At 39.8% G+C, this 57671-nt stretch carries 55 protein-coding genes, 3 tRNA genes and 1 pseudogene (1 of these 59 running past the window's edge); 27 read left to right on the top strand and 32 right to left on the bottom strand.

The genetic code is table 11. The features are described 5' to 3' along the window. The 4 genes from D8791_RS00295 to D8791_RS00280 all read right to left on the bottom strand — a co-directional run. On the bottom strand, positions 1-117 hold the beginning of the coding sequence (locus D8791_RS00295) for a carbohydrate-binding domain-containing protein (RefSeq protein WP_125445874.1). 1134 nt of this gene lie to the left of the window's left edge; the window shows 117 of its 1251 coding nt (coding positions 1-117); its start codon is at positions 115-117; its stop codon lies beyond the left edge, outside the window. 20 nt (positions 118-137) lie between these two features. After that, positions 138-818, bottom strand: coding sequence for a DUF4956 domain-containing protein (locus D8791_RS00290; RefSeq protein WP_125445873.1), 681 nt, complete (start codon positions 816-818; stop codon positions 138-140). Beyond that, on the bottom strand, positions 811-1536 hold the full coding sequence (locus tag D8791_RS00285) for a polyphosphate polymerase domain-containing protein (protein WP_125445872.1): 726 nt from the start codon (positions 1534-1536) through the stop codon (positions 811-813). Before D8791_RS00285 ends, D8791_RS00290 begins: the two co-directional genes overlap by 8 nt. Positions 1537-1776: 240 nt before the next feature. Then, a complete protein-coding gene (locus tag D8791_RS00280; protein ID WP_125445871.1) occupies positions 1777-4176 on the bottom strand; it encodes a YhgE/Pip domain-containing protein in 2400 nt (799 codons plus the stop codon). 141 nt (positions 4177-4317) lie between these two features. On the opposite strand from D8791_RS00280, the gene D8791_RS00275 reads away from it, so the two are divergent. Continuing rightward, entirely contained in the window at positions 4318-4848 is a 531-nt protein-coding gene (locus tag D8791_RS00275; RefSeq protein WP_125445870.1) for a TetR/AcrR family transcriptional regulator, read from the top strand. A 104-nt stretch (positions 4849-4952) separates the two neighbouring features. Here the strand turns inward: D8791_RS00275 and rpsD are convergent, their stop codons facing one another. From rpsD to D8791_RS00195, 16 genes are all read right to left on the bottom strand, one after another. Beyond that, positions 4953-5564, bottom strand: coding sequence for a 30S ribosomal protein S4 (rpsD, locus tag D8791_RS00270; protein ID WP_000092756.1), 612 nt, complete (start codon positions 5562-5564; stop codon positions 4953-4955). 255 nt (positions 5565-5819) lie between these two features. Next, positions 5820-6542: an ABC transporter ATP-binding protein gene (locus D8791_RS00265; RefSeq protein WP_125445869.1), complete on the bottom strand. Its 723-nt coding sequence runs from the start codon at positions 6540-6542 to the stop codon at positions 5820-5822. Next, positions 6542-7540, bottom strand: a complete 999-nt coding sequence (locus tag D8791_RS00260; RefSeq protein WP_185760519.1) for an ABC transporter substrate-binding protein — start codon at positions 7538-7540, stop codon at positions 6542-6544. The genes D8791_RS00265 and D8791_RS00260 overlap by 1 nt, the downstream gene beginning before the upstream one ends. Positions 7541-7583: 43 nt before the next feature. Further along, the gene (locus tag D8791_RS00255; RefSeq protein WP_125445868.1) at positions 7584-8336 is read right to left on the bottom strand and encodes an ABC transporter permease; all 753 of its coding nucleotides are present in this window, start codon (positions 8334-8336) and stop codon (positions 7584-7586) included. Beyond that, a complete protein-coding gene (locus tag D8791_RS00250) occupies positions 8299-8589 on the bottom strand; it encodes a thiamine-binding protein (RefSeq protein ID WP_125445867.1) in 291 nt (96 codons plus the stop codon). The genes D8791_RS00255 and D8791_RS00250 overlap by 38 nt, the downstream gene beginning before the upstream one ends. Before the next feature lie 409 nt (positions 8590-8998). After that, a complete protein-coding gene (locus D8791_RS00245) occupies positions 8999-9622 on the bottom strand; it encodes an HAD family hydrolase (RefSeq protein WP_185760546.1) in 624 nt (207 codons plus the stop codon). 204 nt (positions 9623-9826) lie between these two features. Further along, positions 9827-10099 (bottom strand): Veg family protein, encoded by a 273-nt coding sequence (locus tag D8791_RS00240; protein WP_005592064.1) that lies wholly within the window; start codon positions 10097-10099, stop codon positions 9827-9829. Position 10100: 1 nt separating this feature from the next. After that, entirely contained in the window at positions 10101-11456 is a 1356-nt protein-coding gene (dnaB, locus tag D8791_RS00235; protein ID WP_005592121.1) for a replicative DNA helicase, read from the bottom strand. 26 nt (positions 11457-11482) lie between these two features. After that, entirely contained in the window at positions 11483-11935 is a 453-nt protein-coding gene (gene rplI, locus D8791_RS00230; RefSeq protein ID WP_005591407.1) for a 50S ribosomal protein L9, read from the bottom strand. A gap of 1 nt (position 11936) precedes the next feature. Further along, entirely contained in the window at positions 11937-13922 is a 1986-nt protein-coding gene (locus D8791_RS00225; protein ID WP_185760518.1) for a DHH family phosphoesterase, read from the bottom strand. Positions 13923-14211: 289 nt separating this feature from the next. After that, positions 14212-16122, bottom strand: a complete 1911-nt coding sequence (gene mnmG / locus D8791_RS00220) for a tRNA uridine-5-carboxymethylaminomethyl(34) synthesis enzyme MnmG (protein ID WP_037586116.1) — start codon at positions 16120-16122, stop codon at positions 14212-14214. A gap of 146 nt (positions 16123-16268) precedes the next feature. Further along, positions 16269-16700 carry an SseB family protein gene (locus D8791_RS00215; protein WP_045499945.1) on the bottom strand — a complete coding sequence of 144 codons (432 nt, stop codon included), beginning with the start codon at positions 16698-16700 and terminating at the stop codon, positions 16269-16271. Between the two features lie 21 nt (positions 16701-16721). After that, the gene (gene mnmA, locus D8791_RS00210; protein WP_125445865.1) at positions 16722-17843 is read right to left on the bottom strand and encodes a tRNA 2-thiouridine(34) synthase MnmA; all 1122 of its coding nucleotides are present in this window, start codon (positions 17841-17843) and stop codon (positions 16722-16724) included. A 282-nt stretch (positions 17844-18125) separates the two neighbouring features. After that, a complete protein-coding gene (gene apf, locus D8791_RS00205; RefSeq protein ID WP_125445864.1) occupies positions 18126-18662 on the bottom strand; it encodes an aggregation-promoting factor in 537 nt (178 codons plus the stop codon). 145 nt (positions 18663-18807) lie between these two features. Next, positions 18808-21402, bottom strand: a complete 2595-nt coding sequence (locus tag D8791_RS00200; RefSeq protein WP_125445863.1) for a YfhO family protein — start codon at positions 21400-21402, stop codon at positions 18808-18810. A 75-nt stretch (positions 21403-21477) separates the two neighbouring features. Further along, complete coding sequence (locus D8791_RS00195) at positions 21478-23100, bottom strand: ATP-binding cassette domain-containing protein (RefSeq protein ID WP_125445862.1); 1623 nt, start codon at positions 23098-23100, stop codon at positions 21478-21480. A gap of 239 nt (positions 23101-23339) precedes the next feature. Here D8791_RS00195 and trpS point away from each other — a divergent pair, with 239 nt between their 5' ends. Both trpS and guaB read left to right on the top strand, forming a co-directional pair. Beyond that, a complete protein-coding gene (trpS, locus tag D8791_RS00190; RefSeq protein WP_125445861.1) occupies positions 23340-24365 on the top strand; it encodes a tryptophan--tRNA ligase in 1026 nt (341 codons plus the stop codon). Positions 24366-24530: 165 nt separating this feature from the next. Continuing rightward, on the top strand, positions 24531-26012 hold the full coding sequence (gene guaB, locus D8791_RS00185; protein ID WP_125445860.1) for an IMP dehydrogenase: 1482 nt from the start codon (positions 24531-24533) through the stop codon (positions 26010-26012). Positions 26013-26100: 88 nt separating this feature from the next. Here guaB and recF read toward each other — a convergent pair whose 3' ends face one another. Both recF and yaaA read right to left on the bottom strand, forming a co-directional pair. Next, positions 26101-27213 (bottom strand): DNA replication/repair protein RecF, encoded by a 1113-nt coding sequence (recF, locus tag D8791_RS00180; protein ID WP_125445859.1) that lies wholly within the window; start codon positions 27211-27213, stop codon positions 26101-26103. Between the two features lie 3 nt (positions 27214-27216). Continuing rightward, positions 27217-27606: a S4 domain-containing protein YaaA gene (gene yaaA / locus D8791_RS00175; protein WP_125445858.1), complete on the bottom strand. Its 390-nt coding sequence runs from the start codon at positions 27604-27606 to the stop codon at positions 27217-27219. Positions 27607-27795: 189 nt separating this feature from the next. Between yaaA and yfmF the strand changes: the two genes are divergently transcribed. The 8 genes from yfmF (at position 27796) to D8791_RS10550 (ending at position 35048) form a co-directional block, all read left to right on the top strand. Next, positions 27796-29043, top strand: a complete 1248-nt coding sequence (yfmF, locus tag D8791_RS00170) for an EF-P 5-aminopentanol modification-associated protein YfmF (protein WP_312023722.1) — start codon at positions 27796-27798, stop codon at positions 29041-29043. Next, positions 29043-30338: an EF-P 5-aminopentanol modification-associated protein YfmH gene (gene yfmH / locus D8791_RS00165; RefSeq protein ID WP_125445856.1), complete on the top strand. Its 1296-nt coding sequence runs from the start codon at positions 29043-29045 to the stop codon at positions 30336-30338. The genes yfmF and yfmH overlap by 1 nt, the downstream gene beginning before the upstream one ends. 58 nt (positions 30339-30396) lie before the next feature. Continuing rightward, the gene (gene rodZ, locus D8791_RS00160) at positions 30397-31212 is read left to right on the top strand and encodes a cytoskeleton protein RodZ (protein WP_125445855.1); all 816 of its coding nucleotides are present in this window, start codon (positions 30397-30399) and stop codon (positions 31210-31212) included. Between the two features lie 10 nt (positions 31213-31222). Continuing rightward, entirely contained in the window at positions 31223-31762 is a 540-nt protein-coding gene (gene pgsA / locus D8791_RS00155; protein WP_125445854.1) for a CDP-diacylglycerol--glycerol-3-phosphate 3-phosphatidyltransferase, read from the top strand. 1 nt (position 31763) lies between these two features. Next, positions 31764-32591, top strand: coding sequence for an energy-coupling factor ABC transporter ATP-binding protein (locus D8791_RS00150; protein WP_185760517.1), 828 nt, complete (start codon positions 31764-31766; stop codon positions 32589-32591). Then, positions 32576-33415 carry an energy-coupling factor transporter ATPase gene (locus tag D8791_RS00145; RefSeq protein WP_125445852.1) on the top strand — a complete coding sequence of 280 codons (840 nt, stop codon included), beginning with the start codon at positions 32576-32578 and terminating at the stop codon, positions 33413-33415. The genes D8791_RS00150 and D8791_RS00145 overlap by 16 nt, the downstream gene beginning before the upstream one ends. Then, complete coding sequence (locus D8791_RS00140) at positions 33408-34202, top strand: energy-coupling factor transporter transmembrane component T family protein (protein ID WP_125445851.1); 795 nt, start codon at positions 33408-33410, stop codon at positions 34200-34202. The genes D8791_RS00145 and D8791_RS00140 overlap by 8 nt, the downstream gene beginning before the upstream one ends. Before the next feature lie 186 nt (positions 34203-34388). Then, the gene (locus D8791_RS10550) at positions 34389-35048 is read left to right on the top strand and encodes a LysM peptidoglycan-binding domain-containing protein (protein ID WP_005591387.1); all 660 of its coding nucleotides are present in this window, start codon (positions 34389-34391) and stop codon (positions 35046-35048) included. A 56-nt stretch (positions 35049-35104) separates the two neighbouring features. Here the strand turns inward: D8791_RS10550 and sdaAA are convergent, their stop codons facing one another. The 9 genes from sdaAA to rlmH form a co-directional block, all read right to left on the bottom strand. Next, entirely contained in the window at positions 35105-35977 is an 873-nt protein-coding gene (gene sdaAA / locus D8791_RS00130) for an L-serine ammonia-lyase, iron-sulfur-dependent, subunit alpha (protein ID WP_125445850.1), read from the bottom strand. A gap of 8 nt (positions 35978-35985) precedes the next feature. Then, positions 35986-36657 (bottom strand): L-serine ammonia-lyase, iron-sulfur-dependent subunit beta, encoded by a 672-nt coding sequence (gene sdaAB / locus D8791_RS00125; RefSeq protein ID WP_061909938.1) that lies wholly within the window; start codon positions 36655-36657, stop codon positions 35986-35988. 132 nt (positions 36658-36789) lie between these two features. Then, positions 36790-36863: transfer RNA gene (locus D8791_RS00120), tRNA-Asn, on the bottom strand. A gap of 5 nt (positions 36864-36868) precedes the next feature. Then, positions 36869-36940, bottom strand: a tRNA-Glu gene (locus D8791_RS00115). Between the two features lie 62 nt (positions 36941-37002). Next, positions 37003-37746: a competence system response regulator transcription factor ComE gene (comE, locus tag D8791_RS00110; RefSeq protein ID WP_061909940.1), complete on the bottom strand. Its 744-nt coding sequence runs from the start codon at positions 37744-37746 to the stop codon at positions 37003-37005. Next, positions 37743-39089, bottom strand: a complete 1347-nt coding sequence (locus D8791_RS00105) for a sensor histidine kinase (RefSeq protein WP_374756243.1) — start codon at positions 39087-39089, stop codon at positions 37743-37745. The genes comE and D8791_RS00105 overlap by 4 nt, the downstream gene beginning before the upstream one ends. 22 nt (positions 39090-39111) lie before the next feature. Next, complete coding sequence (locus D8791_RS00100; RefSeq protein ID WP_005591382.1) at positions 39112-39240, bottom strand: bacteriocin; 129 nt, start codon at positions 39238-39240, stop codon at positions 39112-39114. 177 nt (positions 39241-39417) lie between these two features. Beyond that, positions 39418-39491: transfer RNA gene (locus D8791_RS00095), tRNA-Arg, on the bottom strand. A 43-nt stretch (positions 39492-39534) separates the two neighbouring features. After that, positions 39535-40014, bottom strand: a complete 480-nt coding sequence (gene rlmH / locus D8791_RS00090; RefSeq protein WP_125445849.1) for a 23S rRNA (pseudouridine(1915)-N(3))-methyltransferase RlmH — start codon at positions 40012-40014, stop codon at positions 39535-39537. Positions 40015-40216: 202 nt separating this feature from the next. Between rlmH and htrA the strand changes: the two genes are divergently transcribed. From htrA to D8791_RS00065, 5 genes are all read left to right on the top strand, one after another. After that, a complete protein-coding gene (gene htrA / locus D8791_RS00085; RefSeq protein ID WP_125445848.1) occupies positions 40217-41395 on the top strand; it encodes a serine protease HtrA in 1179 nt (392 codons plus the stop codon). Between the two features lie 62 nt (positions 41396-41457). After that, positions 41458-42219, top strand: a complete 762-nt coding sequence (locus D8791_RS00080) for a ParB/RepB/Spo0J family partition protein (RefSeq protein WP_125445847.1) — start codon at positions 41458-41460, stop codon at positions 42217-42219. Positions 42220-42431: 212 nt separating this feature from the next. Beyond that, entirely contained in the window at positions 42432-43787 is a 1356-nt protein-coding gene (gene dnaA, locus D8791_RS00075; protein WP_125445846.1) for a chromosomal replication initiator protein DnaA, read from the top strand. Positions 43788-43944: 157 nt separating this feature from the next. Beyond that, positions 43945-45081, top strand: a complete 1137-nt coding sequence (dnaN, locus tag D8791_RS00070) for a DNA polymerase III subunit beta (protein WP_125445845.1) — start codon at positions 43945-43947, stop codon at positions 45079-45081. A gap of 161 nt (positions 45082-45242) precedes the next feature. Beyond that, positions 45243-45437, top strand: a complete 195-nt coding sequence (locus tag D8791_RS00065; protein WP_005591376.1) for a DUF951 domain-containing protein — start codon at positions 45243-45245, stop codon at positions 45435-45437. A gap of 72 nt (positions 45438-45509) precedes the next feature. Here D8791_RS00065 and D8791_RS00060 read toward each other — a convergent pair whose 3' ends face one another. Then, the gene (locus tag D8791_RS00060; RefSeq protein ID WP_125445844.1) at positions 45510-46004 is read right to left on the bottom strand and encodes a DUF1307 domain-containing protein; all 495 of its coding nucleotides are present in this window, start codon (positions 46002-46004) and stop codon (positions 45510-45512) included. A 165-nt stretch (positions 46005-46169) separates the two neighbouring features. Here D8791_RS00060 and ychF point away from each other — a divergent pair, with 165 nt between their 5' ends. The 11 genes and pseudogenes from ychF to D8791_RS10540 form a co-directional block, all read left to right on the top strand. Beyond that, a complete protein-coding gene (gene ychF / locus D8791_RS00055; protein ID WP_062004601.1) occupies positions 46170-47285 on the top strand; it encodes a redox-regulated ATPase YchF in 1116 nt (371 codons plus the stop codon). 72 nt (positions 47286-47357) lie between these two features. Continuing rightward, positions 47358-47927 (top strand): aminoacyl-tRNA hydrolase, encoded by a 570-nt coding sequence (pth, locus tag D8791_RS00050; protein WP_125445843.1) that lies wholly within the window; start codon positions 47358-47360, stop codon positions 47925-47927. After that, a complete protein-coding gene (mfd, locus tag D8791_RS00045) occupies positions 47920-51423 on the top strand; it encodes a transcription-repair coupling factor (protein ID WP_125445842.1) in 3504 nt (1167 codons plus the stop codon). Before pth ends, mfd begins: the two co-directional genes overlap by 8 nt. An 88-nt stretch (positions 51424-51511) precedes the next feature. Then, positions 51512-51778 carry an RNA-binding S4 domain-containing protein gene (locus D8791_RS00040; RefSeq protein WP_005591371.1) on the top strand — a complete coding sequence of 89 codons (267 nt, stop codon included), beginning with the start codon at positions 51512-51514 and terminating at the stop codon, positions 51776-51778. Continuing rightward, the gene (locus D8791_RS00035) at positions 51771-52139 is read left to right on the top strand and encodes an FtsB family cell division protein (protein WP_125383185.1); all 369 of its coding nucleotides are present in this window, start codon (positions 51771-51773) and stop codon (positions 52137-52139) included. The genes D8791_RS00040 and D8791_RS00035 overlap by 8 nt, the downstream gene beginning before the upstream one ends. Positions 52140-52141: 2 nt before the next feature. Further along, entirely contained in the window at positions 52142-52270 is a 129-nt protein-coding gene (locus tag D8791_RS10545; protein ID WP_125372373.1) for an SP_0009 family protein, read from the top strand. After that, on the top strand, positions 52263-53546 hold the full coding sequence (locus D8791_RS00025) for a serine hydrolase (RefSeq protein ID WP_125445841.1): 1284 nt from the start codon (positions 52263-52265) through the stop codon (positions 53544-53546). The genes D8791_RS10545 and D8791_RS00025 overlap by 8 nt, the downstream gene beginning before the upstream one ends. After that, on the top strand, positions 53543-54820 hold the full coding sequence (tilS, locus tag D8791_RS00020) for a tRNA lysidine(34) synthetase TilS (protein ID WP_125445840.1): 1278 nt from the start codon (positions 53543-53545) through the stop codon (positions 54818-54820). The genes D8791_RS00025 and tilS overlap by 4 nt, the downstream gene beginning before the upstream one ends. Before the next feature lie 4 nt (positions 54821-54824). Further along, complete coding sequence (gene hpt / locus D8791_RS00015) at positions 54825-55367, top strand: hypoxanthine phosphoribosyltransferase (RefSeq protein ID WP_045499858.1); 543 nt, start codon at positions 54825-54827, stop codon at positions 55365-55367. A gap of 17 nt (positions 55368-55384) precedes the next feature. Beyond that, positions 55385-57352, top strand: coding sequence for an ATP-dependent zinc metalloprotease FtsH (gene ftsH, locus D8791_RS00010; protein ID WP_048765822.1), 1968 nt, complete (start codon positions 55385-55387; stop codon positions 57350-57352). A gap of 215 nt (positions 57353-57567) precedes the next feature. After that, a pseudogene (locus D8791_RS10540) lies at positions 57568-57671 on the top strand (sigma-70 family RNA polymerase sigma factor); the annotation flags it as partial.

Genomic DNA, 57671 nt, shown 5'->3' with positions numbered 1-57671 from the left:
ACTCGTAGGAGCGCTGGACTGGCTGGTCAAGCTGCAAGCTCCCAAGCTAACGCTCATCAGCGCTAGGGGCACCATTAGTTTTATTTTCTGAAATATTTTTTTCTTGCCTGTTTTCATGATTGGCCTCTTTCTAGATATTATAATTCATTTTCTTTCGTGATATAGCGGCTGATGGCAATCTCTAGATTTCCATTGCGCGTGCGTAGGGCATCGATGAGTTCTTTTTCGGTCATTCGACCATTCAGCTGAATGATGTATTTAATCTTGAACAAGCTCCCCATATCAGAGGTTTTGACATTAGCCAGTTCAACATGATTGGCAGCTTTGTTGAAAATATCATCAAAAATGCTTTCATAGTCCAGACTTTCTGGTATGACAACAGTCAGCTGGCGCATGGAATGCTTCATCTGTCCAAAATTAACCACTTCAAGCAGCAGCATGGCGAGCGACATGATGAAGGTAAAGACGGTCGCAAAGACCAGATAGCCCATTCCGATGGCAATCCCAATTGTCATGACCAGAAAAATGGACACCAGCTCCTTGGCACCTCCCGGTGCAGAACGGAAACGAATCAAGCTGAAAGCTCCCATAACGGCAACCCCTGCTCCCAAACTTCCATTGACCAAGAAAATCACAATTGCAATCAAGGTCGGCAAAAGCGCCAAACTCATCACAAAGGATTTGCTGTAAACTGTCTTAAACTGGTAAACCTTGGCAATGACTAAGCCCAAAAGCAAGGATACTCCAATAGCCAACATCATCATAGCCGGATCTACGGCCGTATCGGTAAAAATATCATAGAATAAGTGACTAAGCATGATTTACAGCTCCTTTATAGTCTGTCGTTTTCTTGTAAGCAACCCCGTATTTGGAAAAGGAGCTTGGGAAGACCTGATGGCGGTCCAAAATCTCACTTAGCCAGAGCGGATAGGCTCCTGGCACCTTGACTTCCATAATCACATGATGATCCGACAGAAGATTTTCCCCGTAATGACCATGCAAGAGGCTCAAATCATAGTTGCGGTAGGTCAAATCGTGGTCAATGGTAATGCGAACATTGGGATCCTCAATCCCCTTCATAGAATAACGATTATAGTAGATATACATCATGGGCTGCAGGCCACCATAGCGCTGACTCAGCCAGTCGATTTCCTCACGAATCTGACAATCTTCAATCTTACTGTGATCGCCCTCCAAGTAAGCCTCGGCAGCCACTAGATCTGTCGAAATGCGGCGCTTGTAGACAATCTTACGCACTTTTTTCTTGATTTCCAAAAAGACTTGACTGTCTTCTCTTGGATTTTCATCGTAGGTCCGCACGCGCAATTTTTCTTTAAAATAGGGCTTTTCTAAGGACTCACGAATCATTTGATAAGTCGCGGTGTCGTAGTAAAGATTATGGATGGTCGAGTAAGCATGCTCATCCTCCACCAGATGGCTTTCAAACTCGGTCAATAAATCGGCCAAGGTTTCTTTGGAAATAATGTATTTGGTTTCAAATCGTTGAAATTTATCTTTAAATGTCTTTTTAGCCATGGATTCTCCCCCTGTCTTTCTTGTAACTAGAGCCATTTTACGGATGAAAACTTAAAGCAAGGCTAAAGAAAACTTAAAGAAAACAAAACATTCTTATTTTCATACTGAATAACATAGACTTGTGGAGAAAATCTACACAGCAAAATTCTCTACTGTTTCACGTGAAACAAAAAACTTGGTTCTGTTCACAAAACCAAGTTGTTCCTTTCATAGAGAAAATAATCTGCACTCTTCTCTATCTTAAATGATTTTCTTCTTATCAGGGCGATAAGCTATTGTACCTAAAACCATGAAAAACAGTAAAGTCGCAGTCAAGAAGGCTAGTTGGCCACCGATTTGACCATTCATCGAGATCGTTTCCCTCAGTCCTGACACCGCATAGCTCATCGGCAAGATTGGATTGAGCATTTGGAAGATTTCCGCCGTCAGGGGCAGCGGATAAGTACCAGCGCTGGAAGCCAGTTGCAGGAGCAAGAGGATCAAGGAGATAAAGGCCCCAACCTTACTATCCCAAGTGACCAGAGTCGTCACAACCGCCATAAAGGCCATGCTGGCTAAAACAGTCAAGGCCAGCGTCATCCATTCGTAGTTAGCCTTAAGACCGATCAAATGAACTGCTCCGTAAACCAAGATGCCAGCCAAAACAGAAATCAAGCCATTGACCTCCAAACGAGCCTTAAGCCAAGCTTTGCGAGAAGCTGGAACTTGACCAGAAGGAAGCGTGCCAAAAATAACATTGGTAGAAATCGCCGCTACAAAAAGAGCAACAGAAATCATGTAGGGAGCCATACCAATACCATTTTTACCGACCTGATCTTTATCTGTCTTTTTCAGTTCGACAGGACCAGCCAAGGCAGCCGCATTGTCCTCTGTCACTGAAAGCTCGGACAATTGACCCTTGGCATCCGTCAACCCTGTATTTAGAGTCTGAGCGCCGATTGATAAATTTCCCAGCCCACTGTTCAAGGTGAGACCACCAGTCGCTAACTGCTGAGAACCATCTGCCATTTGAGTGGCACCTGTAGATAATGTTTGCATCCCTGCGACCAAAGTAGATGATTTATCATGTAATTGAGAGAGGCCTGAGCTGATTTGACCGATTCCTGAAGTCACTTGGTCATTATGGCTCGCTAAATTAGCCGCTCCTTGAGAAAGCTGGTCGACCCCTGTAGTATAAGCCGCTACTCCCTGAGCTACTTGAGAAAGGCCACCTGTATAAGCCGTAATGCCTTGAGAAAGGGTCGCTGAACCAGTGCTGGCAGAGGATAGCGCTTCATTTACCTGACCCAAGCCACCATAGAGACCACTAATCATAGCTGAAGCACCTGGCAGGACTTGGTTGGCCGCTGCCGACAGCTGACTTGCCTGACTGCTGGCTGTTTGCATACCTTGCAGATTCGTCTGGATGGTCTGGACTTCCTGTACAATAGTTGCCGCTGCACTACTGCTAAAATCAGTACCACCTGCTAGAGCTGATTTTAGTTCTTCTTGCTCATCGGTAGAAAGTTTTTGGTAAGCAGCTGTGCCTTCTAAAGCAGCCACGGCTGCCGCCCGATCACTTTGCGCACTACTTGCCAAAGACTGCGCATTGGTCGCAATCGTCGTGAGAGAAGCCGCAATTGTTTCCGTTGGCAAGCTTGTTCCCGATGTGGCATTCTGAATGGCTGTATTGAGCTGATCTAGACCCGCCGTCAACTGAGCAACCTTTTCTTGATTAGCAGTAACACTACTATTAACAGATGATTGCAGTTCTGCCAAGCCGCTGTTTAGTCGCTCCACACCAGCGACTAATTCCTGTGAATTGCCCGTCAGTTGGTTGGTTCCATTTAGTAAAGTTTGTGACTGAGCGGTTAATTGACTGGCACCAGCTGAAAGCTGCCCAACTCCATCTGTATACTCTGTCATCTTGCTAGTAAAAGTCGGCAAGCCAGCATTGATCTGAGCCACTCCATTTGTGTATGCTACCAGACCAGTTGACAGCGCTGTGGCTCCATCTGAGAAAGTGAGGCTGGACTGAGCTAGGCTTTCCAAGTTAGTAGAGAGCTTTTGGCCGCCATTTGCCAATTCCTGACTGCCTTCGGCCAATTTAGCTGTACCATCTGCAGCCGTGCTAAGTCCACCTTTTAGCTTATCCATACTCGCAAAAAGGCTGGTCACATAGCTGTTCGTGATCTTCTGACTGACCGATTGCTTCATCGAAGTCATGGCAGAATCACTCATTTTACTAGCGATAAAACTATGCCCACTGGATGTTTGATAGTGAATCGTGACCTGCTTGGGCTGATTGCTCAAGATACTAGCCGCATTGGCTGATAGATCCTTGGGTAGAGTCACCACCATGTAATAGTCGCCCTTTTCCAGTCCCTTCTCTGCCTGATCCTTATCCACAAAATGAAAATCCATCGCTGCATTTTTCTTCATATCTTGAACCATATCTGAACCAATGGACAAGTCTTTTCCATATAAGCTTGCCTTCTGGTCCTGATTGACCACCGCTACTGGCAAATCAGAAAGTTTGCCATATGGATCCCACATAGAGCTCAAAAAAATCACATTATACAAGGCTGGAATTAAGGCAACCCCCAGCATGACTACAATAATCTTTGGTTTTTTGAAGATCGCTTTCCATTCTTTGAACATCTCTTCTCCTTTTTTATACACATTGTCTAAAAATTTGATATAATAGATTATACACAATAAAAAAATTAAGGCAAGCAGAAAATTCTGTTTTTGTACACCTTGTCTAATTTTGTACAATTCAATCATAAAGGAAAGATTAAAATGACAGAAAGTAATAAACGTAAAAAAACCAAGGCCATCATTGAGAAGGCCATGGTTGAATTATTGCAGAAAGAGTCTTTTGACCACATCACAACAGTCGAATTGGCCCGAGCTGCTGGTATCAGTCGCAGTAGCTTTTATACGCACTACAAGGATAAATATGATATGATTGAGCGCTATCAGCAAGGGCTCTTTCATCAACTAGAATACATCTTTGAGCACAATCGTGAAGATGTCGCAGTCGCTATCACAGAGGTCTTTCAGTTCCTGACCCAAGAGCCTCTTCTGGCTGCCCTCTTGACGGAAAATGGCACCAGGGAAATCCAAAATTTCCTACGCCATAAGCTCCAATCCTTACTTTCCCAAATCCTACAGGAACGGTTTCGCAATAAAGCTTTCAATCAAATCGAAAAGGAATACGGCATCGTCTACCTCGTTAATGCCTTCTTTGGCGTCTACCAAATGTGGATCGCCCGAGGCAGTAAGGAAAGCCCTGAACAAATGGCTAATCTTCTTTTAAAGATGCTATAAAACCCAAGAACTAATAAAGACTGGGACAAGATATCCCAGCCTCTTTTTATTAATCGAATAAAAAAGAAGCCGAAAACGGCTTCTGAATAAATTTCCAATAGAAATTAAAGCATTTTGTTGTAGAATTCAACGACAAGTGCTTCGTTGATTTCTGGGTTGATTTCGTCGCGTTCTGGCAAGCGAGTCAATGAACCTTCCAATTTTTCAGCGTCGAATGATACGAATGCTGGACGTCCAAGAGTAGCTTCTACCGCTTCAAGGATTGCAGGAACTTTCAATGATTTTTCGCGAACTGAGATCACTTGACCTGGAGTTACGCGGTATGATGGAATATCAACGCGTTTTCCGTCAACAAGGATGTGACCGTGGTTTACGAATTGACGAGCTTGACGACGAGTAGTCGCAAGACCAAGACGGTAAACAACGTTATCCAAACGACGTTCCAAAAGAAGCATGAAGTTGAAACCAAGGATTCCACCTTTGATTTTTGTAGCTTGTACGAACAAGTTACGGAATTGTTTTTCACCTACACCGTAAGTGAAACGAAGTTTTTGTTTTTCAGCCAATTGCAAACCGTATTCTGACAATTTAGAACGGTTGTTTGGTCCGTGTTGTCCTGGTACGTAGTTACGACGTGCCAATTCTTTACCTGTACCTGTAAGTGAAAGGCCAAGGCGACGAGCTTGTTTCCAAGATGGTCCTGTATAACGTGACATGTGAATGTCCTCCTAAAAATAAAAATATTTCGGTGGAAATAGTCACTTAGAAAGCCCTGATTCGTGCAGAACATTTTCGCCCAAACAGCTAAGGCTACTTTTATAGCTGATGTTCTGTTGACGAGCTCCATGCTTTCCTGCTGCTATTTCACACAAAGGCTATTGTACCATGAATAAAGTCAAAAGTAAAGGGACTCCTACAAAAAAATCAAGCCCAGAGGCTTGATTCAAGTCATTTTTAGAAAACAAGGCAACTTATAGCCCCAAAAGCTTCAAAATCTCCTGCTTGTATCGCAGCTTTTGTAGTTCCTTAGCCTCACTGTCTGACCAAGTCAGCTGGAGATCTGCTACGATTTGCCCAGGCCGATTTTTCAGAATATAGATACGGTCGCTGAGAGCCAGAGCCTCCTCGATGCTATGAGTAATGAGAAGAGTCGTCAAGCCCAACTTACGGTGAATGTCCAGATACCAAGCGTGTAGCTCCATCTTGGTCAGCTCATCCAAGGCACTAAAGGCCTCGTCCAGAAGAAATAGCTTGTGCCCGAACATATAGGTCCTTAGCAGGGCCACGCGCTGCCGCATTCCCCCGCTCAGCTCATGTGGATACTTGTCTGCCACATCAAAGAGCCCGAACTCCTTCAAAATCTGACTTGCCTGCTCCGTCGCTTCCTTTTTGGATACCTTTCGGATTAGCAGGGGCAAGATGACATTGCCCAACACCGTCTTGTGCTCCAGCAGCAAGTCCTTCTGCAGCATATAGCTCACCCGCCCCTTAGGATTTTCCTGCCCGTCTAGGATAATCCTGCCCGACTGGACCTCCAAAATCCCAGCAATCAGATTAAAGAGAGTCGATTTCCCAACGCCACTAGGACCCAAAATCGCCACCACCTGACCTGCTTCTACCTCTAGGCTGATATCTTTCAAAATCTGCTGCTCATCATAAGCGTAGCTTACATTTTCAAGTTTAATTTCTGTCATTATTTTATATAATCGTTGCTGAATCCCTTGTCACTCAAGTCATTGTTCACGATGCCCTTATCCTTGGTCCATTTGTAAAAGGCATTCCAGCGGCTAGCCTCAAACTGACCCCACTTGTCCTTATCCGATGCATATTGCTCAGACAGATATTTTTGGGAAGCCAAGACAAAGTCTCGTTTGTTCTTCAGCTCTGGCGCATGCTTGATTAAAATATCCGCTGCTTCTTCAGGGTGCTCCATAGCATATTGGTAGCCCTTCTTGATGGCCTGTAAAACCTTTTTCGCCTCGTCTGGATTCTTCTTCAGATAGTCATTATTGGCAATGATCACTGGAGAGTAATAGTCAAACTCCTTGACATAGTCCTTCATGTAAAAGAAATTTGTGTCCATGCCCTGAGTTTGAGCCATGATACCGTCCCAGCCATGATAAATCCATGCTGCATCAAACAAGCCATTTTCAATCGGCGTAATTGAGTTGGAATCGTTATTTGGAACCTTCTCTACATCATCAAACTTGCTACCTTGGCTTTCTACCAAAGTTTTCAGCATACCCAGCTCCACTGGATCATTCCAAGTACCGTATTTCTTCCCGGCCAGATCCTTAGGACTTGTAATCCCTGCAGATTTTTTGGAAATAATGCCCGAAGTATTATGCTCTACAATGGCTGCAACAGCCGTGATTTCTGCACCCTTATCCAGTTTTTTAGCCATGGAGTCCTGGAAATAGATACCAAAAGGTGCCTTGCCGTTGATAATCAAATCCGAACTGCTATCTTCAGGCGGTAACTTGATATCCACATCCACACCTGCTTCCTTAAAGTAGCCCTTTTCCTGAGCTACATAAAGGCCAGTATGGTTGGTGTTTGGTGACCAGTCTAGAATAAAATCAATCTTTTTATCCTTACTAGCAGACTCTGAGCCTGACTTACCACAAGCCGCTAGGCCAAAGATTGACACGGCAGCCAAACTTGCCAAGAACACTTTATAAGTTTTTTTCATTATAATCCTCTTTTCTTTCTTTGGAAATAGCAGAGCTGAGCTCCTATTTCCACTTAATGACATATTTTTCACTGACAGCCACCAGCTTCATCCCCAGAAGACTGATAACCGAAACCAATATGATAATAGCAAACATAGTATCGTACTGGAAAAGTTTCTTGGACTGAATCATATAAACACCCAAGCCTTCGAAACCGCCCAGCCATTCAGAAACCACGGTCGTGATAAAGGCATAGGAAACACTGACGCGCAAGCCCGCATAGAAATAAGGCAAACTAGCTGGAATCTTAAAATGCCAGAGAATCTGCCAGCGATTGGCCTGCATAAGCTCAAAGAGAGTTAGAGTATCCTGGTCACAATGCCGAAAACCATCCAGAATACTGACGATAATCGGAAAAGTCGTCGTCAAAATAATCAGCACAATCTTAGGCAAAATCCCATAACCCAGCCAGAGAACCAGAATTGGCGCCAAAGCAATGGTCGGAATCGTCTGGACCACGACCATCATTGGGTAAATCAAATCATTGAGCCAGCTCATGCTGTCCATGAGCACAGCTAGTATACAGGCCAAGATGACACCCAAGACTAAACCCAGCAAGGCTACTTTTAAGGTCGCCCAACTATGACCTGCTAGAAAGCCTGCATCTCTGATAAAGGCCTGACCGATTTCCAGAGGTGTCGGAAGGATAAACTTGGGTAAGAGCTTGAGCCAGCCCATGACCTGCCAGATGACAAGAATTCCCAGCATACCAAAAAGGCTAATCTGCTGTCGCAGGATATTTTTCAAGTTTTTCATCAATACTTAAAATCTTTCCATAATTTATTTTCACATTAGCAAAGACATTGTCTGCCTGAGTGCCTGCAAGCTCAATCGCCTGCTGCAGAATAGGAAATAAGGTCTCCCATTCCCCTTCTAGAACGGTCTCAAAAGGCGTCACGACCATCTTCACTGGCTGTTTTTGCAAAAATTCAATTACTTCCTCTATGACTGCCAAACGATTCACATCATGTGACAAAGGAAGAATTTGTAAAGCGATACTGGCTCTCATCTCTTCACCTCCTTACTTTCATGCTTCATCTGAGAATAATGTATGCAGATAGGATTAAAATTCACAAGAAAATAACTTGGTTTTTAATCAAAAAGACAGCGAGCTCCCTTTATAAACACCTTGCTTTCCATACAAAAACACCTTTTCCAATATGGAAAAGGTGTTGCATGCATCAGTAAACTAAAGATTGGTGAATAATTCCCCATTTTAGCAAAACCACAAGGTCTTTACAAATACAATTCCCTACGCTGGCATTACCCAGATCAGGTGCGGTCGAAGCTTACACTTCCTCTCAGACTGTACACAGACTCCCATATATAGGATTATGATAACGCAATCATCAGCAAATGTCAAGATTGGAGCTTGGACTCACTACTTTTCAACGATAAGTGAATCAAACGATCATCAATTAGCCAAACTTCCCTTTCGCAGCCAACAAAGACTCCATAGCCCTGATATTCTCTGGCTCACTTGTGGATAAGATGGTTTCAAAACCCAGTTCAGCTGCCGTATCCAAGTTAGCTTGAATGTCATCAATAAAGACTGACTCTGTCGGATCAAGACTATACTTTTTTAGTAGCTTTTGATAAATCTCTAGCTCTGGCTTGACAACCCCGACTTCTGAGGAAAGGATATAGCCCGACAGCAGTGGAAAGATGGGCAGCAAACCAGCTTTTTCAATACGGTAAAAAATCTCGCAAGTAGTTGACAGGATGTAAATGCGATAACCTTGATTAGCCCATAAGCCAATCTGCTCCTGTAAACCACTGTAAACCTCCACAACCTCATACCAATTGTAGAAGATATTCTGAACAGCAGGATGGTAGGAGTCATCCAGCTGAGCTAGCACTTCGTCACAGGCTTCTTTCAAGCTCAACTCTCCCTTGTCTGTTTGATGCCAGACATCCGAATCAAAAATAGCCTGTCTAAGAATCTGTCGACGCTCTTTCTCAGGTTCGAAAGTGGTCAAGATTTTTTCAGAATTCCATTCAATCAAGACATTTCCTAAGTCAAAAACTAAATTTCTTATCAATTCTTTCACCAGCCCTTTCTCTATATGTAGGAGCTTTCGTAAGCTCTAGCTCATGCCTTCGCAGATACACCATTCGGCTGATCTTAACCATCCTTAGTATAGCATGTTTAGGTTAAGAAAAATCCCAGAAATGAACTGTTCCTCAAAGTTGGGTTTTACCCAACTCTAGGAAGCAATACAAAGTTCTGGAATCACCTATTATTCTTAGTCAAAATAGCGAATTAAATTTTTCTCTGTCAAAATATCTGAGTAAGTATAGGACTCCACATAGGTGTTAGCAATTTCACCCGGCTGCCCCCCTTCATTTTCATACTCAACGATAAATAGAGAAGGATAAACTTCAATCAAGCGACCTTGTTTGCTTTTTTGGCGCTTACGGCCATTTTCTAAGGTCATCTCTACCATCTGCCCCTCGTGAGCCTTGATGTCCTCCTTGATTTTCTTCATTTTTGCTACATCTGTAAATGCATCACTCATACTATACATCCTCTCTTTTAGAAATACTTGAAAACTTATTATATTCTTTTTGGAAAATTAGCTCAACCGTACCACGCGCTCCGCTCCGGTTTTTCTCAATAATGACTTCAACCTTATTGTTAGGAATGCCTTCCTCTTCCTCACCGGCCCGTTCATAGTAGTCATCCCGGTAAAGAAAGGCTACGATATCCGCATCCTGCTCGATAGACCCAGACTCCCGAATATCAGACAGCACTGGTCGCTTATCCTGCCGCTGCTCCACGCCACGCGAGAGCTGACTCAGAGCAATAACCGGCACCTTGAGCTCCTTCGCTAAAATCTTAAGCTGGCGGGAAATTTCCGAAACTTCCTGTTGACGGTTTTCTCGACCCGTTCCTGTAATCAGCTGCAGGTAGTCAATCAAAATCAGACCAAGATTGCCTGTCTCTTGAGACAACTTACGAGCTCGCGAACGAATCTCCGTAATCCGAATCCCTGGCGTGTCATCAATATAGATACTCGCATTGGCCAGATTAGCCGTCGCAATGGTATATTTCTGCCACTCTTCATCTGTTAGTTGCCCCGTACGAATGGAGTGAGAATTAATCACTCCTTCTGAAGCCAGCATCCGGTCGACCAGGCTCTCTGCCCCCATTTCTAGAGAGAAGATAGCCACTGTCTTATCCAGCTTAGTCCCGATATTCTGGGCGATATTGAGGGCAAAGGCTGTCTTACCGACCGCTGGACGAGCAGCTAGGATGATTAACTCTTCTTCGTGCAAGCCCGTCGTCATCTTATCCAACTCACGGTAACCCGTCGCAATCCCTGTAATATCAGTAGTTTGCTGAGAACGGGCTTCTAGATTAGCAAAGTTAAGATTTAGAATATCTTGAATATTTTTAAACCCACTGCGGCTGGCCGTTTCGCTGACATCAATCAGAGCCTTTTCTGCTCCTGCAATGATTTCCTCGGATGGTCTTTCCCCATCATAGGCTTGGTTGATGGATTCTGTCAAGCGTGAAATCAAGCGGCGTAAGATTGCTTTTTCAGAGACGATCTTGGCATAGTACTCTGCATTGGCAGAAGTCGGCACAGAATTAACGACCTCCACCAGATAGCTCAAGCCACCAATATTCTGCAAGTCTCCTTGGCTATCCAAAATATTGCGAACGGTGGTCGCATCGATAGCATCCCCACGATCCGCCAAGTCAATCATAGCCTTAAAAATCAGCCGATGGGCATATTTAAAGAAATCCCCAGGCTCAATATATTCACGGACAAAGACCAGTTTGCTCTCATCGATGAAAATGGCCCCTAGTACAGACTGCTCTGCTAAAATATCTTGAGGCTGAGCTCGCAACTCATCAATCTCTGCCATAGGTGAATCCTTCCTTTATTCCCTTTCTACCCTTCCGTAACCCGCAGGCGAATCACACTTGTCACATCTTGGTAAATCTTTACAGGAACATCAATCAAACCAATCGAACGAATGGGAGAATCAACCTTGATATTCCGTTTATCAATTTTTAGACCAAATTGCTTTTGTAGTTCATCAGCAATTTTTTTGTTGGTAATCGAACCGAAAGTCCGTCCGTCTGGTCCGACTTTCTCTGTAAAAGCCACGACCGTTGCTTCTTCTTCCAACTTAGCTTTGATAGCTTGAGCCTCTGCTACCATTTCTGCGTGGGCTTTTTCTTGAGATTTTTGCTTTCCTCTCAGCTCACCGATAGCTTGCGCATTGGCTTCCTTAGCCAGATTTTTCTTAATCAGGAAATTTTGAGCATAGCCAGTAGGTACTTCCTTGATTTCCCCTTTTTTCCCTTTTCCTTTTACATCCTCTAAAAAAATAACTTTCATTTTATTTCTCCTTTTCTATTGATTCCTCATTATCCATCACTTGATCCATAATCTCTTGATTTAGACGTTGAGTGACTTCAGCAACCGTTTGATCGCTAACTTGTGCTGCTGCTAGATTAAAGTGGCCGCCACCACCCATTTTCTCCATAATCCGCTGAACATTGATCTTACTGCGACTACGAGCTGAAATGGATACATAACCCTCGGTATTCCTGCTGACCACAAAGGTTGCTTCAATGCCTGACATGGCAAGCATGGTGTCAGCTGCCTTACTAATGACGACTGTATCATAGCTAGCATTTTCAGCACCCGCTGCTACAATCACATTTGGCAAAAGCTTCTTACCTGTCAAAATCAGCTCATTGACTGCTCGATACTCTTCAAAATTCGTCGAAGAAATATCCTGAATGACTACACTGTCACTGCCCCGAGCCCGCAAATAACTGGCTACATCAAAGGTTCGACTGGTCACTCTGGAAGTGAATTTCTTGGTATCCAGCATAATCCCAGCCATAAGCAGGCTGGCTTGAATTTTATTCAGGCGATTCTTCTTGGAATTTTGAAACTGAATCAGCTCCGTTACCAATTCGCTGGCACTGCTGGCCCCACTTTCGATATAGGCGATAACTGCATTTTCAGGGAAATCCTCATCACGGCGGTGATGATCCACCACAATCGTCTGACTAAATCGGTCAAATAATTCCCTTGAAAGCGTTAAGGCCAGCTTCGAGTGGTCCACCATTATCAAGAGAGAACGACTGGTCACTCGGTTCATGGCTTCCGAAATCGACAAAAGATAATCAGCGCCTTCCGACGTCAATTTTTGAATAGAGCGATAGATATCTGAACCCATCTGTTGGTCATCATACACAACATAGGCTTTCTCAATGATATTGCTAGCAAAAAGCTGCATACCCACCGCGGAGCCTAAGGCATCCAAATCAAGATTGCGATGACCAACCACAAAAACTTGATCCACACTCTTGATTTTATCTGAAATAGCCGCCATCATAGCCCTCGTACGCGTACGTGTACGTTTGACAGATGCAGCCGTTCCACCACCAAAATAAACTGGATTCTTGGTCTCGTCATTCTCTTTGACAACCGCTTGGTCACCACCCCGGACCTCAGCTAGGTTAAGATTAAGGAGGGCAATCTTACCAATTTCATCATGCTTACCATCTCCGTAAGAAAAGCCCATACTAAGCGTCAGGGGAAGTTTTCGATTCTTGGCTTCTGTCCGAAATTGATCAATGATCGAAAATTTACTATCCATCAGTTGTTCCAAAACCGTATAATCCGTGAAAAGATAATAACGATCCATTCCCACCCGACGGTAGAACATATGAAATTGCTCAGAAAACTCTGCTACAAAGTTAGCTACAAAGCTATTGATATGGCTGATATCTGAATCTGATACAGCATCTTCTAAATCATCATAATTATCAACTGAGACAACACCGATAACTGGTCGCGTCGTAACGAGCCCAACTGTTGCTTCATACTCACTTGATGCATCAAAAAAGTACAGGACACTAGAAGCTGAATCAAAGTAAACAGAATACTGGTTATCTCCTACTGTTGCGTAGCTACCCGATTTCGAAGCAGCAAGCTGGATAATTTCCTGAAGGAGATCACTATTTAGCTCCCCATCATCCGTTGTAAAAATCAATTCAGCATAAGGATTGAACCAGTCCACATCTCCACTATTTTCATTGATTTTAATCACACCAACTGGCATCTTATCCAACAAAGAAGCTAAACTTCCCTCTGCTTGATGATTGACATAGCGAATCTGCTCAAGCTCGTCCAATTCAGTCACTCTTTGCTGCTGAATAAATAGCCAAACTAAAAGCGCCAGCACTATGAAAAGAGACACCAGCATAGGCAAACTATCACCAAAAAGGCGTAGACAAATAGCTAATATGATAAAGGAAGTAACCCCCACTATCGCAAAGTGGCTCGGGGAAAAACGAATTCTTTTCATTAAAAAACCTCTTATTGCGCCATTTTACCATATTTTCTTAAAAAAAGCGAGTTTTCACCGCCCTTGAATACTTGTAAAGCAAGAAAGACTCAAATCCCAGATCTATTCTCAAATAAGCATTCATAATCAATTTACAATATGTGTAAATCTTGTAAAATTTATTAAACAAAAAGTTGACAGTAGTTGTAAATATTTCTCTATATAAAAGAGTTTTTTTGTAAACAGGTATTTACAATTCTGTAAATTATTCAAAAAAACGTACTATCAATAAGATAGTACGTTAATATGGCTATGATTTTGCTTTGTTTTTAGAAATGCTTCTAGACTTTCCTTCTAAGTAAACCATCAAAATAGAAATATCTGCTGGATTGACACCCGAAATACGGCTGGCTTGACCAATCGTTTCTGGATTGATTTTCTTGAACTTCTGACGCGCCTCTGTCGCAATCGAGTCAATATCATCCCAGTCAATATTGGCTGGAATCCGCTTTTCTTCCATACGTTTCATCTTCTCAACCTGATCAAGAGCTTTAGAAATATAGCCTTCGTACTTAATCTCTGTCTCAATTAGCTCGATAATCTTTTCATCCAATTCTTCTGCCGCTGGACCAATGAATTGAACCACATCTTGATAAGACACTTCCGGTCGCCGCATAAATTCTTTGGCTGTCACTGCATCTGTCAGAGCTTTAAAGCCAAGCGCTTCTATCTTAGCATTGGTTTCCTTGACAGGTTTCAATTTGATGGATTCCAAGCGCTTCATCTCGTTGTCAAATTGATTCTTTTTAATCTCGAAACGAGCCCAGCGCTCATCATCTACCAGACCAATTTCTCGGCCAATCTCTGTCAAACGCATATCAGCATTGTCATGGCGGAGAATCAAACGGTACTCCGCTCGGCTAGTCAAGAGTCGATAGGGTTCTACAGTCCCCTTGGTCACCAAATCATCAATCATGACTCCAATGTAACCATCACTACGCTTCAAGATCAACTCTGGCTTACCTTGGATCTTCAAGGCCGCATTAATCCCAGCAATAATCCCTTGACCAGCGGCTTCTTCATAACCAGAAGTCCCATTGGTCTGACCTGCTGTAAAGAGCCCTGAAATTTTCTTAGTTTCCAAGGTTGCCCGCAACTGGTGAGGCATAATCATATCGTACTCAATGGCATAGCCTGTCCGCATCATCTCAGCATTTTCTAAACCTTTGATAGAGTGAACCAAGTCCTTCTGTACATCTTCTGGCAGACTAGTTGACAGCCCCTGCACATAAACTTCTTCCGTATCACGACCCTCAGGCTCTAAGAAAAGCTGGTGGCGTTCCTTATCCGCAAAACGGACGATCTTATCCTCAATAGATGGACAATAGCGAGGCCCTACTCCTTTAACGATACCTGAAAACATAGGAGCCCGGTGCAGGTTATTTTGGATAATTTCATGACTTTCTGCATTGGTATAAGTCAACCAGCAAGGCACTTGATCTTTCACATAGTCTTCATCACGAGATGTGTATGAAAAATGATTGGCCTTTTCATCACCTGGCTGAATCTCGGTCACATCATAATTGATCGATGATGCCTTAACACGTGGAGGCGTTCCAGTTTTAAAACGGCCAATTTCAAAGCCTAGATCCCGCAGGTTATCTGCTAAAGGAATGGCTGCCAAGCTATGGTTTGGACCAGATGAATACTTGAGATCACCAATGATAATTTCTCCCCGCAAAGCTGTTCCAGTTGTAACAATGACAGCTTTAGCTGCATATTCCTGTTGCGTCGCTGTTTTAACACCAATTACTTTACCATCTTCAACCAAGATTTCATTAATCATGGTTTGTCGCAAAGTCAAATTTTCTTGATTTTCAACAGTCTTGCGCATTTCTTTAGAATAGAGCTCTTTATCTGCCTGCGCCCGAAGAGCCCGAACTGCAGGTCCCTTACCCGTGTTGAGCATTTTCATCTGAATATAGCTCTTATCGATATTCTTAGCCATCTCCCCGCCCAAAGCATCTACTTCACGGACAACAATGCCTTTTGCAGACCCTCCAATAGATGGATTACAAGGCATAAAAGCCAGCATCTCAATATTGATAGTTGCTAGCAGAACTTTACATCCCATGCGACTGGCAGCCAGAGAAGCTTCTACCCCAGCATGCCCCGCTCCAATCACGATAACATCATAACTTTCAGTAAAATTGTGTGTCATTTCTTTTTCCTTCATTTTTTCACCAAAAAAGGCCAAGTCTCTAGAAGTGCAGGGCAAAAAAGCCTGCAACATCCATGAGCTTTGACCATCATAGGTATTGCTTATCTTATTTTAGCAAATTATGTTGAATTGTCAATCTAAAGCAACTAAGATTGGCGAATCGCTTCAAAAGCTTCTTTATCAATCTCGACAGATTCAGAGAATGCGTCTAGAACAATCCCTCTTAATGGAAATCTCCCTCTGCCTTCAACTGCAAACAAACAATCTGTGACAGGCAGTTGCAACCAAGAAAAGCGATCATAGTATTCTTTTGGAATCTCTTGCTCGTTTGAGAAACAGGGATAGAAATAATCATCTCCCTTTTGCAGAATATCGGGTTTTAGGCGAACACCTTCTTGACCTTCACTTTCATCTATCAGATAAGCATTGAAGGGAACCCAAACCTTAGATTGCTTTAATACCTTAAATAATGCCTCTATAGATTCTGTCGTTTTTTCATGCAAATACTGCTTCTTGTAGTCAGAAAGAGTTTCAAGTCTGTCCTTCTTATCAGTCTTTTTCTTAAAAAATTGAAACATTCTCGTTCCTCTTGTAGTTACTTAAATGTACTGCAAGACTTGACCATTCTTATAAGCTCTGTCAATCAAGCCACCACCTAAACACTCTTCTCCATCATAGAAAACGACTGCTTGGCCTGGAGTAACTGCCCTTTGTGGTTGATCGAAGTTGACAACAGCCTTGTCACCCTTTACAGTAACTGTCACCTTGGAATCAGGCTGACGATAACGGAACTTAGCTGTACATTCCATAGTAAATTCTTCCGGCATTTCTTTCGTGAAATGAACCTGACTAGCGTCAAGGCTGGTTGACATTAAATGGTCATGATAGAATCCTTGACCAACATAAAGAATATTTTGGCTAAGATCTTTTCCGACCACAAACCAAGGTTCATTATCACCACCCTGCTGACCACCGATCCCAAGACCACCTCGCTGGCCAATGGTATAATACATGAGTCCTGCGTGCTGACCCATATCTCGGCCATCCATTGTCATCATGCGACCAGGCTGGGCTGGTAAATATTGACTCAGAAATTCTTTGAAATTCTTCTCACCAATGAAGCAAATACCAGTCGAATCTTTTTTCTTAGCAGTGGCTAAGCCGGCTCTTTCAGCAATCGCCCGAACTTCTGGCTTTTCTAAATGACCCAGAGGAAACATAGTTTTCTGAAGTTGTTCCTGTGATAGTTGGCTCAAGAAGTAGGTCTGATCCTTATTGTTATCCTTGCCACGTAACATATGGACCAAGCCATCTTGGTCTCTCTTCACCTGAGCATAGTGACCCGTTGCAACGTAATCTGCACCCAGTGTCAAGGCATAGTCAAGGAAGGCTTTAAACTTGATTTCCTTGTTACACATGACATCTGGATTTGGAGTCCTACCAGCGCGGTATTCCGCCAAGAAGTATTCAAAAACGCGATCCCAGTACTCTTTCTCAAAGTTGACAGAGTAGTAAGGAATGCCAATCTGGTCTGCAACAGCTGCTACATCTTTGTAGTCTTCTGTGGCCGTGCAGACACCAAATTCATCTGTGTCGTCCCAGTTTTTCATGAAGATACCAATTACATCGTAACCTTGCTCTTTCAAGAGTAAAGCAGTTACTGATGAATCGACACCTCCGCTCATACCAACGACGACACGAATCTTAGAGTTATCACTCATTGTGTTCTCCCATCTTTTCGTTATTTCACGATTGAAGGTCGTGCTGTGCTTTCAACGATTGAAGGTCGCTTGAGCAAGGTCTATTATAGCATGATTTAGCAAGGAGAACAACGAATAACCTTTGCTCAATCTGATGAGCTTTATAAGTTGTCAAGTAAATTTACAGTATTGTAAATACCTTGATGCAAAATATCATATTCCAAACAAAAATGTACTAATAATTATAAAAAAGGAACTAGAATGCAAATTCCAGTCCCTCTAAACATATTTCTAAATAAAGTTTTAATACCAGCCATTTGCTAACCAGAAATTTTTAGCAGCCGACCATGAGCCATAGCGACCTGCTACATAAGCATCCGCTGTCTTCTCTTGATTTTCTGGTGATAAATCTCCATTTAGATAGGTGATAGTCAACTGATAGCGACCATAGTATTGCCCATTTTGCGCTGTATAACTGCCGCTAGACTCTTTTTGAGCAATCCACTCCTTAGCTTCTGCATCCTCAGCACTCAAGCCAGAACTTGGTCTCGCCACTGTTTCTTCAGTCTTATCTGATTTTTCAACAGTCATTTGCTCAGACACATTATCGTCCAGCTCTAAAATCTGACCAACACTAATCAGATTGATATTGCTAATCTTGTTTTTTTGCGCAATCTTGTCAATAGTCGTCTGATGAGAAACAGCAATCGCTGACAAGGTGTCACCTGACTTGACAGTATAACTTTCTGCATTGGCTACAATCGGAAGCAAAACAGCAGCTCCTGCCATCAAACTGAGCAAGCCTGCTCGCATCATTCTACTTTTAAAATACAAATTCATGTTTAGAATTCTCCTTTTCTGTGATATATCTATCCTAAAGCAAAAGTATTACAGAACCTTATTACTTTGATGAATTATATTACAGACTATTGAAGAACTTGTAAAAACAGACCTATATTCTAAAGTTTTTTGATGGATGTAAAGGCTATACTGAACTCTCCCTATGTTTTTTGCTCCATTTAAATCGAACTCTATCATAGAAGAAAAATAAAACTATTCCTAAAATGAAAGCTGCAGTTCCTTCCTTTAATCCCCTTGGAACAAATGATAAGGTAACTCTACCTGCTCCTCTGCTCACATCGAGTTTCATAAAACCATTCTGCGCACGTTTTAACGGTACCTTCTTGCCATCTACACTAGCTGTCCAGCCCTTATCATAAGGAATGGTGAAGAAGAGAGAACTATCTCTATCCGCATGATAATCAACCGTTACCGTATTAGATTTTGTCGTCACAGAAACTTCTTGTTCTTTCAATTTACTTATGAGTTGCTGATATTTGTTTACATCCACAGAGAAAAACTCTGGTTGCTTAAAAGAAACAGTTCGATTCTCTGGAAAAGAAAATTGAATAGAAACCGTCTGTGCTTCATTAAAGTAGCCAATATTCAAAAATGTAAAAACATTATGGGTCGGGTAACGATTCGTGATTCCATTTACAGTGATATTGACATCCGTTTGATTATCGTTTGAAAAATCAAGATCTGAAAGGTTGGCATAGACTTGACTACCTGCAGGCACATCAATTGTGTAAGTACGGCTAGCATAGCTTAATTGAGCGTCATTTTCGATGCTTGCAGTTACTTTCCCTTCAGTTTCTTCCTCATTAGCAGCTATAGAAATTCGCTCATAATATTTATGCTTCAATCCTGATAATTGATTTAAAAAGGCAGTCTGATTGTCAAGCGTCAAATTAGTGAACTTGACATCTTTGTAAACATCATTGGTTAAGAAAGCTAAGCCCAAAGCATAATTATTTTCATACAGTGTCATTGACCGCTCAGTCTTCTCTGCAGAAAAACCAAATTTCTGTGGATCTTTTTCAGACAAATTATACTTTACAGCAAAGATACTATCCATCAAAATAGTATTATTTTGATAGCGGAGATTGAGATTAGTTCCTGCCGATTTAAAACCTAATTTATCTAAAGTCGAGCTTGCTTGCGTGTTTCTGACTGATGAGAATTGAGAAATTCCATTATAATTAAATTTCATACTGTCATTCCCAGTCTGAGGATCAAGCCTCTCTGTTCGAAAGAAATCTCTGTTTTCTTTCTTACTATAATTGACAAGACTGTCAATTTCGTTCATCTTTTTCGAATAGGACGAACGACTTGCAAAGACCCATTCTTTAGCAATTCCATCAACCTGATAATAAGAGTTTAAGGTAAGCTCAAAAATCACAAAAAACAGTAAAGATAGTGTAAACATACTCTGCCTAACGTGACATCGAATAAAAGCAAAGCAGATTAAAAGATAGGCAAAGAAGAACTCTAATGTAAAAATATAATTTTCAGGACCAAGAAAATCATAGTGTTTTCTATAGTACAAAGTGGCTAGAAAACCAAAAGAAATGAGCAGAAAGCTAAGGAATACTTGTCTCCACTTAACTTCCTCCAAACGATTGAGCGTTTCTGCAGCCATCAAAATGACAAGAAGACAAAAGAGCCAAGAATAGCGATGTAAAAACATATTTGGCGCATGCATTCCTTGCCAAAGCAAATCCAAATACTGCAGTCGAAAACTCACTATAAAAATACCAATCAAGAAAATGTAGGCCAGTTTCACTCGAAGCTTAATACTTTTTATCGTGAAAAATAAGATACTTAAAATGAGAGGAAATAGGCCAACATAAATCATAGGAATGGATCCATACTTAGTCGTATCAAAACTTCCTACAAAATTTTTAGCAAAAACATCTAAGTACCAACTTTTTTCAGTAAACAAGTCTTCAACCTTTGTCAAGGTTTCACCATGTGAACTCAGATCTAAATAAGTCGGCAAAATCATAATTAGACTAGTAAGGCCTGCTAATATTGACACGATAGCAAAATCAGGGAGAGACTGAATCCTGACCTTAAAGTCCCAAGAAAGCTGAACAAGGTACCAAAGAACTAAAAACAGGGCCATCATATAACCAAAATAATAATTTTGGATAAAGAGGATTGACAAGCTTGTAAAGTACAAAAATCTCCCTTGTCCATTCATCAACTTGTGTAAACCAAATATGATAAGAGGTACCAGTATAAATACATCTAACCAAGTTTTTATTTCTAGTTGACTAACTGAGAAACTCATCAAGGCAAAGGAAGTTGACAGAATCAAGATTAGTGTTTCTGGAATTCTTTTAAAGATCCCTTTAATACTGATACAAGTTGTCAAGCCAATCAAGCCAAACTTAATAAGAGTAAACAAGTAGACCGCATCCGGCATTGATTTTAAATCGAAAAAGTAGACGAAGGGAGAAAGGAAACTTCCTAGATAATAGCTGGAGAGAGCATAAAAATTTTGCCCTAATCCACTCGAAAATGTGTAAAAAAGACTATCCGTTCCATGAAGGATATTTCTCAATGTCGTATCAAATACGACATATTGATGGAAGCCGTCTCCAAGAAGCGGCGAAATATCGCTACCCCAGTAAATACCTTGACTCAGATAAATAAAAAACATAATGAGAAAAGGTAAGATGAAGGAAGCAAAATAAAGCCAATTTTTCTTAAAAAAATATCTGATTTTTTCCATGTTTCTTATAGAGAAAGAGGCCGAAACGTTGTTTCATGCCTCTGTAAACTTATGTCAACTTATGTTGACAACTTATTAATCTTTCCAAAGTTCTTTGACTTTTGCCTGAACTTCTTGATTTTCCAAAAATTCATCATATGTCTCGTCAATGCGGTCAATCACACCATTTTTTGAGAGAACGATGATATGGTTGGCCAAGGTTTGAATAAACTCATGGTCATGGCTGGCAAAAATGATCGACTCTTTAAAGTTCTTCAAACCATCATTAAGACTAGAAATAGATTCCAAATCCAAGTGATTGGTTGGATCGTCCAAGACCAAAACATTCGATTTGAGAAGCATCAGTTTAGACAACATAACTCGAACTTTTTCTCCACCTGACAAGACGTTGACAGACTTGTTAACCTCATCGCCAGAGAAAAGCATCCGACCTAAGAAACCTCGAAGGAAGGTATTATCGTCTTCTTCTTTACTAGCAAATTGACGAAGCCAGTCAAGAATAGATTCACCGCCCGCAAAGTCACGAGAATTATCTTTTGGCAAATAAGAACGACTGGTTGTAACGCCCCACTTGACAGTTCCTTCATAGTCAATATCTCCCATCAAGGCACGAATCAGGGCAGTTGTCTGGATATCATTTTGTCCAATCAAAGCTGTCTTATCGCCGGGACGCAGGATAAAGCTGATATTGTCAAGAATAGTCTCACCGTCAATCTTGACAGAAAGATTTTCTACTGTCAAGAGATCATTCCCGATTTCCCGTTCCGCTTTAAAGCTGATAAATGGATATTTTCGGCTTGACGGAACAATTTCTTCCAATTCAATCTTATCCAGCATCTTTTTACGAGATGTTGCCTGTTTAGACTTAGAAGCATTGGCAGAGAAGCGAGCCACAAACTCTTGCAATTGCTTGATTTTTTCTTCCGCCTTAGCATTTCGGTCAGCGAGCAACTTAGCTGCCAATTCACTTGATTCTTTCCAGAAATCATAGTTTCCGACATAAAGTTTGATCTTACCAAAATCAAGGTCAGCCATATGCGTACAAACTTTATTTAAGAAGTGACGGTCGTGGGATACGACAATAACTGTATTCTCAAAATCAATCAAGAAATCTTCCAACCAAGTGATAGACTGGATATCCAAACCATTGGTCGGCTCGTCTAGAAGCAAGACATCAGGTTTACCAAAAAGAGCCTTGGCAAGAAGAACCTTGACCTTGTCGCCGTTTGTCAATTCACTCATATTTTGATAGTGCAAGTCTTCTGGAATGTTGAGGTTTTGCAGCAATTGAGACGCTTCGCTTTCAGCTTCCCAGCCACCCAACTCAGCAAATTCACCTTCCAGCTCAGCTGCTCGAACTCCATCTTCGTCAGAGAAGTCAGGCTTCATATAAATAGCATCTTTCTCTTTCATGATGCTATAAAGGTGCTCGTTCCCCATGATAACAACATCAATGACCCGCTCATCCTCATAGTCAAAATGATTTTGACGCAAAACAGAGAGTCGCTCATCTGGCCCCAAAGAAATATGGCCTGTCGTCGGCTCAATATCTCCAGCTAAAATTTTCAAAAAGGTGGACTTACCCGCACCATTCGCCCCAATTAGGCCATAAGTGTTTCCTTCTGTAAATTTAATATTTACTTCATCAAATAATTTTCGATCACTGAAACGCAGTGACACATCAGATACTGTAAGCAATAATTTTCTCCTATATATGTAATCTCTTCCATTTTACTAGAAAATTCTTCTTTTTTCAAATTATTATAGGACAAAAAACTATTTTAAGAGATAAATATGCCGTAAATCTTGTAAATATACTGTAAACATATTGTCAAGTAATTGCTTTTTAAACTGCGTTTCTTCTTTTTTCTTCTAGCTTCTTCCGCATTTCCTTTGAAAATGATATAATGAGAGCAACACTAATTGAGGAGCAAGCAATGACAAAACCCATTATTTTAACCGGAGACCGTCCGACTGGAAAATTACATATTGGTCATTATGTCGGAAGTCTACGTAACCGTGTCCTTTTACAAAATCAAGACAAGTATGAGATGTTTGTTTTTCTGGCGGATCAACAAGCTCTGACAGACCATGCAAAAGATCCACAAACAATTGTAGAATCCATTGGCAATGTAGCCTTAGACTATCTGGCAGCTGGACTGGATCCCCAAAAAGCAACTATTTTCATCCAGAGTCAAATTCCAGAGTTGGCAGAACTGTCAATGTATTACATGAATTTGGTGTCTTTAGCTCGTTTAGAGCGCAATCCGACTGTCAAGACAGAAATTGCTCAGAAGGGTTTTGGAGAAAGTATCCCAACTGGATTTTTGGTTTATCCTATCTCTCAAGCTGCTGACATTACAGCCTTTAAGGCAAATTATGTACCTGTCGGAAATGATCAAAAACCAATGATTGAGCAGACACGTGAAATTGTTCGTTCTTTCAATCATGCCTATAGCTGTGAGGTTTTGGTGGAGCCTGAAGGGATTTATCCAGAAAATGAAGCAGCTGGGCGTTTACCAGGGCTTGATGGTAATGCTAAAATGTCAAAATCATTAAACAATGGGATTTATCTAGCGGATGACATGGATACACTCAAGAAAAAGGTCATGAGTATGTACACCGATCCCGACCACATCAAAGTTGAAGATCCAGGAAAAATCGAAGGTAATATGGTATTCCATTATCTGGATGTTTTTGGTCGACCAGAAGATGCTGCTGAAATTACAGCTATGAAAGAACACTACCAACGTGGTGGTCTGGGTGATGTCAAAACTAAACGCTATCTCCTGGATATTTTAGAGCGGGAATTAGGACCAATCAGAGAGCGTCGACTTGAGTTTGCAAAAGACATGGGACAAGTCTATGACATGCTGAAAGAAGGCAGTGATCGTGCTCGACAAGTTGCTGGACAAACCCTGTCAGAAGTCAAAAATGCAATGGGAATTAATTACTTTAAATAACGAACAATAATAGCAGATTATATCAAAAACCATCGTCTTTTACCTTCAAAAGAGATGGTTTTTAATTTCTGCATAATAATCATTGACAAATGCCTATAGAATGGTATGATATTAACAATAAAAAGACGAGCCTTGCTCAATATATAAGAAAAGAGGAAACTGTGGATGTCTAACTGGGACACTAAATTTTTGAAAAAAGGTTTTACCTTTGATGACGTATTGCTTATTCCAGCTGAAAGTCACGTGTTGCCAAATGATGCTGATTTAAGTACAAAACTTGCTGAGAATTTAAAATTAAATATCCCAATTATTACTGCGGCTATGGATACAGTTACCGAAAGTCAAATGGCGATCGCCATTGCCCGTGCCGGCGGTCTAGGTGTCATCCACAAAAATATGTCTATTGCACAGCAGGCTGATGAAGTTCGTAAGGTAAAACGTTCTGAAAATGGTGTCATTATCGATCCATTCTTCCTGACTCCTAATCATACAATTGCTGAAGCAGATGAATTGATGGGGCGCTACCGCATTAGTGGGGTTCCAGTGGTTGAAACGATGGAAAATCGTAAATTAGTCGGTATCTTAACCAACCGCGATTTGCGCTTTATTTCAGATTACAATCAACCAATTTTCAACCACATGACCAGTGAAAATCTTGTTACAGCTCCAGTCGGAACTGATCTAACAACGGCTGAAAGAATCTTGCAAGAACACCGGATTGAAAAGCTACCTTTAGTGGATGAAAACGGTCGACTTTCTGGCCTCATCACCATTAAAGATATTGAAAAAGTGATTGAATTTCCAAATGCAGCAAAAGATGAATTTGGTCGTCTGCTAGTTGCTGGTGCGGTAGGTGTAACTTCAGATACTTTTGAGCGTGCAGAAGCCCTCTTCGAAGCGGGAGCAGATGCCATTGTTATTGATACAGCCCATGGCCATTCAGCTGGCGTTCTACGTAAAATTGCTGAAATTCGTGCTCACTTCCCAGATCGCACTTTGATTGCCGGAAATATTGCAACTGCTGAAGGTGCACGCGCCCTCTTTGATGCCGGTGTTGATGTAGTAAAAGTCGGAATTGGACCAGGATCTATCTGTACAACTCGTGTCATTGCTGGTGTTGGTGTCCCACAAGTAACAGCAATCTACGATGCAGCTGCAGTTGCGCGTGAATATGGAAAAACCATCATTGCTGATGGAGGCATCAAGTACTCAGGTGATATCGTCAAAGCGCTTGCTGCAGGTGGAAATGCAGTTATGCTTGGTTCCATGTTTGCTGGAACAGACGAAGCACCAGGTGAAACTGAAATCTTCCAAGGACGTAAATTTAAAACTTACCGTGGAATGGGCTCTATCGCAGCTATGAAGAAAGGCTCTAGCGATCGCTACTTCCAAGGTTCTGTCAATGAAGCGAATAAGCTAGTTCCAGAAGGAATTGAAGGCCGTGTGGCATACAAGGGAGCGGCTGCAGATATCGTTTTCCAAATGTTGGGCGGTATCCGTTCTGGTATGGGATATGTCGGTGCAGCTAACCTGCAAGAACTTCGTGAAAATGCTCAATTTATTGAGATGAGTGGTGCTGGTTTGAAAGAAAGTCATCCTCACGATGTACAAATCACCAATGAAGCTCCAAACTACTCTGTCCAATAGAATTATAAAGAAAAACAACCTTGTCAAGGGATTGACAAGGTTGTTTTTCTAATTTACAAAGTTGTAAAATATGTTTACAATTTATTGACTAATATGTAAAGTTAACATTCTCTTTTTTCTTTATTACACCCTGACTTATCTGAAAAATATTAATATCTTCTGGTAGATTATGTAAGTGATCTAAGCTAGTTGTCGTGATGAAGGTCTGGATATTTTGAGAGATAGTTTCTAGCAATTTTAATTGACGTATATTGTCAAGTTCGCTCATTACATCGTCAAGCAATAATATTGGTGTATCTTTCGTAAGGTTTTCGATTAATTTAATTTCAGCTAACTTGAGAGATAGGACAACACTACGGTGCTGGCCTTGGCTACCAAATCCAGCATCCATATCATTGATAAAAAAGTTGATATCATCTCGGTGAGGTCCAACACCAGTATTTTTTTTGAAAAGGTCTCGTCTACGACTTTCTGATAAGGCTGCTCGAAAAGAAGCTTCCAAATCTTCGAGACATGAAAACGGAACAGAGGATAAATACTTGATTGTCAACTTTTCTTTCCCTTGAGAAATATCGCTGTGACTTTCCTGAGCAAAACCTTCTAGCTTTTCAATAAAGTCTAAGCGATGTTGCATGACACGACAACCAAAATCAATCAATTGTTCATCTAAGACAGAGAGAAAGGTTTCATCTACCTTATCATTAGCCTTAAGATAGGCATTTCTTTGCTTGAGTACATGATTATAGTTAGACAAGTCAGAAAGATAGATGGGCTTGATTTGCCCAAGCTCAATATCAATGAATTTTCGGCGCAGAGCAGGGGCACCTTTAATGAGCTGTAAATCTTCTGGAGCAAATAAGACAACGTTGACAACCCCTATATAATCGGATAGTTTCCCTTGTTTTAAATGATTTATTTTGGTGATTCTCCCCTTTGGTGTCAACTCGATGTCAAGCGGGATTTTACCCGCTGTTTTTTCAATGATTCCTGAAATTTGAAGATTTTTCTCTTGGAAATGAATTAAATCCTTATCGGTTCGGGTACGGTGACTGCGAGTAAGGGCTAAAAAATAGATGGCTTCTAGAATATTGGTTTTCCCCTGTGCATTTTGTCCCAGAAAGATATTAAGGCCAGGATCAAAATCAACCTCTGCAGACTGGTAATTACGAAAATGTTTAATTTTCAGCGTTTTTAACCACATGGCTTAGGTTCCTGGAAAACGAACAGGGGCTTTTTTACTTTTCTGCTCGGGCTTTCTTTTCTTCTGTTCTTTTTTGGTTGGTTGAGATTTTTTCAAGTCCTTATTCATGGCTTTAACCAAGTCTGCCACTCTTTTTTTCTCTGCTTGCTCCACTTGATGTTCAAGGATCTCCTCCTGACTTGGGGCAAGGAGGACAATCTCCAGTTCTTGGTCTGGAAGAAAGACGACATCTCCAATTCTAAGTTTTTTTCCTCGTCTATTTTCCAGTTCACCGTTAAAAAAGACCCGATTATCCCCTAAAAAGGACTTGATTGCTCCGCCACTTTGAATGATACCAACTTCTTTTAAGAGAGCCTGTAGAGTAATAAATTCGTCAAATAATTTGTATTCCATATTTCACCTCAATCCTTGTCATTATATCATAATTTAAGCGGAAACTGTTCCGTGGTAGTCTCATTTAAGGACAAGTTTTACTAGAAAAATAGAAAACGCTTTAATCTCTAAAAATGCCGTTCCTTACAAAGCATTAAACAGCATTTCGTGTTATAATAGAAGTCTATATTATTCGGTATGAGGAGAGCAATGGAAATCATAAAAGGAGTACATCTTCACTTCATTCAGTCAGAAAAATTTAAAACCAATAAAATTAAAGTGCGATTTTCAGCTCCTATGTCTGAAAAAACAATAGCTGGGCGGGTTCTTACAGCCAGTATGCTGGAAACTTCAAATGCTCTTTACCCAACATCACAAGCCTTTCGAGAAAAATTAGCAAATTTATATGGGGCTAATTACTCGACAAGCCTTTCGCGACGGGGATTAGTGCATTATCTGGATATCAATCTTTCTTTCGTGCGGGATCAATTCTTGAGCCGAAAAAATATGTTGGCAGATGAAATACTAGATTTTTTGAAGGCTAGTCTCTTTTTTCCTCTGTCAAATGGACAGGCTTTTGATACCAAAACCTTTGAAATTGAAAAGAGAAATGTTTTAACAGACTTGGAAGCTGAAATTGAGAATCATTTCTACCATGCTCACAGAGAGTTAAATAATTTATTTTACGATTTACCAGAAATGCGGATTCCACGCGTGGCAACAATCGAGCTAGTAGAAAAAGAAACGGCTGAAACTAGTTTCGCTGCTTTTCAGCAAATGCTAACTCAGGATCAAATTGATTTTTTCTTCATCGGTGACTTCAATGAGATTGCTGTTCGTGAGAAAATCCAAGAATTCCAGTTTTCTGAGCGAGAGCAACCTTTACAGCTTAGCTATCAGCAAAACTATTCAAATATAACTAGAGAAAAGCTGGAACAGCGAGATGTACATCAGTCGATTGTTGAACTGGCCTACCATTTTTCCAGTCAATATGGGGATCGCAGCCATCTGCCCCTAATTGTTTTGAATGGCTTATTAGGAGGATTTGCTCATTCTAAACTCTTTGTCAATGTTCGGGAAAAAGAGAGCCTAGCCTACACTATTTCTAGTAGTTTTGATATTTTTTCTGGTTTGATGCGAATCTATGCTGGAATTGACCGAGCAAATCGGACAAAGACCATCGCTTTAATCAACCGCCAAATTCTAGATTTGAAGCGGGGACATTTCACAGATGAAGAACTTGAACAAACCAAGAATATGCTGAAAAATTCAATCCTTCTGGCTCAGGATCGACAAAACACCTTGATTGAGCGTGCTTACATGTCCTCTGTTCTAGGGAAAAAATTTCTGTCACTAGAGGCTTGGCTGAAAGCATTAGAAAATGTCAGCAAAGCTGATCTTATAGAGGCAGCCCAGCAGTTGAAATTACAGGCGATTTACTTTATGGAAGGGAAATAATGCAGAATCCAGGTTTAGAAAAAATCAATTATATAGCCGTGGGAGAAAGCATCTATCGGGCGGTGCTAGCAAATGGATTGCAGGTTTACCTACTCCCTAAAAATGATTTTAATGAAACCTACGGCATCATCTCAACACATTTTGGCTCTGTTGATACTAAGGTTGTTTCACGTGAAACAAAGCAAGTCTCTCATTATCCAGCAGGGATTGCGCATTTTTTGGAGCACAAATTATTCGAGCGTGAAAACGGTGAGGATTTGCTGCTAGAATTTACTAAATTTGGCGCAGAAAGTAATGCCTTTACAAGCTTTACACGTACCAGCTATCTGTTTTCTACGACAAACTGTGTAGCAGAAAATCTGAAGCTGTTGCAGGAACTCGTTTCCCAAGCTAATTTTTCAGAAGAATCTGTTCAGCGTGAGCAAGGAATTATCCAACAAGAAATCGAAATGTACCAAGACGATCCAGATTATCGGCTCTTCTTTGGTGCTTTGAGCAATCTCTACCCTCAAACTCCACTAGCAGAAGATATCGCTGGAACGACAGAGTCAATCATGGATATTACTGTGGAAGATCTGACAGAAAACTTCGAGCTTTTCTACCGTCCGTCCAACATGACTTTATTTGTCATTGGAAATTTCGACTTGGAGTCCACTTTTGAAGACATCATACAAACACAAGAGACCTTATCTCCTAAATTATTAACTGAAACGATTGAAAAAGAGCCTCTCATCTTACAGCCAGTAATTCCAACTGCTACTAGTCGGATGGAAGTTGCCAGTCCTAAGTTAGCGATTGGTATTCGTGGCAAAGATGCGATACAGGATACGGAGCTTTATCGCTACAAAATTGCCCTGAAATTGCTTTTTGCCATGATGTTTGGTTGGACTTCCAAGCGTTTCCAGACCCTGTATGAAAATGGCAAGATTGACAATTCGCTTACTCTTGAAGTAGAGGTGGAAAAGGATTTCCACTTTGTCATCCTAACTATGGACACACAGGAACCAGTAGGGATTTCTCATCAATTCCGCTCAGCCATCCGGAAGTTTGCTCAGGATCCAGATGTCACAGAAACACATCTAGACACGATTAAAAGTGAAATGTTTGGAGATCTTCTGCATGGTCTGAATTCTCTTGAATACATGGCAACTCAGTATGAACCGCATTTAAAAGGTGAAAATCTTTTTGATTTACCTAAAATTTTACAGGATATCACTCTAAATGACGTCTTAAAAGTCGGATGTCGCTTTATTGACCAGTGTGATATGACAGATTTTACTATTTTCCCAAAATAGTTCCGAGTTTATTTCAAAATTTTGTTAGAATAATGTCTAAGAGAAAAGGACTATCCCTATGAGAAAAAAAACGATAGGAGAGGTACTCAGACTTGCTCGAGTAAATCAAAAACTTACTTTAGCAGATGCAGCCAAAAAAACAGATATAAAAACTGACTACCTAAAGGCTCTTGAAAACAATCAATACAAAAAATTTCCTAATACCTTTTACGTCCGTAGCCTGCTACGAAAATACGCTTGGGCCTTGGATTTAGACGAGACAATTCTTTTAGAGGCTTACGACACAGATAATACTGTCGTTTATGACGAAATTGAATTAGCTGAAAATGAAGAATTTCGAAGCAGAAAATATAAAAATCGTTCCTTTTCACTTCCGCTCTTTTATTTCCTAGTAGTTGCCTTGTCTATCATTATTTTTGTCACCTATTACGTTTGGCAATATGCAAATACAACTACTCCGCAGTTTACCAGCTCTGATAGTTACAGCCTCGTCTCTAGCTCAAGTCTCGAAGATCGTTCAAGTCCACCTGAGACCTCCACTACAGATTCTAGTTCAACAAAAGAAAAGCTGGAAGTCACTGGAGAAGGAAACTATTTAACTGCAAAATATCGCGGTGAGTCGCAAACTACTCAGTTAACAATCTCAGCAAGCAATACCTCAAGCTGGATTAGTGTGACAAATACAGACTTGGCAGCAGGTACAACCCTTACTCCAACCCAATCAAGCCAAACTGTGACACTCTCTCCCAATACAACTTATACAATTACCTTAGGAGTTGTAAAAGGCGTCACTGTCACTGTCGGCAGTCAGAAAATAGACCTATCTACCTTGACCAGTGACAGTGCTGTAATTACCCTTACAATTGAACCATAAAGGAAGAATGATGAAAAAAGAAAATATCCCCAACGCTTTAACCCTTGCCAGAATTGCCTTAATTCCAATCTTTATTTTGATTTTGACTTTTGGGCATTCGCCAGCCATGCATATCCTAGCTGGAATCATTTTCGCCCTTGCCAGCATCACAGACTACCTGGATGGCTATCTGGCTCGCAAGTGGCAGGTCGTGACCAATTTTGGAAAATTTGCCGATCCCATGGCCGATAAACTGCTGGTTATGTCCGCTTTTATCATGCTGATTGAAATGAAAATGGCTCCTGCTTGGGTAGTAGCTATTATCATTTGCCGAGAGCTGGCTGTCACTGGTTTGAGACTTCTTTTAGTGGAAACTGGCGGAACAGTTCTAGCGGCCGCTATGCCAGGCAAGATCAAGACTTTCACGCAGATGTTTGCCATCCTCCTTCTTCTGCTCCATTGGACTTTACTCGGTCAGATTCTCCTTTACATAGCCCTGATTTTCACTATTTATTCTGGCTATGATTATTTCAAGGGCAGTGCCTATCTCTTTAAAGATACATTTAAATAATATGGAAAATATCATTGAAGTAAAAAATCTTAGTTATCGCTATGACCATAAGTCTGAAGATTATATTTTAAAAGATGTCTCGTTTCACGTGAAACAAGGAGAATGGTTATCTATTGTCGGCCACAATGGCAGCGGAAAATCGACTACGGTTCGTTTGATTGACGGTCTTTTAGAAGCCGAGAGTGGCGATATCATAATTTCTGGAGATAAATTGACGGCTGATAATGTTTGGGAAAAACGTCGCCAAATCGGCATGGTCTTTCAGAACCCTGATAATCAGTTTGTTGGGGCGACTGTTGAGGATGACGTTGCATTTGGTCTGGAAAATCAAGGCATGGATTATCCCATGATGGTGAAACGCGTCCATGAGGCTCTGGAGCTAGTCGGCATGCAGAATTTTAAAGAGAGGGAACCTGCTCGACTTTCTGGCGGACAGAAGCAAAGAGTCGCTATTGCTGGCGTAGTCGCGCTCCAGCCAGATATTATCATCTTGGATGAAGCAACCAGTATGTTAGACCCTGAAGGGCGACTGGAACTGATTCGGACTGTCAAGGAAATTAAAGATAAGAATCATTTAACAGTCATCTCCATTACTCACGATTTGGACGAGATTTCGCTGAGTGACCGTGTCCTCGTTATGAAAAATGGTCAAGTTGAGTCAACCGCTACACCAAGAGAACTCTTTTCCAGACCTGATTTGGAAGACTTGGGCTTGGATCAACCCTTTGTCAACCAGGTCAAAGCTGCCATGATTCAAACTGGGCTAACTCTGCCAGAAACCTATTTAACTGAAAAAGAATTGCAGGAACAATTATGGGAATTATTCTAAATAAAGTCAGTTATACCTATCAGGCTGGAACTCCATTTGAGGGTCCAGCGCTTTTTGAAGTTGATTTGGAAATCAAAGATGGTAGCTATACTGCTTTGATTGGGCATACTGGTAGCGGAAAATCAACCATTTTACAACTCTTGAATGGCTTGCTGACTCCTAGTGAGGGCAGCGTGAAAGTCAATCAGGTCACCATTACTTCAAATTCCGTCAACAAGGACATTAAACAAGTTCGTAAACAGGTTGGTTTAGTGTTTCAATTTGCTGAAAGTCAGGTTTTTGATGAGACTGTTTTGAAAGACGTGGCCTTTGGTCCGCAAAATTTTGATGTCTCTAAAGAAGAAGCCGAGGCTTTAGCGCGTGAAAAATTAAGCCTTGTCGGCATTTCTGAAGAACTATTTGACCGCAGTCCTTTTGAACTTTCTGGCGGGCAGATGAGAAGGGTTGCCATTGCCGGAATCCTAGCAATGGAGCCTGATATCTTGGTTTTAGATGAACCAACTGCCGGACTTGACCCAGCAGGACGCAAAGAATTGATGGAACTCTTTAAGAAACTGCATCAATCTGGAATGACCATTGTTCTTGTAACCCATTTAATGGATGATGTAGCGAATTTTGCCGATACAGTCTATGTGTTGGAAAAGGGGCTCGTCGTCAAAAACGGTCAGCCTGCTCAGGTTTTTCAAGATATCGATTTTATGGAAAAGATTCAGCTAGGAGTTCCGAAAATCACGAAATTTGCCCAAGAATTAGCTGAAAAAGGAATGAAATTTTCTCATTATCCAATTACCATTGAGGAATTTAAGGAGATGATACATGGATAAATTGATTTTAGGACGGTACATCCCAGGAAATTCGGTCATCCATCGATTGGATCCGCGCAGTAAATTAGTGGCCATGTTCTTCTTTATCTTATTAATTTTCTGGGCCAACAATCTCATCACTAATTTGCTGCTATTTGTTTTCGTTTTTACTCTGATTTTTCTCTCAAAAGTTCCTTTGACATTCTTCCTAAAGGGAATTCAATCAATGGTTTTCATTATTTCCTTTACCACCCTCTTCCAGCTCTTTCTGACGGGGGGAGGCAAGGTACTTTTCCAATTTGGTTTCATTAAAATTACGGAATTTGGTCTTTCTCAAGCGGGGATTATCTTTAGTCGTTTTGTTTTGATTATCTTCTTTTCAACTCTGTTGACCTTAACCACAACACCACTCAGCCTTTCAGATGCAGTAGAAGCTCTACTAAAGCCACTCAAAGTCTTTAAAGTTCCTACGCATGAAATTGGCCTCATGCTTTCTATGAGCCTGCGTTTCGTACCAACTTTAATGGATGACACTACGAGAATTATGAACGCTCAGAGGGCTCGAGGAGTTGATTTTGGCGAAGGAACGATTGTTCAAAAGGTCAAATCAATCATTCCAATCTTAATTCCCTTATTTGCTTCTAGTTTCAAACGGGCAGACGCCTTAGCTATCGCAATGGAAGCGCGTGGCTATAGTGGTGGTGAAGGAAGAAGCCGCTATCGACAACTTTCTTGGAAAATGATTGACAATCTGGCTATTCTCTCTATTTTCCTGATCGGTATCTTGCTCTTTATCTTAAAAAAATAAAGAATAGTATAAGTTTGATAGCAATATTTTTGTTAGAGATCTAATGAAATACACTAAAAATCCTTTTAAAATAATATTTTTATGTGTAAATCTCAATATTTTTGTAATATTCGCACTTAAAATGTAATCTTTTAGTAATATTTAATGTGTATGATAGTATTATAACTAAAGGAGAAAACTTTTAAAATGAGTATGAAAGTGAAAAAATTGACTCTAGCAGGAACGATTGCTACAGCAACACTATTTGCATCAACTATTGTTGCTAGTGCTGAATCTTATACAGTAAAAGCTGGAGATACCCTATCAGAAATCGCTGAAAGTAAAAAAACAACTGTTGAACGTTTGGTAGAATTAAACAAAATTTCAAATCCAGATTTTATCATGACTGGACAAGTTTTGGAATTGGGTGATTTGAAAGATGTTGCAAAACAAACAACATCAGCACCTGCTGTCTCACCAGCGACACCAGCAGTCCCAGCTCCAGTAACTCCAGCTGCCCCAGTAGCTACGGAAACTCCAGTAACGACAGAAACTCCTGCAGTTACTGCAACTTCAGACTACTCTGCCTATTCATCAGATGTCGTACTCGCAAATGGTAATACTCCAGGTGCTGTAGGTTCTTACGCAGCTGCTCGTATGGCTGAAATGACAGGAGTGTCTGCATCTACATGGGAAAATATTATTGCTCGTGAATCTAACGGACAAGTCGATGCTTACAACCCATCAGGAGCAAGTGGTCTTTTCCAAACAATGCCAGGTTGGGGATCTACTGCAACTGTTGAAGATCAAATTCAAGCAGCTTACCGTGCTTACAGTGCACAAGGACTATCTGCTTGGGCTTACTAAAATAAGAAAAAATGACTAAAAATCTTTAGTCATTTTTTCTTACTCAAAGATACTATTTATTCTCCAAAAATTTCTTTTGAAAGTCTGCGGCCTGTAGGAGTTGTAGCTAGCCCTCCTTCAGCTGTTTCCCTGAAGGCAGTAGGCAGGCTAGAGCCGACCTGGTACATGGCATCAATGACTTCGTCAACAGGGATTTTGGACTCGATTCCGGCCAGAGCCATGTCCGCTGCGATGAAGGCATAGCTGGCTCCCATAGCATTTCTTTTGACACAAGGAACTTCTACCAAACCAGCTACTGGGTCACAGATCAATCCCAGCATATTTTTAATGACAAAACAGATAGCTTGACTCGCCTGAAAAGCAGAGCCACCAGCAGCCAAAACCAGGGCAGCTGCGCTCATAGCAGAAGCGGAGCCCACCTCAGCTTGACAGCCCCCTTCTGCGCCGGAAATAGAAGCGTTATTGGCAATAACCAAGCCAAAAGCGCCAGCAGCCAGCAAAAATTCTAATTGCTGTTCCTCTGTCAAATCTAATTTTTCAATCGCTGATGTAAGGACTGCTGGCAGACAGCCAGCGCTACCTGCTGTTGGTGTAGCACAAACCAAGCCCATTTTAGCGTTGTGTTCATTGACAGCAATGGCATTTTTTGCAGCAGTCAGCACAGTATAATCTGACAAGGCCTTCCCCGACTGGATATAATAGTGTAGCTTGGCTGCGTCTCCACCGGTCAATCCGCTGCGAGACTTGCTCTCGTCAAGCCCAAGAAGGACTGAGGCTTTCATCACCTCAAGATTTCGACTCATCAGATGTAAAACTTCGTCTCTTTCCCGACCCGTCAATTCATATTCGGTCGCAATCATTAATTCAGCAACATTGCCATTAAAATCTAAATCAGCCTGCTCAACTAATTCTTTTATTGAATAAAACATCTCTTCTCCTATTTAAAGAAATTGACATTATGGAGATAGGGGATTTTCCGAATCTCTTCGATAGCCTCTTCGCAACTACGACTATCCACCTCAATGATCATAATCGCTTTCTCGCCCGCTTTTTCTCTAGTCACCGTCATTTGAGCAATATTGATATTGTAGCGTGATAGAGCCTCCGTTACATGGGCAATCATACCTGGAACATCTTGGTGGACGATGATAATGGTTGGAGTATTCATGCTGAGAGAGACTGAGAAGCCATTTAACTCGGTCACCTGAATATTTCCACCACCGATAGACACACCCGTTACACTGATGCTTTTATGGGCGTTTTTAACCGTGATTTTTGTCGTATTTGGATGAGGAGCATTGCTATCTTTCTGAATAGTCCAGACAATCTTGATACCGCGTTTATGGGCAATTTCAAGGCTGTTAGGAATTTCAGGATCATCCGTATCCATTCCTAAAATACCTGCTACCAGAGCCAAATCTGTTCCATGCCCGCGATAAGTCTTTGCAAAGGAATTAAAAAGCTGGAATTCAACCTCGGTTGGTGTATCATCAAAAATAGAGGATACGATCTTACCGATACGCACAGCCCCTGCAGTATGACTGCTGGAAGGACCAATCATGACAGGCCCGATAATGTCAAAAACAGACTGAAATTTTAATGATTTCATAAGAAACCTCTTGAACATATTTTCTAAAATTATTATATCAAACTTATCAAATTCCTGCCTGATATCATACAAAAAAAGAGGACAATTGTCCTCTCTTCATTATTGGTAATTCGCATACCTGAAACTCTTTTACTCCGCCAGTAGGACTCGAACCTACGACATCATGATTAACAGTCATGCGCTACTACCAACTGAGCTATGGCGGATAGTATAGTCCGTACGGGATTCGAACCCGTGTTACCGCCGTGAAAAGGCGGTGTCTTAACCCCTTGACCAACGGACCATCTATGTTCTTTTCAGAACATATTCTATTATATCAGGTTTTGAATCTTTGTCAACAGTTTTTTATTTATTTTTTAAAATTTCTTTTAAATGTTTTGTTCTTAGCCTAGAAACAGGGCAACGGCGGCCTTCATAAAATATAATTTCCTTTGTTTTCTTATCATAATCGCAGATATTATCGATATTGACTAAGAAAGATTTATGGGAAGCAAAGAAACGTTGGGTTTTCTCATCCTGCTCTTGAACACTGGCAATCGTTCCATAAAATTCTTTTATAAAGTTTTTTCCGACCATCCGTAACTTATGAGAGGAACTTGAGGTTTCGATATACAAAATATCATTAAATGGCACGCGCACATCATTGCCTCGATAGCTGTATTCAAAGTAGTCAACCATATTGGTGTTTGTAATTAAGGTGTTTTTCGTATAAATGATACAATCTTTGATACGTTTTTTAAACGAATCATCGTTAATATCCTTGTCAATAAAATCAAGAGCTGATACCTTGTATTTGAAAGTCATGGTCGCAAACTCTGATTTTGAAGTTACAAAGACAATAATAGCATATGGATTATGATGACGAATAAAACGAGCGACCTCCAGTCCTTTGGTCTCTTCCCCTTTAATATCTATATCCAGAAAATAAATCTGATTGACATCTTCATTTTCGACGTAGTCCTTAAATTCCTGAATTTTTCCTGTGATTTTGACCTGGATATCGAGACCCATTTCTTCAGCAATCTCTGCTAAAGTTTTTTCCATGCGGAGTTGGTGGGCTAAGGTATCTTCTAATGCTAAGATTCTCATAAACTATTCCTTCTTTTAATTGTTAATACTTGGGTGAAATCATACTTACTTATTTCTGTATCTAGCATGATGTATTCATAATTCTCTAAAATTTCTTTCAGATTATTTAAACCTAGGCCTCTTCGATAACCTTTCGTTGAGAACTCTGGTTCATAAATTTCTTCTAAATCTAATTTTCTTTGCTTGCGGGAATTTTTTACAACAAAAATGATTTCCGTATCGAGTTGAACTAAAGTCACATGAATCATTTTTTCATAGCTTTCGATTGCGCCTTCAACAGCATTGTTTAGCAATATACTAGCCATTCTTACCACATCTAATAGCTTAATCGGTAATTTCTCAACAGGATCTTTGACTTCGAATGTCAAATCAATCTGGTGCTCACGCGCTTTGAATAAAGTCTCCGTCATAACGCTTCGGAGAGCTGAGTCACCAACATTGTTCAAATCAAAATAAGTGTATTTATCCGAGCGTAATTTTAAATTTGCATCAACTAAAACTTCTTGATATATTTTTTCAATTTCCTTGATATCTTGAGTATTGATGGCCGTCTGAAAGCTGGTCAGCATGCCAGCATAATCATGACGGAAACCACGAATTTCATTATAGAGAGAAACAATTTCATCTGTATACTGCTGCAGCTGCAACTGTTCCAATTCTCTTTGTCGAATCTCCTCTTCTTTTTCATACTTTTCCCGAATCGCCTTCAAATAGAAAAGAGTCGTCATAAAGATCAAGAAACAAATAGTCGCTAGCATACTGCTAAAACTATTAAAATGATCGTCTTCACTTAACCAATGAGAAACATTTAAAATGAAAATATCTATAACATAAAAAATATTAATTCTCTTAATTGTCTTTTTAAAGACCTCCTCTTTAAAATCACATGCGTAAAATGGTAAGTAGTCGATAAACTTAAGCATAAATAGAACAGAGATACTGTTTATCATGATATAAAAGACAGCCCAATTATCTTTTACAAATGAATCCCCTGTAATTGAGGAAATAATGACGGAAAAAAAGGTAGTAGAAGCCTGGACTGTTAAATAAAGGAGAAGAGATAGAAATATAGAGAAAAGAGTTGATAACTTCTCTTTTTTATAAAAATACCTGTAGAAAAAAAGAGGATAAATCAGTAGTAAAATAAAATACAGAACATGCCTTGACAAAGAAAATATAGATTCTAAATTTAATATGAGTAATGGTAATAAAATTAAGACTATAGCACACAGAAAAGTAAAGTAAAAACTAGATTTTACTTTATTGATCTTTTCATATATAACAATAGTGAAATATACTTCAATGGCGGCTTGCAATATCCAAAAAAATAATTCAAACATCATTCCATCTCCTCAGTTATCAATGTTATTTTTTCTTAAATTTAATTTTTAAGAAGATATTTCTTAAATCTCCTCCAAGAACTTCTTTAAGTTCTTTTTCATTCAAGACTGGGAATTGAGCGATTGTTTTAAAGTTTTTCTGAGTATTTTTCATATTAGATTCTCCTAAACATTTTTTCGTAAGTGTTACCTTACAAGATCTATTATAAATAAAATTTCAAATAATCTGTCATCTTTCCCTGAAATGTCATTTTTTATTCCTGAAATGTCGTTTTCTCAAAAAATATAATAAAAAAACACGAAATTTTTCGTGTCTGAATAGTGTATATTATGATCCCAGCAGGATTCGAACCTGCGACCGTTCGCTTAGAAGGCGAATGCTCTATCCAGCTGAGCTATGAGACCGATACCTTTTCATTCTATCAGAAAAATCTATTATCGTCAAGATTTACTTATGGTAGGGACTCCCCTGTTGAATCATGAAAGCACGGTAAATCTGCTCTACCAAAACGAGGCGCATCAATTGATGAGGCAGGGTCAATTTTCCAAAACTCATCAGTAGATTGGCTCTCTTTTTGACAGCAGGAGATAAACCCAAGCTGCCGCCAATCACAAAAGTAATGTCGGAAAAGCCACGGACTGTGATGTCACTCAAGATAGAACTAAACTCTTCTGAGGGAAATTGTTTTCCTTCAATAGCTAGAGCAACCACGAATTCTCGTTCAGAGACTTTTGCTAAGATCCGATTTCCCTCTTTTTCGAGGATTTGCTGATTTTCTAGCTCACTGGCCTTATCTGGTGTTTTTTCGTCTGCTAATTCTACAATTTCTAACTTAGAAAATCGACTCAGGCGTTTAGCATATTCAGCAATTCCATCCTTAAGATACTTTTCTTTTAATTTTCCAACGGTTACAAGCTTTATTTTCATATTTCCATTCTATCATATCCACATGGATTTCACACTTTATTCACATCAGTTTTTTATGGAAAACTTGTTGAATCTATGTATTTTCTAACCTCTATCAACATTTTTTATAAGTTTTCCACAACTTGTGGAAAACTTGTGGATTTTAAGTTATAATTAAGAATAGATTTCTATAATTTTATCAATTGTAATCAAGGAGGAAAATATGAAAAACGCTTCAAATTTCTTTAAAAAATTTTTGTTGCTTTTTATTGTTTTAGTTGTAGGATTTATTGGCGGAAGCCTAGGAAATTTAGCCACTGCATTTGTTAATAATAAAATGGCTAATATCAGTCCTTCTAGCTCAAAGACCACTGTATCAACGTCTTATAAAAACACAACTGACACCACAAAGGCTGTAAAAAAGGTACAAAATGCAGTTGTATCGGTGATTACTTATACCGGTTCTAATCAGGAAGGAGTGATCAATAATGAATCAACCAGTGATCCTCAAGTAGCTAGTGAGGGATCTGGTGTCATTTATAAGAAGGAAGGAAAATATGCCTACCTTGTTACCAATACTCACGTGCTAAATGGAGCAAAAAATCCCGATATTCTACTAGCAGATGGTAGTAAGGTTCCTGGTGAAGTAGTGGGATCAGATGTTTATTCTGATATTTCTGTAGTAAGAATTAGCTCTGAAAAGGTGAAAGATGTAGCTGAATTTGGAGATTCAAATTCCCTGACAGTAGGAGAAACGGCTATTGCCATCGGAAGTCCTCTCGGAACAGAATACGCTAACTCTGTTACACAAGGAATCATCTCTAGTTTGGGTAGAAATGTAACTCTACAATCTGAAGACGGCCAAAATATTTCGACGACTGCCTTGCAAACAGATGCTGCTATCAACCCTGGTAACTCTGGCGGCCCACTCATCAATATCCAAGGGCAAGTTATTGGTATTACGTCCAGCAAAATCTCTCACAATGGTCAAACTGCTGTAGAAGGCATGGGCTTTGCAATTCCATCAAACGATGTTGTCAATATTATCAAGCAACTAGAGAAAAATGGAACAGTCACTCGTCCTGCTCTGGGTATCCAAATGCTTGATTTATCTAATATCGCCACTTCTGACTTAGCAAAATTACGTCTGCCTTCATCGGTAAAATCAGGTATCCTTGTTCGCTCTGTACAAGAAGGAATGCCTGCTGAAAATAAACTTCAGAAATACGACGTCATCACAAAAGTTGACGATAAGGATGTTGAGTCAACCAGTGATTTACAATCTGCTCTCTACAGACACTCTCTAGGGGATGAGTTGAAAGTGACTTACTTTAGAGATGGTAAAGAAGCTACTACAACCATTAAATTGACCAAATCAACCCAGGACTTAAGTGACAACTAATCCTTTACATAATTGTCAACACACCTTTACACGATCGTAAAGGTGTGTTATGCTATATACAAATGGAAAATTATCAATACATACCACTAAAAGACATTCGAACCAATCCTTATCAGCCTAGAAAAAGCTTTTCTCAAGAAAAAATAAATGAATTGGCGGCTTCCATTAAAGAAAATGGAATTATCCAACCCATTATTTTGAGAAAATCTTCCTTATTTGGTTACGAAATTTTAGCAGGTGAAAGACGATTCAGAGCTGCTAAGATTGCTGGCTTAGAAAACATTCCTGCCCTCATTAAAGACCTATCTGACGATGACATGATGAAGCAAGCTATCATCGAGAATTTGCAAAGGGAAGACCTCAATCCGATCGAAGAAGCGGAATCCTATCAACATCTGATTGAGAAAGGTCTGACCCATGAAGAAATTGCAAAAATCATGGGAAAATCTCGTCCTTACATCAGTAATCTTGTCCGCTTGTTACAGCTACCAGCTTTTATGCTGGACGCTGTCAAAGAGGAAATGATTTCGCAAGGGCATGCTCGTCTCCTCATCCCACTCAAAAAGGAAGAACAAGTCTTTTGGCTGGACAAAATCATTCAAGACAATTTATCCGTTCGTGCTCTTGAACTTTCATTACAAAAGACCAAGAAGTCAAAGACTAAGAAGAACAAAGAAATTTTTGCCCATTCAGAAGAAGAAAAACTAAAAAAAATCCTTGGACTTAATGTCTCCATTCAATTAAAAAATTCTTCAAAAGGAAAGATCGTTATTCCTTTTGAAAATGAGGAAGAGTACCAAAGAATTATAAACAGCCTGAAATAGGGCTGTTATTTTCTTTTTTCAAACTAACAGACTTTTCCACCTTTAAAAGCAGCCTAAATTGTTGAAAAATAATGATTTTACCTGTAATTCACAATCTGTGGATAAGTCTTATAAACATTGTTAATTTTTCTCCACAAGTTGTGGAAAACTTAGTCGTTTTATGTTAAAATGAGAGTCGACATAGAGAATAATTTTTTGAAAAGGAGGAGGCAATGACCAAAGAGCAAGAATTTTGGCGAAGAATTTTAGAACTTTCAGCTGCTCAACTAAAACAGACAACCTATGATTTTTTTGTTTCAGAAGCAAAATTAATAGCCATTGAAAATAATCAGGCCACTATCTTTCTGGATAGCCCAGTCAAACAGCTGTTTTGGGAGCAAAACTTAGTGGGCGTTATTCTTACAGCTGGCTTTGAAATTTTTAACGATCAAATCACGGCCAAATACGTCTTTGAAGAAGCAGGACATGATAGTATTTCTAAATATCAGCTGGAAGAACTTCCTGAAAAATCTCCATTTCGGCCAAGTTTGCCGCCAATTGATACTGGACTAAAAGCTAAATATACATTTGATAATTTTGTACAAGGGGACGGAAATATCTGGGCCAAAGCAGCAGCCTTGGCTGTGTCTGAAAATCTAGCAACTACTTATAATCCCCTATTTATCTACGGCGGTCCAGGTCTAGGAAAAACCCACTTACTAAATGCTATTGGCAATCAAATTTTGGAAAATATTCCTGATGCGCGTGTAAAATATATTCCAGCAGAAACCTTTATCAATGACTTTCTGGAGCATCTGAGACTCGGTGACATGGATAATTTCAAAAAAATCTATCGAAGTTTGGATTTGCTCTTGATTGATGATATCCAGTCTCTTGGCGGAAAAAAAGTCTCTACCCAGGAAGAATTCTTCAATACTTTTAACGCCCTGCACGGCGATAACAAGCAGATTGTGCTGACCAGCGATCGCAGTCCAGATCATCTTGATAATTTGGAAGAACGCTTGGTCACGCGCTTCAAATGGGGGCTCACTCAAAATATTACGCCACCTGATTTTGAAACGCGGATTGCCATCCTCCGGAACAAAATCGAAAATCTGGACTATATTTTCCCTAATGATACATTGGAGTACCTCGCCGGACAATTTGACTCGAATGTCCGTGACCTAGAAGGAGCCCTCAATGATATTACGCTTATTGCAAGAGTCCGCAATCTCAAGGAAATTACGATTGATATTGCTGCCGAAGCCATTCGAGCTCGCAAGCAGGATTCTAGTCAGGTAACAGTCATTCCGATTGAAAAAATCCAGTCTGAGGTCGGCAATTTCTATGGCGTTAGTGTCAAGGAAATGAAGGGAAGTCGTCGAGTCCAAAATATCGTTTTGGCTAGACAAGTGGCCATGTATCTAGCCCGCGAACTAACAGACAATAGCCTACCAAAAATCGGACGAGAATTTGGCGGCAAGGACCATACAACAGTCATTCACGCGCATGGAAAAATCAAAAACCGACTCGAAACTGACGATAGCCTGCGACTTGAAATCGAAAATATCAAAAACAAGATAAAATAAGGGTGTGGAAAAGATTGAGCTAATCTTAAGTTTTTTCCACAGGTTGTGAACAAGTCTTAAAACTTGATTTTAGATACTTTGCTCCATTTTTCCACAGCTTCCACAAGAACTACTATTACTATTAACTTAATAATCATAAATAATAAAAGGAGTCCCTATGATTCACTTCTCTATTAATAAAAATTTATTCCTACAAGCTTTGAATACAACTAAAAGAGCTATCAGTACCAAAAACGCTATTCCAATTTTATCAACGGTTAAAATTGATGTAACGAAAGAAGGCATTACATTGATTGGTTCCAATGGTCAAATTTCCATTGAAAACTTCATTTCAGTTCAAAATGAGAATGCTGGGCTCTTGATTACTTCACCAGGTTCGATCCTCCTTGAAGCAAATTTCTTTATCAATGTCATTTCTAGCTTGCCAGATATCGTGCTTGATTTTAAAGAAATTGAGCAAAAACAAATCGTCCTTACCAGCGGCAAGTCAGAAATTACGCTAAAAGGAAAAGATGCAGATCAATACCCACGTATCCAGGAAGTCTCTACCAGCAATCCTTTGGTTTTAGAAACAAAAGTCCTCAAAAACATCATCAATGAGACAGCTTTTGCTGCTAGTACGCAAGAAAGCCGTCCTATTTTGACGGGGGTTCATTTTGTCTTGACAGATAATCAATCCCTCAAAACAGTTGCGACAGACTCTCACCGGATGAGCCAAAAGAGAATTACTTTGGACAAGAAGGGTGACGATTTTGATGTGGTAATTCCTAGCCGGTCTCTGCGTGAATTTACAGCTGTGTTCACAGACGAAATTGAAACAGTAGAGGTTTTCTTTGCCAATAATCAACTTCTCTTTAGAAGTGAAAATATCAGCTTCTATACACGCTTACTGGAAGGAAACTATCCTGACACAGACCGCTTGATTCCGACAGAATTTTCAAGCGTTGTGACCTTTAATACCAATAATTTACGTCATGCCATGGAACGGTCTCGTCTTCTGTCCAATGCGACCCAGAACGGAACAGTGAAACTAGAAATTGTGAAGGGCATTGTCAGCGCTCATGTCCATTCACCAGAAGTTGGACGCGTGAATGAAGAAATTGATACAGAAAGTGTGTCAGGAGAAGATTTGACCATCAGCTTCAATCCTACCTACCTGATCGAAGCGCTAAAGGCAGTCGATAGCGAGAAGGTGACCATCAGCTTTATTTCAGCTGTTCGGCCTTTCACCTTGGTGCCAAGTGAAGATGCTGAAAACTTTATTCAGCTGATCACGCCAGTCCGTACTAATTAGAAGATAAGATTTTAGACAAGGCTGACTCGATCTGCCTTGTCTTATTTTGATCATTTACAAGCCAGCTGACTCTAAACTTGTGGTATAATACAGCTAGGGTTGAGAGAAGCACCAATCTGTATTTCTAAGAGAATAAAAAAAGATTGTCAAAAGGAGAGAAGATGTACGAACTTGGAACTTTTGTAGAAATGAAAAAGCCCCATGCCTGTACCATTAAGTCGACGGGCAAGAAGGCCAATCGTTGGGAAGTCGTCCGCATGGGAGCAGATATCAAGATTCGCTGCAGCAACTGCGAACACGTTGTTATGATGAGCAGATATGATTTTGAAAGAAAAATGAAGAAGGTCATTGAATAGTCTAATTTTAAATGACCCACCTCATCAACAAAGAACGGATAAGACCAAGAAAGTCTTATCCGTTTTCTGCTTTTATTTAAGTTCTTCAAATTTGCCGTCTTTGACTTCTTTATAGCCAGAAGCTTCAAGGGATTTTACCGTTTCTTTATAACTGATATAATTTGCTTTTTGGTCTCCATCTGTTTGGATAAGCTGTTTGCTTTTCAGTTCTGAAATATCTGCCTTGCTAAAATCCATCGTCATCTTTTGCGTCAAATGATCGTCTTTATACTCGATTGTATTAGTAAGTCCTTTAATGTTTTCCAGAGTTTTCATGTAACCTCCAATTTGCTCTTTAGCGGTATCTTTTGTCAATCCGATAGGCTCATAATAGAAAACATTGCTGGTTTCATTTTTCAGCAAATCATCGCCCTTATACTCAAGAGTGATCCGGCTGTCTTGCTTGGTCTTTTGGTCAATCAATTGAAAATAGGATTTTTTAGGACTGCTACTGCAGGCAGCTAAAAAAAGTAAAGTAAACATCGTCAAGAAAGAAAGAACAAAGGTTTTAATTGTCATTTTTTTCATGGCTAACTCCTTTTATAAAAATATTAATTATATTATATCATTTTTTGCAGAAATATTTTCTATTTCTATCCCGAAAGCAGGAAATTTTTCATTCAAATCCGCTGTTTAGGATAAGGATTTATGGTATAATGGTTTGGATTGAAAAGATGAATGGAGAAGATACGAATGGCTTTAACAGCAGGGATTGTGGGACTGCCTAATGTGGGCAAGTCAACTTTATTTAATGCAATTACAAAAGCAGGGGCAGAAGCTGCTAACTACCCTTTTGCAACCATTGATCCAAATGTCGGTCGGGTAGAAGTGCCAGATGCTCGTTTGGACAAATTAACAGAATTGATTAAACCTCAAAAGAAGGTTCCCACTACATTTGAGTTTACAGATATTGCAGGTATTGTAAAGGGAGCTTCAAAAGGAGAAGGACTAGGAAATAAATTCTTGGCCAATATCCGTGAAGTGGATGCTATCGTCCATGTAGTTCGTGCCTTTGATGATGAAAATGTCATGCGGGAACAGGGCCGTGAGTCTGACTTTGTCGACCCCATGGCTGATATTGAGACCATCAATCTAGAGCTTATTTTGGCCGATCTGGAAAGCATTAACAAACGCTATGCGCGTGTTGAGAAGATGGCTCGTACCCAGAAGGATAAGGACTCTGTTGCAGAATTTAATGTTTTGCAGAAAATCAAACCTGTTCTGGAAGATGGTCTGTCAGCTCGGACAGTTGAATTTACAGAAGAAGAGCAAAAAATAGTCAAAGGCCTTTTTCTTTTAACGACTAAGCCAGTTCTCTATGTGGCCAATGTCGGTGAAGATGAGGTGGCTGATCCAGACAATATTGACTATGTAAAGCAGATTCGTGAATTTGCTGCTACAGAAAATGCTGAGGTTGTTGTCATCTCAGCGCGTGCAGAGGAAGAAATTTCTGAACTGGATGATGAAGACAAGGCAGAATTTTTGGAAGCTATCGGCTTGACAGAGTCAGGTGTAGACAAATTGACACGTGCAGCCTATCATCTATTGGGACTTGGAACCTACTTTACTGCTGGTGAAAAGGAAGTCCGGGCTTGGACCTTTAAGCGTGGCATGAAAGCTCCTCAAGCAGCTGGTATTATCCACTCAGACTTTGAGAAAGGTTTCATCCGTGCAGTGACTATGTCTTATGATGATTTAGTGAAATATGGATCTGAAAAGGCTGTAAAAGAAGCTGGACGCTTACGTGAAGAAGGAAAAGAGTATATCGTTCAAGATGGCGATATTATGGAATTCCGCTTTAACGTGTAAATTAAGTGTAAAGTTAAAATACATAGGTTGGAAAGGAATTTCCAGCCCTTTTGGCTTTTATAAAGGAGTAAAATGACAAAATTAATTGTTGGATTAGGAAATCCAGGAGATAAATATTTTGAGACCAAACATAATGTTGGCTTTATGTTAGTTGACAAAATGTGTAAAGAATTAAATCTAAAGTTTACAGCAGATAAGATTTTTCAAGCAGACATTGCTTCAACTTTCTTGAATGGGGAAAAAGTCTATTTTGTAAAACCGACTACTTTTATGAATGAAAGTGGGAAAGCAGTCCATGCCCTGCTCACTTACTACGGCTTAGATATAGATGACTTACTCGTTATCTATGATGATCTGGATATGGAAGTTGGGAAAATCCGCCTTCGTACCAAAGGTTCAGCTGGCGGGCACAATGGCATTAAGTCCATCATTAAACATATTGGAACACAGGAATTCAAGCGAGTAAAAATTGGCATTGGAAGACCGAAAAATAATATGTCAGTTATTCATCATGTTTTAGGTAAATTTGATAAGGAAGACTATATTAGTATTTTAAACACATTAGAAAAAGTTGACAGTGCTGTAAACTATTATTTACAAACTGAGAATTTTGAGCAGACTATGCAACAATATAATGGATAAGAAAATGACACTACTTGATCTATTTGGTCGAAACCAACAAATTGTAGACTGGAAGAAACAATTGCAAAAAAAGACCCGTCAGTTAGTGATGGGACTTTCAGCTTCAACAAAGGCTTTAGCGATTGCTAGTAGCTTAGAAGAGCAGGAGAAAATCTTAGTCATCACTTCTAGTCAAAACGAAGCAGAGCGTCTAGCTAGTGACTTGATTTCTTTGTTGGGGGAGGAAAAAGTCTATACTTTCTTGGCAGATGATACCCCTTTGGCTGAGTTTGTTTTTTCATCGCAAGAAAAAATATTTGCCAGATTAGAAGCCATGAATTTTTTATCAGACAAAGAGAAAAATGGGATTCTAATCATCAATTTTGCAGCCAGTCGTTTATTCTTGCCCCAGCCTGATATTTTTAAACAATCTGAGCTTATTCTTTCTGTTACTGAAGAATATAACCTTGACAACCTAGTAAAGTCCTTGTCAAGTAATGGTTATAAAAAGGTTTCTCAGGTTCTCAGTCAAGGAGAGTACAGTCTGAGAGGGGATATTCTAGATATTTTTGAACGCTCGGCTCAATATCCTTATCGGATAGAGTTTTTTGGAGATGAGATTGATGGCATAAGGATTTTCAATCCTGAAAATCAACTTTCTCTTGAAAATGTGGAACAGATTTTGATAGAGCCTGTTACAGATCTTCTATTAACAGAAGAAGATTATGCAAGAGGACAGAAAAATCTTGAAGCGTCACTTTCTACGGTTCTTGATCCTTCTTTAAAATCCTATTTAGAAGAAGTATTAAGCTCTGTTAGAGAGCAATATCATCATGCAGATATTCGTAAATTTCTTTCCTTTTTCTATCAGAAAGAATGGACCATTTTAGACTATTTGCCAAGGCACACTCCTATATTTTTTGATGATTTTCAAAAGATAATGGACAAGCATGCACAGTTTGAATTAGAAGTTGCGAATATCTTGACAGATGATTTACAAAATAGTAAAGCATTGTCAAATCAACAATACTTTGCAAATAACTATCAGGACTATCGTAAATATAAACCTGCTACATTTTTTTCTAACTTCCATAAAGGATTGGGAAATCTAAAATTTGATGCACTTTATCAATTCAATCAATATCCAATGCAGGAATTTTTTAGTCAGTTCTCTCTCTTAAAAGAAGAAATTAATCGCTTTAGGAAATCGGACTATACGGTAGTCTTGCAGGCAAATTCGGCTTCAAGTTTACAAAATTTACATAAAACTTTACAGGATTATGAGATTCATTTAGATTACATCAAGGACAAAGACATCCATGAAAAAGCTGTCCAGCTCATAGAAGGAAATATAGTTCAAGGATTTAATTTTGTAGATGAAAAAATCGTTTTGATTACTGAACATGAGATGATTCAGAAAAAAATCAAACGTAGGATTCGTCGTCAAAATATTTCTAATGCTGAAAGGCTGAAAGACTATAATGAGCTGGAAAAAGGCGATTATGTGGTTCATAATATTCACGGTATTGGTCGCTATTTAGGAATTGAAACGATTGAAGTTTCAGGAGTTCATCGGGATTATTTGACGATTCAGTATCAGAATGCGGATCGTATCTCTATTCCAGTGGATCAAATCAACCTTCTATCTAAATATGTAGCTAGCGATGGAAAAGCACCTAAAATTAACAAGTTAAATGATGGGCGTTTCCAAAAAACAAAGCAAAAAGTACAACATCAGGTTGAAGACATTGCCGATGACCTTATTAAATTATATGCAGAGCGTAGTCAATTAAAAGGTTTCCAATTTTCTAGTGACGACCAGCATCAAGTAGAGTTTGACAATGCCTTTCCGTATGTGGAAACAGATGATCAGCTCAGAAGCATTCAGGAAATCAAGAAGGATATGGAGAGCGACCGTCCAATGGATCGACTCTTGGTTGGCGATGTTGGTTTTGGGAAGACAGAGGTGGCTATGAGGGCTGCTTTTAAGGCTGTCAACGATCATAAACAGGTGGCTATCTTGGTTCCGACCACTGTTTTAGCTCAGCAACACTACACAAATTTTAAAGAACGTTTCAATGATTTTGCAGTGAATGTCGATGTTCTCAGTCGTTTTAGAAGTAAAGGGGAGCAAAAAGAGACTCTGGAAAAATTGGAAAAAGGGCAGATTGATATTATTATCGGTACCCATCGCCTCCTATCAGCAGATGTAAAATTCTCCGATTTGGGGCTACTGGTGATAGATGAAGAGCAGCGTTTTGGTGTCAAGCATAAGGAAAAGTTGAAGGAACTAAAAAAGAAGGTTGATGTGCTAACCTTGACGGCCACTCCTATTCCACGAACCCTCCATATGTCGATGTTGGGAATTCGAGATTTATCGGTCATTGAAACACCACCGACAAATCGTTATCCAGTCCAAACCTATGTTTTAGAGAATAATAGGACGGTTATTCGGGATGCGGTTTTACGTGAAATAGACCGAGGCGGACAAGTTTACTACCTTTACAATAAAGTTGACACCATTGAGCAAAAAGTTTCAGAATTAAAAGAGTTGATTCCAGAGGCTTCAATTGGTTACGTTCATGGACAGATGACCGAGGTGCGTTTAGAAAATACCTTATTAGACTTTGTTAATGGTGAATATGATATTTTAGTCACAACAACGATTATTGAAACAGGTGTCGATATTCCAAATGCAAATACTCTCTTTATCGAAAATGCTGACCATATGGGTCTGTCAACCTTGTATCAACTTCGTGGTCGAGTTGGCCGCAGTAATCGAATAGCTTATGCCTATCTTATGTACCGACCAGATAAAACTCTAACTGAAGTTTCAGAAAAAAGACTAGAAGCCATTAAAGGATTTACTGAGCTAGGATCTGGATTCAAGATTGCTATGAGGGATTTGTCTATCCGAGGAGCAGGAAATATTTTAGGAAGTTCACAGTCAGGTTTTATTGATTCTGTAGGATTTGAAATGTATTCTCAACTTTTGGAAGAGGCCATTGCTAAGAAGCAAGGTAAGGAAACCAAGCGCCAAAAAAGTAACGCTGAAATCAATCTTCAAATTGATGCCTATCTTCCAAGTAATTATATTTCTGATGAGCGTCAAAAAATTGAGGTTTACAAGAGAATTCGAGAAATTGACAGTCGTGTAAATTATGAACATCTGCAAGATGAATTGATCGATCGCTTTGGAGAATATCCGGACGTAGTGGCTTATCTACTAGAGATTGGCTTAGTCAAGTCCTATCTTGATCAGGCTTTTGTGGCACTTGTTGAGCGGAAGCAAGAATCTGTCATCATTCGTTTTGAAAAAATTTCTCAGCAAATCTATCTGACCCAGGATTATTTTGAAGCTATATCAACGACAAATCTAAAGGCTCGAATTGGAGAGCAGAAAGGTTTGATTGAAGTCGTTTTTGATGTTCGGAATAAAAAAGATTTCGAGATTTTGGAAAACTTGCTGAACTTTGGTGAAAAACTGGTAGAAATCAAGAATCGAAAAGCTGAATAAACATTACAATTCGGTAAAATTTCAGCTTTTTAGCTTTGTTTCTTTCAAAAGAATGATAGAATATTAAGAGAAAATCGAGGAAAAGACTATGAGATTAGACAAATATTTAAAGGTATCACGCATTATCAAGCGGCGCCCTGTAGCTAAAGAGGTAGCAGATAAAGGTCGTATCAAGGTAAATGGAATCTTGGCAAAAAGTTCGACAGATTTGAAAATCAATGATCAAATTGAAGTTCGTTTTGGCAATAAGCTGTTAACAGTGCGGGTGCTAGAAATGAAAGACAGCACCAAAAAAGAAGATGCTGCTAAAATGTATGAAATTATCAGTGAGACAAGGATTGAAGAAAATGTCTAGAAATATTGTTCAAATAAATAATCGCTTTATCCAAGATGAAAATCAGCGTCGCAGATACCTCGATGAGGAGCGTCGGAAACGAAATCGTTTTATGGGATGGGTTCTAATTTTAGTCATGCTACTTTTTATTCTTCCAGCCTATAATTTATATCAAAGTTACGAAACTTTACTTAATCGTCGTGCTCAATATGCACAACTACAAAAAAAATATGAAAAATTAGGTGAAGAAAAGAGATATCAATCTGATATTGCAACCAAGTTGAAAGATGACAGCTATGCTGCCAAATATGCTCGTGCCAAGTATTCTTTTTCAAAAGAAGGAGAATACATTTACACAACACCAGATTTATTACCACAATAATCATGGAAAATTTACTTCAAAATATAGAGAAATTTTTATCTTTTTCGGATGAAAAACTAGCAGAATTATCCGAAAAGAATCAAGCTTTAAAACTTCAAGAAACAAAAAAGGAAAGGGGAGGTCATGCGTAAGTTACTTTTGCTGATATTTTTACTGCCAGCCTTATGGAGCAGTCAAACAGCAATCAGTACTGAAAAGGAACTTGTTTTAGACGAAGAAGAAAAGTATCAGCTGACAGGTACAGCTTATGGCCGTTATCATACGAGTATCCCTACAAATCCTAATGTTTATGAAGAAACACCTACTTTTACAGATGCTACTTTGACTAAGGTAGCTGGGAAACTTTTGCCAGATCAGCCACTACAGCTGACAGAGTTGCACGTGAATGAGGCTGGGATTCCTATCTTTAAATTAAAGAATGGCCAGTTTGTAATTGCAGATAAGAATAGCATTTATGAGGATACGGTTCAGTCTATCACAGATGTTAAACAGGAAAGATGGCTGGGCCCTAACTATATGCTCTACGATACTATCCCGATCAATTCTTCTAAAAAGATTGCAGCTAAACTACCTGCTTATAGCAAAGTAAAGGTGGCACAAATTGCTCAAACAGCTAAGGGAGAATATGCTAAAATTGAAGGTCAAGGTTGGGTTTCTGTTGATTTTCTTTCCCAAGAAGATAATCGAATGGAAAAGGTTCAGGAGCTTCTAAATTCTAAGTACAAAAAAGCTGACTTTTCTATTTATGTAAAACAGCTAGAAACGGGCAAAGAAGCAGGCATTAATCCAGATCAACAGATGTACTCAGCCAGTGTTACGAAAATTCCTTATCTTTATTATGCGCAGGAGCAACTGAACAATCATAGCCTTTCCTTGGATAAAAAGTTAAAATATACAGCAGCTGTCAATGATTTTGCAGGTGCCTACGACCCTGAGGGAAGCGGTAGTATTTCCAAATCAGCAAATGACAAGGAATATTCTGTGCAGGACTTAATCAATGGTGTAGCAAAAGAGTCGGATAATGTTGCTCACAATATCCTTGCCTACTATACAAGCAATCAATCTGATAGTCAATTTCAAAATACTATTGAAAAAATTGCGGGCAAGAAGTGGGATGTGGAAAGCAGACAAGCTTCAGCTCGAATGGCAGGAAATGTTATGGAAGCCATTTATAAGCAAAATGGCATGATTATCGATGCTTTATCTCAGACAAATTATGACAATCAGCGAATTTCTAAAAACATCAATGCAAAAGTTGCCCATAAAATTGGTGATGCTTACGACTTCAAGCATGATGTCGCTATTGTATATGCGGATTCGCCGTTTATCATTGCCATTCTCACGAATAATTCGGATTACGATACAATTTCTAAAATTGCAGATGATGTGTACGGAGTTCTGAAATGATCGATCAGAAGTTTCGCAAACAAATGCAGGAAAAGCGGTATTTTCAAAATCATCGAAAAGTGCTGGTAGCAGTTTCTGGTGGCTTGGATTCGATGACCTTGTTCCATCTTTTGTACAAAAACAGGGAAGAGCTAGAGATTGAGCTGGGGATAGCGCATGTCAACCACAAGCAACGTCCAGAGTCAAATATGGAAGAAAAAGAGCTGTCAAATTTTGCCCAGAGACTTGGTGTGAAATTTTTCAGCTCAAATTTTTCAGGTAATTTTTCTGAGGAAAAAGCTCGGCGATTTCGCTATCGTTTTTTTGAAGAAATCATGTTGACAGAAGGCTACACGGTATTGGTAACGGCTCATCATGCTGATGATCAGGCCGAGACAGTGTTTATGAGATTATTAAGAGGAGCAAGACTGCGCCACTTGTCTGGAATGACCGAGGTTCAACCCTTTGCAAACGGGGAATTAATCCGACCTTTGCTTCATTTTCATAAGCAAGATTTCCCTGATATTTTGCATTTTGAAGATAAGAGCAATCTTCAAAATGACTATCTCAGAAATCGTATCCGCAATCTTTATCTTCCCAGTCTTGAAAAGGAAAATCCACGCTTTAAGGATTCACTGATTTCTTTGGGGAAAGAAGTTGAGAACTTACAGACAGCTCTGTCTCATCTGACGCAGGGATTGGACGTTACAAATCTTGAAGTGTTTGAGCGGCAAATTCCAGAAGTTCAAAATTTCCTTCTGCAGGAGTATTTGAAGAAATTTCCTTCATTAGATATAAATAAAAAGCAATTTGAAGAAATCTTAGGAATCTTACGAACCAAGGCTAATTACATCCACCCTTTAAAGGATGGATATGAGTTGGTGAAGGATTATAAGCACTTTGAAATCAGAAAAATCAGTCGTAAGTCTGATTTGAAAGTGGACTCAATTCTGTTAGAATGTGGTAATCAACTTCAATTTTGGGACTATCAATTCTCACTTGGCACTCCTTTGGAGGGTGAAAATGTTCAAGCGATTGCAGTTTCACGTGAAACACCACTTCTTTTACGTCGCAGGAAAACAGGCGATTGTCTTCGTTTGAAGGGACATCACAAAAAACTTCGTCGACTATTCATTGATCAAAAAATTCCATTTGAAGAACGAGAAAAAGCGATTGTTGTTGAGCAAAATCAGCAGATCTTGGCAATTGTAAATATCGCTATCAGTGATTTGAGTAAGAAATTAAAAAGTGATATAATGAGTACTGTACTTTATATTCAGAAATTAGATAGGTGAAATTATGCTAGAACAAGATATTAAAAAAGTATTGGTTTCTCATGAGGAAATCGTAGCAGCGGCAAAAAAATTGGGCCAACAGCTGACAGTAGACTATCAAGGTAAAAAGCCTATTTTTGTAGGAATTTTGAAGGGATCAGTTCCTTTTATGGCCGAATTAATCAAACATGTGGATACAGATATTGAATTAGATTTTATGCTGGTGTCTAGTTACCATGGCGGTACAACTAGTAGTGGCGTGATTAATATTATCAAAGATATTGATCAAGATATTACGGGTCGTGATATTCTTTTTGTCGAAGATATTATCGATACTGGCCAAACTTTGAAGAATTTGTGTAATTTGTTCAAAGAAAGAAATGCAGCTTCTGTAAAAATTGCTACGTTGTTGGATAAGCCAGAAGGACGCATTGTTGATATTGAGGCAGACTATACTTGCTTTACAATTCCAAATGAATTTGTAGTAGGTTACGGACTAGATTATGATGAGTATTATCGCAATCTTCCTTATGTAGGTGTCTTGAAAGAAGAAGTTTATACAAAATAAAGGTTTACTAGATATAAATGAAAAATAAACAAAATAATGGTTTTATAAAAAATCCTTTTCTCTATATTCTAATTATTGTAGTCCTTGTTACAGGTTTTCAGTATTTCTTTACAGGAAGTGCGACAGGTCGTAGCCAGCAAATCAACTACAGCCAATTAGTAAAAGAAATCCAAAATAATAATGTTACAGAGATGAGCTACCAGCCAAATGGTAGTATTATCGAGGTATCAGGTACTTATAAAAAACCTAAAGAATCAAAAGATACGACAGGAATCCTGTTTTTCAGTCCGGAAATCTCAAAAGTTAGCAGATTTACTAGTGTTGTTTTGCCATCAGATACAACAGTTTCTGATTTGCAAAAGCTAGCTGCTGAGCATGAGACAGAAGTAACTATTAAGCGTGAAAGCTCCAGTGGAATGTGGATTAATCTTTTGATTTCCTTGGTTCCATTTATCATCATCGCCTTCATCTTTATGTCTATGATGAATCAAGGCGGTGGCGGTGCTCGTGGTGCTATGAATTTTGGACGCAACAAAGCTCGTGCGGCCAATAAAGAAGATATCAAAGTACGCTTCTCAGATGTCGCTGGTGCAGAAGAGGAAAAACAAGAACTTGTTGAAGTTGTTGAATTCCTGAAAGATCCAAAACGTTATACTAAGCTGGGTGCTCGTATTCCAGCAGGTGTCCTTCTTGAGGGTCCTCCGGGGACTGGTAAGACCTTGCTTGCCAAGGCAGTTGCTGGTGAAGCAGGTGTTCCTTTCTTCAGCATCTCAGGTTCTGACTTTGTTGAAATGTTTGTCGGTGTCGGAGCAAGCCGTGTTCGTTCTCTATTTGAAGATGCGAAAAAAGCGGCTCCTGCTATTATCTTCATAGATGAAATTGATGCCGTCGGTCGTCAGCGTGGTGTTGGCCTCGGTGGCGGTAATGATGAACGTGAACAAACCCTTAATCAGCTCTTGATTGAAATGGATGGTTTTGAAGGCAATGAAGGAATCATTATCATTGCGGCTACTAACCGTTCGGATGTTCTTGATCCAGCTCTTCTACGTCCAGGTCGTTTTGACAGAAAAGTTTTAGTTGGTCGCCCTGATGTGAAAGGTCGGGAAGCTATTCTTCGCGTTCATGCTAAGAATAAACCGCTGGCTAAAAATGTTGATTTGAAACTAGTTGCTCAGCAGACACCTGGCTTTGTTGGTGCTGATTTGGAAAATGTCTTGAATGAAGCAGCTCTAGTTGCAGCTCGTCGTAACAAAAAAGTCATCGATGCCGATGATATTGATGAAGCAGAAGACAGAGTAATCGCAGGACCGTCTAAGAAAGATAAAACCGTTTCAGAGCGCGATCGTCAGATTGTCGCTTACCATGAAGCGGGGCATACGATTGTCGGACTTGTTTTGTCCAATGCGCGTGTCGTACACAAGGTAACTATTGTGCCTCGTGGACGCGCTGGCGGATATATGATTGCCCTGCCTAAGGAAGACCAAATGCTTCTATCTAAAGAAGATATGAAAGAGCAATTGGCTGGTCTCATGGGTGGTCGTGTAGCTGAAGAGATTATCTTTAATGTCCAAACTACAGGAGCCTCCAATGACTTTGAACAAGCTACACAGATGGCGCGTGCAATGGTCACTGAATACGGTATGAGTGAAAAACTTGGCCCAGTCCAATACGAAGGTAACCATGCTATGTTTGGTGCACAAAGTCCTCAAAAATCAATTTCAGAACAAACAGCCTATGAGATTGATGAGGAAGTTCGTTCATTACTAAATGAAGCACGAAACAAAGCAGCTGAGATTATTCAAGCAAATCGTGAAACCCATAAATTGATTGCAGAAGCATTACTTAAATATGAAACGCTTGATAGCACCCAAATTAAATCTCTCTATGAAACAGGTCATATGCCAGAAGAATCTGAAAAAGATTTGGAACGAGAAGCACATGCCCTTTCCTATGATGAAATAAAATCCAAAATGGAAGAAAATTAAGAGATGCTTTTCTTATTAAATAGCTTGATTACTAATTGTGTAATCAAGCTATTTTTTTATTCTTTAAAGCCTAACATGTCATAAAATGTCCCTGAGATGTCGGAATTATTTGCGTTAGGAACCAGTTGGGGCAAAAAATAGACAGGATAGGGACAGGGACACTAAAGAAGAATATTTTCTTGTAGAATCATATTATCAAAGGAAAAGGAGATAACATGAACTTCAAGGAACGCTATGAGAAAGTGCAGTGGATCGTCCGCCGCTGTGCACGGGATTATTATGTACATTTATGGGAGAATAGTGACTGGGAACAAGAAGG

It is taken from the genome of Streptococcus cristatus (assembly GCF_003943515.1).
Taxonomy (GTDB): Bacteria; Bacillota; Bacilli; order Lactobacillales; family Streptococcaceae; genus Streptococcus; species Streptococcus cristatus_D.
Note: the sequence above shows the minus strand (reverse complement) of the source record. Positions and strands in the feature narration are given on the sequence as shown.

Bases quoted from the DNA above. Each gene is read 5' to 3' on its own strand.
- D8791_RS00290 (WP_125445873.1), bottom strand. From the start codon at position 818: ATGCTTAGTCACTTATTCTATGATATTTTTACCGATACGGCCGTAGAT.
- D8791_RS00285 (WP_125445872.1), bottom strand. From the start codon at position 1,536: ATGGCTAAAAAGACATTTAAAGATAAATTTCAACGATTTGAAACCAAA.
- D8791_RS00280 (WP_125445871.1), bottom strand. From the start codon at position 4,176: ATGTTCAAAGAATGGAAAGCGATCTTCAAAAAACCAAAGATTATTGTA.
- D8791_RS00275 (WP_125445870.1), top strand. From the start codon at position 4,318: ATGACAGAAAGTAATAAACGTAAAAAAACCAAGGCCATCATTGAGAAG.
- rpsD (WP_000092756.1), bottom strand. From the start codon at position 5,564: ATGTCACGTTATACAGGACCATCTTGGAAACAAGCTCGTCGCCTTGGC.
- D8791_RS00265 (WP_125445869.1), bottom strand. From the start codon at position 6,542: ATGACAGAAATTAAACTTGAAAATGTAAGCTACGCTTATGATGAGCAG.
- D8791_RS00260 (WP_185760519.1), bottom strand. From the start codon at position 7,540: ATGAAAAAAACTTATAAAGTGTTCTTGGCAAGTTTGGCTGCCGTGTCA.
- D8791_RS00255 (WP_125445868.1), bottom strand. From the start codon at position 8,336: ATGAAAAACTTGAAAAATATCCTGCGACAGCAGATTAGCCTTTTTGGT.
- D8791_RS00250 (WP_125445867.1), bottom strand. From the start codon at position 8,589: ATGAGAGCCAGTATCGCTTTACAAATTCTTCCTTTGTCACATGATGTG.
- D8791_RS00240 (WP_005592064.1), bottom strand. From the start codon at position 10,099: ATGAGTGATGCATTTACAGATGTAGCAAAAATGAAGAAAATCAAGGAG.
- dnaB (WP_005592121.1), bottom strand. From the start codon at position 11,456: ATGGCAGAGATTGATGAGTTGCGAGCTCAGCCTCAAGATATTTTAGCA.
- rplI (WP_005591407.1), bottom strand. From the start codon at position 11,935: ATGAAAGTTATTTTTTTAGAGGATGTAAAAGGAAAAGGGAAAAAAGGG.
- D8791_RS00225 (WP_185760518.1), bottom strand. From the start codon at position 13,922: ATGAAAAGAATTCGTTTTTCCCCGAGCCACTTTGCGATAGTGGGGGTT.
- mnmG (WP_037586116.1), bottom strand. From the start codon at position 16,122: ATGACACACAATTTTACTGAAAGTTATGATGTTATCGTGATTGGAGCG.
- D8791_RS00215 (WP_045499945.1), bottom strand. From the start codon at position 16,700: ATGTTTCAATTTTTTAAGAAAAAGACTGATAAGAAGGACAGACTTGAA.
- mnmA (WP_125445865.1), bottom strand. From the start codon at position 17,843: ATGAGTGATAACTCTAAGATTCGTGTCGTCGTTGGTATGAGCGGAGGT.
- apf (WP_125445864.1), bottom strand. From the start codon at position 18,662: ATGAATTTGTATTTTAAAAGTAGAATGATGCGAGCAGGCTTGCTCAGT.
- D8791_RS00200 (WP_125445863.1), bottom strand. From the start codon at position 21,402: ATGGAAAAAATCAGATATTTTTTTAAGAAAAATTGGCTTTATTTTGCT.
- trpS (WP_125445861.1), top strand. From the start codon at position 23,340: ATGACAAAACCCATTATTTTAACCGGAGACCGTCCGACTGGAAAATTA.
- guaB (WP_125445860.1), top strand. From the start codon at position 24,531: ATGTCTAACTGGGACACTAAATTTTTGAAAAAAGGTTTTACCTTTGAT.
- recF (WP_125445859.1), bottom strand. From the start codon at position 27,213: ATGTGGTTAAAAACGCTGAAAATTAAACATTTTCGTAATTACCAGTCT.
- yaaA (WP_125445858.1), bottom strand. From the start codon at position 27,606: ATGGAATACAAATTATTTGACGAATTTATTACTCTACAGGCTCTCTTA.
- yfmF (WP_312023722.1), top strand. From the start codon at position 27,796: ATGGAAATCATAAAAGGAGTACATCTTCACTTCATTCAGTCAGAAAAA.
- yfmH (WP_125445856.1), top strand. From the start codon at position 29,043: ATGCAGAATCCAGGTTTAGAAAAAATCAATTATATAGCCGTGGGAGAA.
- rodZ (WP_125445855.1), top strand. From the start codon at position 30,397: ATGAGAAAAAAAACGATAGGAGAGGTACTCAGACTTGCTCGAGTAAAT.
- pgsA (WP_125445854.1), top strand. From the start codon at position 31,223: ATGAAAAAAGAAAATATCCCCAACGCTTTAACCCTTGCCAGAATTGCC.
- D8791_RS00150 (WP_185760517.1), top strand. From the start codon at position 31,764: ATGGAAAATATCATTGAAGTAAAAAATCTTAGTTATCGCTATGACCAT.
- D8791_RS00145 (WP_125445852.1), top strand. From the start codon at position 32,576: ATGGGAATTATTCTAAATAAAGTCAGTTATACCTATCAGGCTGGAACT.
- D8791_RS00140 (WP_125445851.1), top strand. From the start codon at position 33,408: ATGGATAAATTGATTTTAGGACGGTACATCCCAGGAAATTCGGTCATC.
- D8791_RS10550 (WP_005591387.1), top strand. From the start codon at position 34,389: ATGAGTATGAAAGTGAAAAAATTGACTCTAGCAGGAACGATTGCTACA.
- sdaAA (WP_125445850.1), bottom strand. From the start codon at position 35,977: ATGTTTTATTCAATAAAAGAATTAGTTGAGCAGGCTGATTTAGATTTT.
- sdaAB (WP_061909938.1), bottom strand. From the start codon at position 36,657: ATGAAATCATTAAAATTTCAGTCTGTTTTTGACATTATCGGGCCTGTC.
- comE (WP_061909940.1), bottom strand. From the start codon at position 37,746: ATGAGAATCTTAGCATTAGAAGATACCTTAGCCCACCAACTCCGCATG.
- D8791_RS00105 (WP_374756243.1), bottom strand. From the start codon at position 39,089: ATGATGTTTGAATTATTTTTTTGGATATTGCAAGCCGCCATTGAAGTA.
- D8791_RS00100 (WP_005591382.1), bottom strand. From the start codon at position 39,240: ATGAAAAATACTCAGAAAAACTTTAAAACAATCGCTCAATTCCCAGTC.
- rlmH (WP_125445849.1), bottom strand. From the start codon at position 40,014: ATGAAAATAAAGCTTGTAACCGTTGGAAAATTAAAAGAAAAGTATCTT.
- htrA (WP_125445848.1), top strand. From the start codon at position 40,217: ATGAAAAACGCTTCAAATTTCTTTAAAAAATTTTTGTTGCTTTTTATT.
- D8791_RS00080 (WP_125445847.1), top strand. From the start codon at position 41,458: ATGGAAAATTATCAATACATACCACTAAAAGACATTCGAACCAATCCT.
- dnaA (WP_125445846.1), top strand. From the start codon at position 42,432: ATGACCAAAGAGCAAGAATTTTGGCGAAGAATTTTAGAACTTTCAGCT.
- dnaN (WP_125445845.1), top strand. From the start codon at position 43,945: ATGATTCACTTCTCTATTAATAAAAATTTATTCCTACAAGCTTTGAAT.
- D8791_RS00065 (WP_005591376.1), top strand. From the start codon at position 45,243: ATGTACGAACTTGGAACTTTTGTAGAAATGAAAAAGCCCCATGCCTGT.
- D8791_RS00060 (WP_125445844.1), bottom strand. From the start codon at position 46,004: ATGAAAAAAATGACAATTAAAACCTTTGTTCTTTCTTTCTTGACGATG.
- ychF (WP_062004601.1), top strand. From the start codon at position 46,170: ATGGCTTTAACAGCAGGGATTGTGGGACTGCCTAATGTGGGCAAGTCA.
- pth (WP_125445843.1), top strand. From the start codon at position 47,358: ATGACAAAATTAATTGTTGGATTAGGAAATCCAGGAGATAAATATTTT.
- mfd (WP_125445842.1), top strand. From the start codon at position 47,920: ATGGATAAGAAAATGACACTACTTGATCTATTTGGTCGAAACCAACAA.
- D8791_RS00040 (WP_005591371.1), top strand. From the start codon at position 51,512: ATGAGATTAGACAAATATTTAAAGGTATCACGCATTATCAAGCGGCGC.
- D8791_RS00035 (WP_125383185.1), top strand. From the start codon at position 51,771: ATGTCTAGAAATATTGTTCAAATAAATAATCGCTTTATCCAAGATGAA.
- D8791_RS10545 (WP_125372373.1), top strand. From the start codon at position 52,142: ATGGAAAATTTACTTCAAAATATAGAGAAATTTTTATCTTTTTCGGAT.
- D8791_RS00025 (WP_125445841.1), top strand. From the start codon at position 52,263: ATGCGTAAGTTACTTTTGCTGATATTTTTACTGCCAGCCTTATGGAGC.
- tilS (WP_125445840.1), top strand. From the start codon at position 53,543: ATGATCGATCAGAAGTTTCGCAAACAAATGCAGGAAAAGCGGTATTTT.
- hpt (WP_045499858.1), top strand. From the start codon at position 54,825: ATGCTAGAACAAGATATTAAAAAAGTATTGGTTTCTCATGAGGAAATC.
- ftsH (WP_048765822.1), top strand. From the start codon at position 55,385: ATGAAAAATAAACAAAATAATGGTTTTATAAAAAATCCTTTTCTCTAT.